This window comes from Geodermatophilus sp. URMC 61 (assembly GCF_052931555.1).
The window spans coordinates 1428914-1484840 of record NZ_JBRFHZ010000002.1 but is presented as its reverse complement, the minus strand read 5'-3'; the positions used below and the strand labels follow the sequence as shown (position 1 = coordinate 1484840).

54 protein-coding genes and 1 pseudogene (1 of these 55 only partly in view) are annotated in these 55927 nt (G+C 74.6%); 25 read left to right on the top strand and 30 right to left on the bottom strand.

The window, feature by feature from the left end; all coding sequences use genetic code 11:
- Positions 1-193 carry the 5' portion of a LysE family translocator gene (locus tag ACU610_RS06920; protein WP_446766972.1) on the bottom strand. It extends 452 nt beyond the left edge of the window, so only the first 193 of its 645 coding nucleotides appear in the window; its start codon is at positions 191-193; the stop codon falls past the left edge of the window.
- 231 nt (positions 194-424) lie between these two features.
- On the opposite strand from ACU610_RS06920, the gene ACU610_RS06915 reads away from it, so the two are divergent.
- On the top strand, positions 425-1135 hold the full coding sequence (locus ACU610_RS06915) for a M50 family metallopeptidase (protein ID WP_446766971.1): 711 nt from the start codon (positions 425-427) through the stop codon (positions 1133-1135).
- A 72-nt stretch (positions 1136-1207) separates the two neighbouring features.
- Here ACU610_RS06915 and ACU610_RS06910 read toward each other — a convergent pair whose 3' ends face one another.
- From ACU610_RS06910 to ACU610_RS06900, 3 genes are read right to left on the bottom strand one after another with little or no spacing between them, the layout of a single operon-like run.
- Positions 1208-3571 carry a glycoside hydrolase family 65 protein gene (locus ACU610_RS06910; protein WP_446766970.1) on the bottom strand — a complete coding sequence of 788 codons (2364 nt, stop codon included), beginning with the start codon at positions 3569-3571 and terminating at the stop codon, positions 1208-1210.
- Complete coding sequence (locus ACU610_RS06905; RefSeq protein ID WP_446766969.1) at positions 3568-3702, bottom strand: hypothetical protein; 135 nt, start codon at positions 3700-3702, stop codon at positions 3568-3570. Before ACU610_RS06905 ends, ACU610_RS06910 begins: the two co-directional genes overlap by 4 nt.
- Before the next feature lie 20 nt (positions 3703-3722).
- Positions 3723-4451, bottom strand: coding sequence for an HAD family hydrolase (locus ACU610_RS06900; RefSeq protein WP_446766968.1), 729 nt, complete (start codon positions 4449-4451; stop codon positions 3723-3725).
- 233 nt (positions 4452-4684) lie between these two features.
- On the opposite strand from ACU610_RS06900, the gene ACU610_RS06895 reads away from it, so the two are divergent.
- Together ACU610_RS06895 and ACU610_RS06890 are read left to right on the top strand one after the other, a co-directional pair.
- Complete coding sequence (locus tag ACU610_RS06895; protein WP_446766967.1) at positions 4685-5230, top strand: YbhB/YbcL family Raf kinase inhibitor-like protein; 546 nt, start codon at positions 4685-4687, stop codon at positions 5228-5230.
- Positions 5231-5341: 111 nt separating this feature from the next.
- Positions 5342-6247: a serine hydrolase gene (locus ACU610_RS06890; RefSeq protein WP_446766966.1), complete on the top strand. Its 906-nt coding sequence runs from the start codon at positions 5342-5344 to the stop codon at positions 6245-6247.
- A 7-nt stretch (positions 6248-6254) separates the two neighbouring features.
- Here ACU610_RS06890 and ACU610_RS06885 read toward each other — a convergent pair whose 3' ends face one another.
- The gene (locus ACU610_RS06885; RefSeq protein WP_446766965.1) at positions 6255-7061 is read right to left on the bottom strand and encodes a GNAT family N-acetyltransferase; all 807 of its coding nucleotides are present in this window, start codon (positions 7059-7061) and stop codon (positions 6255-6257) included.
- Between the two features lie 132 nt (positions 7062-7193).
- Here ACU610_RS06885 and coaA point away from each other — a divergent pair, with 132 nt between their 5' ends.
- A complete protein-coding gene (gene coaA, locus ACU610_RS06880) occupies positions 7194-8147 on the top strand; it encodes a type I pantothenate kinase (protein ID WP_446766964.1) in 954 nt (317 codons plus the stop codon).
- Between the two features lie 510 nt (positions 8148-8657).
- Here the strand turns inward: coaA and gcvP are convergent.
- The 13 genes from gcvP to ACU610_RS06815 all read right to left on the bottom strand — a co-directional run bounded on the left by gcvP (position 8658) and on the right by ACU610_RS06815 (position 21671).
- On the bottom strand, positions 8658-11669 hold the full coding sequence (gcvP, locus tag ACU610_RS06875) for an aminomethyl-transferring glycine dehydrogenase (protein ID WP_446766963.1): 3012 nt from the start codon (positions 11667-11669) through the stop codon (positions 8658-8660).
- Between the two features lie 204 nt (positions 11670-11873).
- On the bottom strand, positions 11874-12446 hold the full coding sequence (locus ACU610_RS06870) for a MerR family transcriptional regulator (protein ID WP_446766962.1): 573 nt from the start codon (positions 12444-12446) through the stop codon (positions 11874-11876).
- Between the two features lie 408 nt (positions 12447-12854).
- A complete protein-coding gene (locus ACU610_RS06865; RefSeq protein WP_446766961.1) occupies positions 12855-13349 on the bottom strand; it encodes a bifunctional nuclease family protein in 495 nt (164 codons plus the stop codon).
- A gap of 122 nt (positions 13350-13471) precedes the next feature.
- A complete protein-coding gene (ftsR, locus tag ACU610_RS06860) occupies positions 13472-14197 on the bottom strand; it encodes a transcriptional regulator FtsR (protein WP_446766960.1) in 726 nt (241 codons plus the stop codon).
- A 52-nt stretch (positions 14198-14249) separates the two neighbouring features.
- Positions 14250-14762, bottom strand: a complete 513-nt coding sequence (gene odhI, locus ACU610_RS06855) for an oxoglutarate dehydrogenase inhibitor Odhl (RefSeq protein WP_446766959.1) — start codon at positions 14760-14762, stop codon at positions 14250-14252.
- Between the two features lie 272 nt (positions 14763-15034).
- On the bottom strand, positions 15035-15439 hold the full coding sequence (gene gcvH, locus ACU610_RS06850) for a glycine cleavage system protein GcvH (RefSeq protein WP_446766958.1): 405 nt from the start codon (positions 15437-15439) through the stop codon (positions 15035-15037).
- Positions 15440-15483: 44 nt separating this feature from the next.
- The gene (locus tag ACU610_RS06845) at positions 15484-16350 is read right to left on the bottom strand and encodes a DUF881 domain-containing protein (RefSeq protein ID WP_446766957.1); all 867 of its coding nucleotides are present in this window, start codon (positions 16348-16350) and stop codon (positions 15484-15486) included.
- The gene (locus ACU610_RS06840) at positions 16347-16679 is read right to left on the bottom strand and encodes a small basic family protein (protein ID WP_091214231.1); all 333 of its coding nucleotides are present in this window, start codon (positions 16677-16679) and stop codon (positions 16347-16349) included. Before ACU610_RS06840 ends, ACU610_RS06845 begins: the two co-directional genes overlap by 4 nt.
- Before the next feature lie 2 nt (positions 16680-16681).
- Positions 16682-17599, bottom strand: coding sequence for a DUF881 domain-containing protein (locus ACU610_RS06835; protein WP_446766956.1), 918 nt, complete (start codon positions 17597-17599; stop codon positions 16682-16684).
- On the bottom strand, positions 17596-18255 hold the full coding sequence (locus ACU610_RS06830) for a CDP-alcohol phosphatidyltransferase family protein (RefSeq protein WP_446766955.1): 660 nt from the start codon (positions 18253-18255) through the stop codon (positions 17596-17598). Before ACU610_RS06830 ends, ACU610_RS06835 begins: the two co-directional genes overlap by 4 nt.
- 189 nt (positions 18256-18444) lie before the next feature.
- Positions 18445-20514: an elongation factor G-like protein EF-G2 gene (locus tag ACU610_RS06825; RefSeq protein ID WP_446766954.1), complete on the bottom strand. Its 2070-nt coding sequence runs from the start codon at positions 20512-20514 to the stop codon at positions 18445-18447.
- A gap of 5 nt (positions 20515-20519) precedes the next feature.
- A complete protein-coding gene (locus ACU610_RS06820) occupies positions 20520-20717 on the bottom strand; it encodes a DUF1918 domain-containing protein (protein WP_446766953.1) in 198 nt (65 codons plus the stop codon).
- Positions 20718-20786: 69 nt separating this feature from the next.
- Positions 20787-21671: an alpha/beta fold hydrolase gene (locus ACU610_RS06815; RefSeq protein WP_446766952.1), complete on the bottom strand. Its 885-nt coding sequence runs from the start codon at positions 21669-21671 to the stop codon at positions 20787-20789.
- A 69-nt stretch (positions 21672-21740) separates the two neighbouring features.
- On the opposite strand from ACU610_RS06815, the gene ACU610_RS06810 reads away from it, so the two are divergent.
- Positions 21741-21944, top strand: a complete 204-nt coding sequence (locus tag ACU610_RS06810) for a hypothetical protein (protein WP_446766951.1) — start codon at positions 21741-21743, stop codon at positions 21942-21944.
- Between the two features lie 417 nt (positions 21945-22361).
- A complete protein-coding gene (locus ACU610_RS06805) occupies positions 22362-22622 on the top strand; it encodes a hypothetical protein (protein ID WP_446766950.1) in 261 nt (86 codons plus the stop codon).
- A 63-nt stretch (positions 22623-22685) separates the two neighbouring features.
- On the opposite strand, the gene ACU610_RS06800 is transcribed toward ACU610_RS06805, so the two are convergent.
- Complete coding sequence (locus tag ACU610_RS06800; RefSeq protein WP_446766949.1) at positions 22686-22928, bottom strand: hypothetical protein; 243 nt, start codon at positions 22926-22928, stop codon at positions 22686-22688.
- A 182-nt stretch (positions 22929-23110) separates the two neighbouring features.
- Entirely contained in the window at positions 23111-23839 is a 729-nt protein-coding gene (locus ACU610_RS06795; protein ID WP_446766948.1) for a GntR family transcriptional regulator, read from the bottom strand.
- A gap of 213 nt (positions 23840-24052) precedes the next feature.
- Here ACU610_RS06795 and iolC point away from each other — a divergent pair, with 213 nt between their 5' ends.
- The 10 genes from iolC to ACU610_RS06745 all read left to right on the top strand — a co-directional run bounded on the left by iolC (position 24053) and on the right by ACU610_RS06745 (position 35157).
- Entirely contained in the window at positions 24053-25015 is a 963-nt protein-coding gene (iolC, locus tag ACU610_RS06790; protein WP_446766947.1) for a 5-dehydro-2-deoxygluconokinase, read from the top strand.
- Positions 25008-25931, top strand: a complete 924-nt coding sequence (locus tag ACU610_RS06785; protein WP_446766946.1) for a class I fructose-bisphosphate aldolase — start codon at positions 25008-25010, stop codon at positions 25929-25931. Before iolC ends, ACU610_RS06785 begins: the two co-directional genes overlap by 8 nt.
- A 145-nt stretch (positions 25932-26076) precedes the next feature.
- Positions 26077-26967, top strand: coding sequence for a 5-deoxy-glucuronate isomerase (gene iolB, locus ACU610_RS06780; protein ID WP_446770698.1), 891 nt, complete (start codon positions 26077-26079; stop codon positions 26965-26967).
- On the top strand, positions 26964-28913 hold the full coding sequence (iolD, locus tag ACU610_RS06775) for a 3D-(3,5/4)-trihydroxycyclohexane-1,2-dione acylhydrolase (decyclizing) (protein WP_446766945.1): 1950 nt from the start codon (positions 26964-26966) through the stop codon (positions 28911-28913). The genes iolB and iolD overlap by 4 nt, the downstream gene beginning before the upstream one ends.
- 31 nt (positions 28914-28944) lie before the next feature.
- Positions 28945-29940, top strand: a complete 996-nt coding sequence (locus ACU610_RS06770) for a sugar phosphate isomerase/epimerase family protein (protein ID WP_446766944.1) — start codon at positions 28945-28947, stop codon at positions 29938-29940.
- Positions 29937-31025, top strand: a complete 1089-nt coding sequence (locus ACU610_RS06765) for a Gfo/Idh/MocA family protein (RefSeq protein ID WP_446766943.1) — start codon at positions 29937-29939, stop codon at positions 31023-31025. Before ACU610_RS06770 ends, ACU610_RS06765 begins: the two co-directional genes overlap by 4 nt.
- Positions 31022-31966 carry a sugar phosphate isomerase/epimerase family protein gene (locus tag ACU610_RS06760; protein WP_446766942.1) on the top strand — a complete coding sequence of 315 codons (945 nt, stop codon included), beginning with the start codon at positions 31022-31024 and terminating at the stop codon, positions 31964-31966. Before ACU610_RS06765 ends, ACU610_RS06760 begins: the two co-directional genes overlap by 4 nt.
- Before the next feature lie 27 nt (positions 31967-31993).
- The gene (locus tag ACU610_RS06755) at positions 31994-33487 is read left to right on the top strand and encodes a CoA-acylating methylmalonate-semialdehyde dehydrogenase (protein ID WP_446766941.1); all 1494 of its coding nucleotides are present in this window, start codon (positions 31994-31996) and stop codon (positions 33485-33487) included.
- Positions 33488-33967: 480 nt separating this feature from the next.
- Positions 33968-34099, top strand: coding sequence for a hypothetical protein (locus ACU610_RS06750; RefSeq protein WP_446766940.1), 132 nt, complete (start codon positions 33968-33970; stop codon positions 34097-34099).
- The gene (locus ACU610_RS06745; RefSeq protein WP_446766939.1) at positions 34096-35157 is read left to right on the top strand and encodes a DUF3500 domain-containing protein; all 1062 of its coding nucleotides are present in this window, start codon (positions 34096-34098) and stop codon (positions 35155-35157) included. Before ACU610_RS06750 ends, ACU610_RS06745 begins: the two co-directional genes overlap by 4 nt.
- A 200-nt stretch (positions 35158-35357) precedes the next feature.
- On the opposite strand, the gene ACU610_RS06740 is transcribed toward ACU610_RS06745, so the two are convergent.
- Both ACU610_RS06740 and ACU610_RS06735 read right to left on the bottom strand, forming a co-directional pair.
- Complete coding sequence (locus tag ACU610_RS06740) at positions 35358-36779, bottom strand: sugar porter family MFS transporter (RefSeq protein WP_446766938.1); 1422 nt, start codon at positions 36777-36779, stop codon at positions 35358-35360.
- A gap of 291 nt (positions 36780-37070) precedes the next feature.
- Positions 37071-37850 (bottom strand): DeoR/GlpR family DNA-binding transcription regulator, encoded by a 780-nt coding sequence (locus ACU610_RS06735; protein WP_446766937.1) that lies wholly within the window; start codon positions 37848-37850, stop codon positions 37071-37073.
- A gap of 194 nt (positions 37851-38044) precedes the next feature.
- Here ACU610_RS06735 and ACU610_RS06730 point away from each other — a divergent pair.
- Both ACU610_RS06730 and ACU610_RS06725 read left to right on the top strand, forming a co-directional pair.
- A pseudogene (locus tag ACU610_RS06730) lies at positions 38045-38431 on the top strand (FUSC family protein); the annotation flags it as partial.
- A gap of 184 nt (positions 38432-38615) precedes the next feature.
- Positions 38616-39233, top strand: coding sequence for a hypothetical protein (locus ACU610_RS06725; RefSeq protein ID WP_446766936.1), 618 nt, complete (start codon positions 38616-38618; stop codon positions 39231-39233).
- A gap of 155 nt (positions 39234-39388) precedes the next feature.
- Here the strand turns inward: ACU610_RS06725 and ACU610_RS06720 are convergent, their stop codons facing one another.
- Positions 39389-39781: a tautomerase family protein gene (locus ACU610_RS06720; RefSeq protein WP_446766935.1), complete on the bottom strand. Its 393-nt coding sequence runs from the start codon at positions 39779-39781 to the stop codon at positions 39389-39391.
- Positions 39782-40103: 322 nt separating this feature from the next.
- On the opposite strand from ACU610_RS06720, the gene ACU610_RS06715 reads away from it, so the two are divergent.
- On the top strand, positions 40104-41504 hold the full coding sequence (locus tag ACU610_RS06715) for an NAD(P)/FAD-dependent oxidoreductase (RefSeq protein WP_446766934.1): 1401 nt from the start codon (positions 40104-40106) through the stop codon (positions 41502-41504).
- An 18-nt stretch (positions 41505-41522) separates the two neighbouring features.
- On the opposite strand, the gene ACU610_RS06710 is transcribed toward ACU610_RS06715, so the two are convergent.
- The gene (locus ACU610_RS06710) at positions 41523-42275 is read right to left on the bottom strand and encodes a TIM barrel protein (RefSeq protein ID WP_446766933.1); all 753 of its coding nucleotides are present in this window, start codon (positions 42273-42275) and stop codon (positions 41523-41525) included.
- A gap of 80 nt (positions 42276-42355) precedes the next feature.
- Positions 42356-43360: a Gfo/Idh/MocA family oxidoreductase gene (locus ACU610_RS06705; protein ID WP_446766932.1), complete on the bottom strand. Its 1005-nt coding sequence runs from the start codon at positions 43358-43360 to the stop codon at positions 42356-42358.
- 113 nt (positions 43361-43473) lie between these two features.
- Between ACU610_RS06705 and ACU610_RS06700 the strand changes: the two genes are divergently transcribed.
- From ACU610_RS06700 to ACU610_RS06690, 3 genes are all read left to right on the top strand, one after another.
- On the top strand, positions 43474-44475 hold the full coding sequence (locus ACU610_RS06700; RefSeq protein ID WP_446766931.1) for a LacI family DNA-binding transcriptional regulator: 1002 nt from the start codon (positions 43474-43476) through the stop codon (positions 44473-44475).
- Between the two features lie 450 nt (positions 44476-44925).
- Positions 44926-45105: a hypothetical protein gene (locus tag ACU610_RS06695; protein WP_446766930.1), complete on the top strand. Its 180-nt coding sequence runs from the start codon at positions 44926-44928 to the stop codon at positions 45103-45105.
- Positions 45102-45776, top strand: coding sequence for a peptidoglycan-binding domain-containing protein (locus ACU610_RS06690; protein WP_446766929.1), 675 nt, complete (start codon positions 45102-45104; stop codon positions 45774-45776). The genes ACU610_RS06695 and ACU610_RS06690 overlap by 4 nt, the downstream gene beginning before the upstream one ends.
- Positions 45777-45926: 150 nt before the next feature.
- On the opposite strand, the gene ACU610_RS06685 is transcribed toward ACU610_RS06690, so the two are convergent.
- Both ACU610_RS06685 and ACU610_RS06680 read right to left on the bottom strand, forming a co-directional pair.
- The gene (locus ACU610_RS06685) at positions 45927-48197 is read right to left on the bottom strand and encodes a cytochrome P450/oxidoreductase (protein WP_446766928.1); all 2271 of its coding nucleotides are present in this window, start codon (positions 48195-48197) and stop codon (positions 45927-45929) included.
- A gap of 171 nt (positions 48198-48368) precedes the next feature.
- Positions 48369-49415, bottom strand: coding sequence for a LacI family DNA-binding transcriptional regulator (locus ACU610_RS06680; protein WP_446766927.1), 1047 nt, complete (start codon positions 49413-49415; stop codon positions 48369-48371).
- A gap of 137 nt (positions 49416-49552) precedes the next feature.
- Here ACU610_RS06680 and ACU610_RS06675 point away from each other — a divergent pair, with 137 nt between their 5' ends.
- Both ACU610_RS06675 and ACU610_RS06670 read left to right on the top strand, forming a co-directional pair.
- The gene (locus ACU610_RS06675; RefSeq protein ID WP_446766926.1) at positions 49553-50740 is read left to right on the top strand and encodes a Gfo/Idh/MocA family protein; all 1188 of its coding nucleotides are present in this window, start codon (positions 49553-49555) and stop codon (positions 50738-50740) included.
- A gap of 26 nt (positions 50741-50766) precedes the next feature.
- Positions 50767-51765, top strand: coding sequence for a sugar phosphate isomerase/epimerase family protein (locus tag ACU610_RS06670; RefSeq protein ID WP_446766925.1), 999 nt, complete (start codon positions 50767-50769; stop codon positions 51763-51765).
- A gap of 7 nt (positions 51766-51772) precedes the next feature.
- Here the strand turns inward: ACU610_RS06670 and ACU610_RS06665 are convergent, their stop codons facing one another.
- The 3 genes from ACU610_RS06665 to ACU610_RS06655 form a co-directional block, all read right to left on the bottom strand.
- Positions 51773-52810, bottom strand: coding sequence for a Gfo/Idh/MocA family protein (locus tag ACU610_RS06665; RefSeq protein ID WP_446766924.1), 1038 nt, complete (start codon positions 52808-52810; stop codon positions 51773-51775).
- Positions 52807-53814 carry a Gfo/Idh/MocA family oxidoreductase gene (locus ACU610_RS06660; protein ID WP_446766923.1) on the bottom strand — a complete coding sequence of 336 codons (1008 nt, stop codon included), beginning with the start codon at positions 53812-53814 and terminating at the stop codon, positions 52807-52809. The genes ACU610_RS06665 and ACU610_RS06660 overlap by 4 nt, the downstream gene beginning before the upstream one ends.
- Before the next feature lie 74 nt (positions 53815-53888).
- Positions 53889-54965 carry a LacI family DNA-binding transcriptional regulator gene (locus tag ACU610_RS06655; protein ID WP_446766922.1) on the bottom strand — a complete coding sequence of 359 codons (1077 nt, stop codon included), beginning with the start codon at positions 54963-54965 and terminating at the stop codon, positions 53889-53891.
- A gap of 73 nt (positions 54966-55038) precedes the next feature.
- Between ACU610_RS06655 and ACU610_RS06650 the strand changes: the two genes are divergently transcribed.
- Positions 55039-55875, top strand: a complete 837-nt coding sequence (locus ACU610_RS06650; protein WP_446766921.1) for an aldo/keto reductase — start codon at positions 55039-55041, stop codon at positions 55873-55875.
- The last annotated feature ends 52 nt before the right edge of the window (positions 55876-55927 follow it).

Genomic DNA, 55927 nt, shown 5'->3' with positions numbered 1-55927 from the left:
GCGCAGCGAACCCCGCCCCCGCGAGCAGCGCCCACACGTAGAGGCCGACCTCCAGGCCGAGCACCACCGGCACCGCTCCCCCTGTCCCCCGCAGCGCCGCCCGCCGGATGACCAGCGCCATCGCCGGGCCCGGCGACACCGAGATGAGCACCACGGCCAGCACGAAGGCCGGCAACGACGAGGCGACGTCCACGGCTGCTGATGGTCGCCTGACCAGCCTCCTGCGTCGATCGGATATCGCCGCCTTCGCTGATCGTTCTCGATCTTGCAGGTTAGCGATTGTTTTGTTAGGGATAACGGACAGTTGGTGCCTGCGGGCGGCGGTGCGTGCGCCCGCCGCGCCCTCCTCCTCGGCAGCCACCACGCCCAGTGGGACCGTGTCGCGCCGGCGTCGTTCACAGGTGGGTGCGGTTGACTCCCCGGCGTGGACGGCGTCGAGGGGTTCTGGGCCCGCGTGACCACTCCCCTCCCCCAGCTGCCGACGGCGGTCCTCGTGGGCGCGCTCGTGGCGGCCGGGGCCGTCGTCCTCGCCCCTTCCCTGTGGCGACCGGCCCGCACGGTCGTGACCATCGCCCACGAGGGCGCGCACGGTCTGGTGGCCCTGGCGGCGGGGCGACGGCTGGCCGGCATCCGGCTGCACTCGGACACCTCCGGGCTGACCGTGTCGGCGGGGCGGCCGACCGGGCTCGGCATGGTGCTCACCTGCGCGGCCGGCTACACCGGCCCGGCGCTGTTCGGGCTGGGGGCGGCGGCACTGCTGGCGGCCGGGCACGCGGTCGGGCTGCTGTGGGCACTGCTGGGCCTGCTCGCGCTGCTGCTGGTGCAGATCCGCAACTGGTACGGGCTGTGGGCGGTGCTGGCCACCGGCGCCGTGGTCCTGGCCGTCACCGGGTGGCTGCCGCCCTCGGGTCAGGCCGCCTTCGCCGCCGCCGGCACGTGGTTCCTGCTGCTCGCCGCGCCGAAGACGGTGCTCGAGCTGCAGCGGGCCCGGCGCCGCCGCGTCGCACCGGACTCCGACGCCGACCAGTTGGCCCGCCTCACCCACCTACCCGCGGTGCTGTGGGTCGGCCTCTTCCTGCTCGTCGACGTCGGGGCGCTGCTGCTCGGCGGCTGGTGGTTGCTGGGCGGCCGGTGACGTGCTGGAACGGCCGCCCTTCAGGGGCCCGCGCCGAGCCTGCGAGGCGTGGGGAGAAGGGTGGTCCTTCTCTCAGCGACGGCCGCGGCGCCTCGGTGCCACGCCGTACGGCTGGTGGACCGGCGCGACCTCCGGCGGGGGCGGGATCTCCGCGGTCACCTCGTCCTCGGTCACGGTCACCCGCCGGCCGTGGTGGTGGACGTCGAGCGGATCCCCCTCGACGACCCGGTAGGTGGCCACCGTCGGCGTCACGGTGACCACCAGCAGCCGGCCCTGGTAGTTCAGCCGGAACCGCAGCCGGGTGATGCGCTCGGGCAGCCGAGGGGCGAACGTCAGCCGCCCGTCGTGGTCCCGCATCCCGCCGAACCCCGCGACGGCCACCGTCCAGCCGCCGGCCAGCGACGCGAGGTGCAGGCCGTGCCCGGAGTTGCCGTGCAGGTTCTGCAGGTCGGTCAGCGTGGCCTCGCCCCAGTAGTCGTAGGCCAGGGCCAGGTGGCCGGTCTCGGCGGCGACCACGGCCTGCTGCGTGGCCGACAGCGAGGAGTCGCGCACCGTCCGCGCCTCGTAGTAGGCGAAGTCGGCGGCCTTCTCCTCCGGGGTGAAGGCGTCCCCCCGCAGGTGCAGTGCCATCACCAGGTCGGCCTGCTTGACCACCTGCTTGCGGTAGATGTCGAAGTACGGGTAGTGCAGGAGCAGCGGGTAGCAGTCGGGCGGGGTGGCCTCGAAGTCCCACTCCTCGTGGTGGGTGAAGGCGTCGGACTGCATGTGCACCCCACGCCGGGTGTCGTAGGGCACCGCCATGAGGGCGGCCGCCCGGTCCCAGCGGTCGGTCTCCTCCGTCGTGACGCCCAGCCGGCCGGCCACGTCGGGCTGGCGCTTGACCGCCTCGATCGCCTCGCGCAGGTTCCGCTGCGCCATGAGGTTCGTGTAGACGTTGTTGTCCACGACGGCGGTGTACTCGTCCGGCCCGGTGACGCCGTCGATGCGGAAGCCGTGCTCGTCGTCGAAGTGGCCCAGCGACGCCCACAGCCGGGCGGTCTCGATGAGCAGCTCGGCGCCGTGGTCGCGGTCGAACTCCTCGTCCTCGGTGGCGTTGTGGTACCGGACGACGGCGTCGGCGATGTCGGCGTTGATGTGGAAGGCCGCCGTCCCCGCCGGCCAGTAGCCCGAGGTCTCCTCGCCGCGGATCGTCCGCCAGGGGAAGGCCGCCCCCTCCAGGCCGAGCACCCGGGCCCGCTCGCGGGCCAGCTCCAGGGTCGAGTGCCGCCAGCGCAGCGCGTCGCGGGCGGCCCCGGGGGCGATGTAGGTGAGCACCGGCAGCACGTAGGTCTCGGTGTCCCAGAAGGTGTGCCCGTCGTAGCCGGGACCGGTCAGCCCCTTGGCCGGGATGGGCTGGCGCTCGGCGCGCAGGCCGGCCTGCAGCAAGTGGAAGACGCCGACGCGCACGGCCTGCTGCAGCTCGTCGTCCCCCTCGATCTCGACGTCGGCGTGCTGCCAGTGCTGGTCGAGCACCTCCCGCTGCTCGCGCAGCAGCCGCTCGAAGCTGGCCAGCTTGGCGGTGGCCAGCGCACCCTCGACCTGGTCGCGCAGCGCGGCCGCCGACCGCCGGGAGGACCAGCCGTAGGACAGGTACTTGACCAGCTTCACCGATGAGCCCTGCGGCAGCCGGGCGGCGAGGGTGAAGCGGGCGAGGTCGTCCGTCGCCTCGATGTCGGTCGTGGAGCTGTCGGGCACGTCGACGACGTGGTCCATGCCGGCGGCCATCCGCAACCGACTGCGCTTGGTGCGGTGCACCAGGACCGCCCGCTGGCCGCGGGCCACCGCCATCTCGTTCACCAGCGGGCGGGCCAGCGCCGCCGCGGCGCGCGGGTCGTCGGCCTCCGAGCCGCTGTCCACGGGCTCGTTGGCCAGCAGGTCCGACTGCAGCGCGATGTAGAGGTCGCCCTGCCCGTCGGTGCACTCGACGGTGTACTCGATGGCGGCGATCGAGCGGCGGCGCAGCGAGACCAACCGGCTGCTGGTCACGGTGACCACGCGGCCGTTCGGCGAGCGCCACTCGGTGCTGCGGCGCAGCAGGCCGCGGCGCAGGTCCAGGGTGCGGCGGTGATCGATGATCTCGCCGTAGTCCAGGTCCAGCGGGGTGTCGCCGACCAGCAGCCGGATCAGCTTGCCGTCGGTCACGTTGACGACCGTCTGGCCCTGTTCGGGGAAGCCGTACCCGGCCTCGGCGTAGGGCAGCGGCCGCTCCTCGAAGAAGCCGTTCAGGTACGTGCCCGGGACGACGACCGGCTCGCCCTCCTCGAACGAACCGCGCATGCCGATGTGCCCGTTGGACAGCGCGAACACCGACTCGTGGACGGCGAGCGAGGCGTGGTCGAGGCCCGTCTCGCTGAGCGCCCACGGCTCGATCGGGAAGTGCGGACGCCCCTCGGTCACGACGCCTCCTCGCTGGCGCTCGTCGGCGTCGTGCCGATCGGTGCTGCGCCCATGCGTGACCTCGCCGGCTCGGTCACCGGCGCCTCCTCGCTGGCGCTCGTCGGCGCCGTGCCGACCGGTGCTGCGCCCATGCGTGACCTCGCCGGCACGGTCACCGAGGCTCCAGCAGCTCGGCCAGGTCCTGGACGACGACGTCCGCACCGGCGGCCGCCAGCTCGTCGGCGTGCCCCACCCGGTCGACGCCCACGACGTAGCCGAAGGAGCCCGCCCGTCCGGCGGCCACGCCGGCCAGCGCGTCCTCGTAGACGACGGCCCCGTCCGGCGGCACCCCCAGCGCGCGAGCAGCGGCGAGGAAGGTGTCCGGGGCGGGCTTGCCGCGCAGCCCCTGCGTCGCCGCGACCTCGCCGTCCACCCGGGTGTCGACGAGGTCGGCGAAACCACCGGCCTCGATCACCTGCCGGCCGTTGCGCGACGCGGTGACCACCGCGGTGGCCAGGCCCGCCTCCTTGACGGCCCGCAGGTAGCGGACCGAGCCGGGGTAGACCTCGACGCCGTGCTCGGCGAGCTCGGCGAGCACCAGCTGGTTCTTGCGCAGACCGACCCCGTGCACCGTCGCGGCGTCCGGCGGGTCGTCCGGCGTCCCCTCGGGCAGCGTGATGCCGCGGCTGGCCAGGAAGTCGCGCACCCCGTCGAGACGGGGCTTGCCGTCCACGTAGCGGTTGTAGTCCTCCTGCGTGAACTCGCGCGCCCCGGGGTCGCGGGCTCGCAGGAACTCGTCGAAGGTCCGTTTCCACGCGGCCATGTGGACCGTCGCGGTCCGGGTGAGGACGCCGTCGAGGTCGAACAGGCAGGCACGGATCGAGCCGGGGAGACCGAGCACCCCCCGAAGCTACCGGCGTCGGCGGCCCCGTGCCGTTCCGGGAAACACGCTGTTCACCGGCGCGGGGTGACCCCGTCCCGGGCACCGCTGGCCCCCTGCAGGGTCCCGCCGCGAGCTTGCGAGTGGCGGGGGGCAGGGGGTCCTCCCACGAAGGGCGGGGAGGACGGGGTCCTTCTAGGGTCGGCGCGGGAGCACCCGTCCCGCCGTCCACCCGAGATCCGAGGAGCCCCGCCGTGGCCGACCGCCCGATGCCGCCCAGCCCCTACGACGTCCTGCCGCAGGTGCCGAGCTTCGAGGTGACCAGCACCGACGTCACCGACCGCGCGCCGCTGGGCAGGGCCCAGGTCAGCGGGGTCATGGGTGCCGGCGGCGAGGACCGCTCGCCGCAGCTGTCCTGGTCGGGCTTCCCCGAGGAGACGAAGAGCTTCGCGGTCACCGTCTTCGACCCCGACGCCCCCACCCACAGCGGCTTCTGGCACTGGGCGGTGGCGAACATCCCGGTCTCGGTCACCGAACTGCCCAGCGGCGCCGGCGACCAGCAGGGCTCCGGGCTGCCGGCGGGCGCGGTTCAGCTGCGCAACGACGCCGGCTTCCCCGGTTTCGTCGGCGCCGCACCCCCCGCCGGCCACGGGCCGCACCGCTACTTCGTCGCCGTGCACGCCGTGGACGTCGAGCGGCTCGACGTGCCCCCGGACGCCCCGCCCGCGGTCCTCGGCTTCAACCTGTTCGGCCACACCCTCGCCCGCGCCGTGCTGGTCGGCACCTACGAGCAGAGGTGAACGGCCCCGTCTCGTACCGCTGCGCAACCGGCCGGACGCGCAGCGCTCCGGACACACGGCGCGTGCTGGAGAGTTCTCATTTCCGTTACCTGAGCTGGGCACCATCGCGGCATGCCCACGGCTGCGGCACACCGGAGCAGGCCGCGGCCTGCCCGCTGGGGCACGCCGCCGGCCGTGGTCACCGTCGTGCTGCTCGCGCTGCTGCTCACCGGGGTCGCCGTGCCCCGCTGGGCAACAGCGGAGGACGGCGTCGCGCCGGCGCAGATCGTCCCCGCGGTGACCGCCGCCCACGGCGACCTCGGGACCTTCGCCGTTGTCGTCGCCCGCCAGGAGGAACGCCAGACGGACGTCTCCATCCGCGCCGCCGAGGCCCTCACCGCGGACGTGCTGGCCCGGACGGCGGGCAACGAGCTGGCCGACCGCCCCTTCCCCACCGCCTCACTGGTCAAGCTCTTCCTCGCCGCCGACGTGCTGCACCGCGCCCGCACCGGCGCGGTCACCCTGACGCCCGACGACCGCGCCGAGCTCGAGGTGATGATCCGCCGCTCCGACGACCCCGCTGCCTCGGACGTCTGGCTGCGCTTCGGCGGAGCGCAGGCGGTCCGCGACGTCGCCGTCCGCTACGGGCTGACCGACACCGCGCCGCCGCGGAGGTGGGGGCAGTGGGGCGAGACGACGACGACCGCCGCCGACCTGGCCCGCTTCCTCGTGCGGCTGCCGGTGATCGCCCACCCGGACGACGCCGAGGCGCTGCTGGGCTGGATGCGCACGGCCACCCCGATCGCCGCCGACGGCTTCGACCAGGAGTTCGGCGTCTTCGGCACCCTGCCCGGTGCCGCGGTCAAGCAGGGCTGGATGTGCTGCCTCGGCGGCCAGCGGCACCTGCACTCGGTGGGCGTGGTCGGCGGGCAGGTGGTCGTGCTGCTCAGCGAGGTGCCGCGGTCGGTCGGCTACGACAGGGCGAAGGCGGCGCTGGACGCGGCCGCGGCGGCGGTCCCGCTCCCGCCGCCCTCCTGACGGCGCCTCAGCCGGCGTAGGAGAGTTCGGCCACGCCCACGGTGGCCAGGCGGGCGAAGCCGGTCCGCTCGTAGACCCGGGCGACGTCGTCGTCCCCGGCGACCAGGAACACCAGCTCGGCGGTCTCCCGGGCGTGCGCGGTCAGCGCCGAGGCCAGCCCGGCACCGAGGCCGCGGCCGCGCAGCCTGGGCAGCGTGGCGACGCCGACGATCTCGGTCACCTCGGTGCCGTCGACGACGACCGGGTGGTGGGTGCCGACCGCGACCGGCTCGCCGTCCTCCACCGCGACCATCATGACCGTGCGGCCGGCCGCGATCCGCTCGCGCAGCACCGCGGTGCGGGGCGAGCCGAGGGCCACGCCGACCGAGGCGCCGCCGGCATCCGAGCGTGGTCCCGGGTGGGCGAAGGCGATCGAGGTCAGCCGCTCGTAGCGCGGCAGCTCGGGGTCGTCGGCGCCGACCAGGTACAGCCGCACGCCGGAGGGCAGCAGCAGCTCCACCGGGTCCGCGGCGACCAGCAGCGGCGAGGAGCTCACGGTCAGTCCCGCGGCCCGGACGGCGGTCTCGACGGTGGGCGCGTCCTCGCAGATCCACTCGATCGCCACCGGCAGGCCGGCGGCCTCCTGGAGCGCCACGGCGGCCCGGACGTCCTCGACGCTCACCGGTTCCCCCGGCCGCGGCCGCGCCGGGTACGGCCAGGTCGGGCGGCCCACCGGCACGTCGAGACCGCCAGCGGACTCGATGCGCGCATCCGGCAACGGCGCCGCGGCGAAGTACTGCTCGATGCGCTCGAGCAGGCCGGAGGGCAGGGACACACGGGCACCCTAGACCGGCACCGGGTCGCGGTCCGTCCGACCGCCGGTCGGACACCGCCACCCCACCCGGGCGGGTGAGCCGGGGAGGCCGGACGGCACGATGGAGTCCGTGACCGGAGTGGGACGAGCGACGTGACGGCAGCGGCACGGCCCCAGGTGTCGCCCTATGCGGTGTTCGACCGCGACTCGTGGCGTGCGCTGGCGGCGGGCAGCTCGCTGCCCCTCGACGCGACGCAGCTCGAGCAGCTGGCCAGCCTCGGCGACCGGATCGACCTCGACGAGGTCGCGACGGTCTACCTGCCGCTGGCCGGGCTGCTGCGGCTGCACGTCGAGGCCAGCCGGCGGCTGTGGGCGGCCCGCAGCGAGTTCCTCGGCGACTCGACGGCCAAGGTGCCCTACGTCATCGCGGTGGCCGGCAGCGTCGCCGTCGGCAAGAGCACCACCGCTCGGCTGCTGCAGACCCTGCTGGCGGCCGGCCCGGGCAACCCGCGGGTCGACCTCGTCACCACCGACGGGTTCCTGCTGCCCAACGCCGACCTGGAAGCGCGTGGGCTGCTCGGGCGCAAGGGCTTCCCGGAGAGCTACGACCGGCGGGCGCTGCTGCGCTTCCTGGCCGAGGTCAAGTCCGGCCGGGGGCAGGTCAGCGCGCCGCTGTACGACCACCAGGCCTACGACGTCGTCCCCGGTGCCCGGCAGGTCGTCGACCGCCCCGACATCCTCATCCTGGAGGGGCTCAACGTGCTGCAGGCCGGCCGCCGGGCCGACGGCCGGGCGCCCGAGGTCTTCCTGTCGGACTACTTCGACTTCTCCGTCTACGTCGACGCCGCCGAGACCGACATCCAGCACTGGTACGTCGAGCGGTTCCTCGCCCTGCGGCGGACGGCGTTCGCCGACACCAGCGCCTACTTCCACCGGTTCGCCGACCTGACCGACGAGCAGGCCCGCCAGACCGCCCTGGGCATCTGGGCGGCGGTCAACGGCCCCAACCTGCGCGACAACATCGCGCCGACCCGCTCGCGCGCCCGGCTGGTGCTGCAGAAGGCCGCCGACCACGAGGTCCGCCGGGTCCTGCTGCGCAAGATCTGACGCCGCGGGCCCCTCGCCACAGCTGTGGTCCTCGCCTTTGGCGTTGTGTTCATGCGCTAGTTGGGGATAACGGTTGAGTGGGACGACTCGCACCCGTCGGCCGGTCGACCACGGGGTCGTCGCCCTCGCGGTGGCGCGTCACCGCGCGTCGGCGGCGACAGGCCCATGGTCGACCCGGCCGCGGCCGCGCCCCTGTCGCGACGTCCCCGCCGCGGTTCACGGCGCGCCAAGCGGGCGCCGGCTCTCGTCCCCCCGGTGGTGCCGTGCACCGCGGCGGTGACAACGGGGCGGGACGCGGAGGACGACGCCCCCTCCCCCGCGATGGCCGGGCCTCTTCTCTTTGTCTGCGAGGCGCCAGTTGGGAATAACGGACGTAGGGACGTCGCGTGGAGGCTGCGGCGCCGGTCGACGACCGGCGCCGCAGCCTCCACGACCGTCAGCCCACCCACGGACCTGACCGCCCAGGACGCCCCCCGCCCGCAGAGCCGGCGGCGACGTCCCCGGCCGTCGTCAGGCCGGGGCGCCGGCGGGGACGGCGTCGGCCGCCGTCCCCAGGTCGTCGGGCGCACCCTCGCTGCGGTCCGGGACGTGCGCCGACGGCTCGGGAGCCGGCTCGGGCTCGGCGAAGGCCTCCGGCGACGGGCAGGAGCAGACGAGGTTGCGGTCGCCATAGGCCTGGTCGATCCGGCGCACCGGTGCGAGGTAGCCGCGGCCGCGCAGCCCCGGCACCGGGTACACGGCGGCCTCTCGCGGGTACGGCCGCTCCCACTCCCCCGCCACCATCGCGAGGGTGTGCGGCGCGTTCCGCAGCGGGTTGTCGGTCCGGTCGTACTCCCCGGTGGCGACCTTCTCGATCTCGGCGCGGATGGCGACCATGGCGTCGACGAAGCGGTCCAGCTCGCCCTTGTCCTCGCTCTCGGTCGGCTCGACCATCAGCGTGCCGGCGACCGGGAAGCTCATCGTCGGGGCGTGGAAGCCGAAGTCGATGAGCCGCTTGGCGATGTCGTCGTTGGTGACGCCGGTGGCCTTGGTCAGCGGCCGGATGTCGAGGATGCACTCGTGGGCGACGAGCCCGTCAGCGCCGGTGTAGAGCACCGGGAAGTGCTCGCGCAGCCGGGCCGCGACGTAGTTCGCGGCCAGGATCGCGTGCTCGGTGGCCTGCAGCAGCCCGTCCGGTCCCATCAGCCGCAGGTACGCCCACGAGATGGGCAGGATGCCCGCCGACCCCCACGGTGCCGCCGAGACCGTCGGGCCCTGCGTGCCGGTGTCGACGAGCGGGTGACCGGGGAGGAACGGCACCAGGTGCTCCCGGACGCCGATCGGCCCCACGCCGGGGCCGCCGCCGCCGTGCGGGATGCAGAAGGTCTTGTGCAGGTTCAGGTGGCTGACGTCGGAGCCGAACCGGCCGGGCTTGGCCAGGCCGACCATCGCGTTGAGGTTGGCGCCGTCGACGTAGACCTGACCGCCGGCGTCGTGCACCGCGGCGCAGATCTCCTGGATGTCGGCCTCGAACACGCCGTGCGTCGACGGATAGGTGATCATGATCGCGGCCAGCCGCTCGGCGTGCTGGTCCACCTTGGCGTGCAGGTCCGCGACGTCGACGTTGCCGGCCTCGTCGCAGGCCACGACCACCACGCGCATGCCGGCCATGACCGCGCTGGCGGCGTTGGTGCCGTGCGCCGAGGACGGGATCAGGCAGACGTCGCGGTGCGCCTCGCCGCGGGAGCGGTGGTAGCCGCGGATGGCCAGCAGCCCGGCGAACTCACCCTGCGAGCCGGCGTTGGGCTGCACGCTGACCGCGGCGTAGCCGGTGACCTCCGCCAGCGCGGTGCACAGCTCGTCGATCAGCTGCCGGTAGCCACGGGCCTGCTCGACCGGGGCGAACGGGTGCAGCTGGGCGAACTCCGGCCAGGTGATCGCGGCCATCTCCACCGCGGAATTCAGCTTCATCGTGCAGGACCCGAGCGGGATCATCGTCCGGTCCAGCGCGAGGTCCTTGTCCGACAGCGAGCGCAGGTAGCGCAGCAGCGCCGTCTCCGACCGGTGCGCGGAGAAGACCGGGTGGGTGAGGAACGGGGTGCGGCGACGCAGCTCGGCCGGCAGCGCGTCCGCGCCGCCGTCGGTGAGCGCCGCCCTGCCCTCGGCGGTGTCGTCCGCCGGCACCCCGAAGGCCTCGGCGACCGCCCGCAGGATCTGCACGGTCGTCGTCTCGTCGCAGGCGACGCCGACGGTGTCGGCATCCACCAGCCGCAGGTTGATCCGCCGTTCGGCCGCGGCGGCGACCACCTGTGCGGCGCGGCCGGGGACCCGGGCCTGCACGGTGTCGAAGAACCGGTCGTGGACGACCTCCACGCCCCCGGCGCGCAGCCAGCCGGCCAGGGTCTGCGCGCTGCGGTGCACGCGCGCGGCGATCGCCGTCAGCCCCTCCGCCCCGTGGTAGACGGCGTAGGCGCCGGCCATGACGGCGAGCAGCACCTGCGCGGTGCAGATGTTGCTGGTCGCCTTCTCCCGGCGGATGTGCTGCTCGCGGGTCTGCAGCGCCAGCCGGTAGGCGACGTCCCCGTCGGCGTCGACCGACACGCCGACCAGTCGGCCGGGCAGCTGCCGGGCCAGGCCCTCGCGCACGGAGAGGTAGCCGGCGTGCGGCCCGCCGTACCCCATGGGGACGCCGAAGCGCTGGGAGCTGCCGCAGGCGACGTCGGCGCCCCACTCCCCTGGCGCCTCCAGCAGCGTCAGCGCCAGCAGGTCGGCGGCGACGACGACCGCGGCACCGGCCTCGTGCGCGGCGGCGGCGAGCGCCCGGTGGTCGCGGACGGCCCCGCTGGCCCCCGGGTAAGACAGCAGCACACCGAACGCGCCGGCCTCGGGCAGGTCGGTGGGCCAGCCGGCGGAGAGGTCGGCGACGTGCAGGTGGATGCCCAGCGGCTCGGCGCGGGTGCGCAGGACGGCGAGGGTCTGCGGCAGCGTGTCGGCGTCGACGACGAACACCGCGTCGGCCTTGGCCCTACCGGCGCGGCGCACCAGGGTCATCGCCTCGGCCGCGGCCGTGGCCTCGTCGAGCATCGACGCGCCGGCGACCGGCAGGCCGGTGAGGTCGGCGACCATCGTCTGGAAGTTGATCAGCGCCTCGAGCCGGCCCTGGCTGATCTCGGGCTGGTAGGGCGTGTAGGCGGTGTACCAGGCCGGGTTCTCCAGGATGGTGCGCTGGATGACCGCCGGGGTGACCGTGCCGGAGTAGCCCAGACCGATCATCGAGGTGTAGACCTCGTTGGCCTCGGCGCGTTCGCGCAGCAACCGCAGCACCGTCGCCTCGTCGGCGGCCGGCGGCAGGTCCAGCGGCGTGCGGTCGCGGACCCCCTCGGGCACGCAGGCGTCGACGAGGGCCTCCAGCGTCGGGTGACCGACGGTGGCGAGCATCGCCCGAGTCTCGTCGGCTCGCGGGCCGATGTGCCGGGCGGCGAAGGACCCGGCGGGGTCCAGCGCAGCGAGTGCGGGCAGGGGCTCAGGAGCACGGTCCGCCATTACCACGACGCTACCAGCGGCGGAGAGGGCGGCGAGATCGGCGCCGACATCGCCGGCCCGGCGGCCGCCACCGCGGTCAGGTGCCGTCCCGGGCCGGCGTGGAGGCGCTGCGCCCACCCGTCGGGACCCGGCTGACGCCGGCTCACCCGGAGATGCGCGAGGGCATCCGGGCGACGCGGGTGCCCTCGCGTCGGGGGAGCCTCCCTAGACCGCGGCGCGGCGGCGGCGGCGCGCCGCGAGCTCGTCGTCCGCGGTGTGCAGCGGGGCGCCGTCGAGGCGCTCGGCCGGCAGCTCGGCGAGCTCGCCGGAGAGCTCGCGCAGGGCGCCGGAGACGGCGATGCCGAAGACGCCCTGGCCGCCGGCGAGCAGGTCGACGACCTCCTCGGCGGACGTGCACTCGTAGACGGTGGCGCCGTCGGAGAAGAGGGTGACGTTGGCGAGGTCCTTGATGCCGCGGTTGCGCAGGTGGTCGACGGCCCTGCGGATGTTCTGCAGCGAGACGCCGGTGTCGAGCAGCCGCTTGACGACCTTGAGCACCAGGATGTCGCGGAAGGAGTACAGCCGCTGGGTGCCCGAACCGGTCGCGCTGCGCACCGACGGGGCGACCAGGCCGGTACGGGCCCAGTAGTCGAGCTGCCTGTAGGTGATGCCGGCAGCGGCACACGCCGTCGGGCCGCGGTACCCGACGAGGTCGCTGTCGACCTCGTCGTAGGACGGCGCGCCCACGGCAGCGTCGCTGAAGAGCTGACCCTGGGAGCCGTTGCTCTGGTCGCTCACGTCAGCGTCCTCCTCTGCTCCCGCAGCTGACGCCGCGGTCCCCGCGGTGCTGACCGGGACTCGGGTCGCTGCAGCTCGGCTGCCGCTCGGGTCGCCAGTGTCACACCGCTGTTGTTCGCCGACCGTAAGCCGGGCCCCGAGGCCGGTCAACTGAGGAGGGCGGCGTGTCGCAGCACTCACCCATCGGAGGGGTATCGGCGCTCGGGGACGCCTCCTTGACCCGGACCGACCCTCGACCTGTGCTCGACCGCCGCACGCGCCCCTGCCGTCACAGCAGTCACACCCGCACCGGCCCCGTGGCCGCCCCGGGACGCCGCACCGAGCGGGGGCCTCCTCCTGCGCTGGACGTGGCGGACGGCGGCCCCCTTCCAGGGCCCCGCCGCGAGCGGAGGCGGGCGAGGGGTCCTCTCAGGCCGGGCCGCTGCCGCCCGAGCCGGAGCCGGCGCCGAAGTCCTCCGGGGAGATCTGGTCGAGGAACTCGCGGAACTTCTCGACCTCGTCCTCCTGCTCGTCGGGGATCTCGATCCCGACCTCGTCGAGCAGCTCCTCGGCGCCGTAGATGGGCGCGCCGGTGCGGACGGCGAGTGCGACGGCGTCCGACGGGCGGGCGCTGACCACCCGCTCGTCGCCGAACACCAGCTCGGCGATGTAGATGCCGTCGCGCATCTCGGTGATGTTGACCGCCTCGAGCGTCGCGCCGAGCGCGCGGATGACGTCCTTGAGCAGGTCGTGCGTCATCGGCCGGGCCGGGCGCACACCCTGCTGCTCGAAGGCGATCGCCGCCGCCTCGACCGCACCGATCCAGATGGGCAGGTACCGCTCGCCCTGCGTCTCCTTGAGCAGCAGGATCGGCTGGTTCCCGGGCAGCTCGACCCGGACGCCGACGACTCTGAGTTCCTGCACGGTGGGGCTCCCTCAGCTGCGGCCCGAGGACGGGCGGTGGATCGGTACGGGCGGCTGGTGGACGACGGCTCGGCGCCGGGGCCGTGGGCTCAGGGCCCGACCCCGACCACGGTACGCCCGTGTCAGGGGCGCAGGAGATCCCTCAGACGCGCCTCCAGCAGCGCACCGTGCAGCTGCGCGGAGAGGGCGGCCAGCTCCCGCAGCTTCTCGGTGGCCCGGTTGCGGGCCTCCTCGGAGCGGGCCCGCAGCACCGGCGCGACCAGCTGCTCCACCAACCCGGCCTCGCGCTCGGCGCCGTTCTGGTAGACGCGCAGGTGCCGCGGCTCGATCCCGTGCCGGGCCAGTCCCGCCGCCGCCCGCGCGATCGGCAGGTCGGCTGCCGGGTGCCGTCCCTCGGCGTCGGGGGTCAGCAGCCCGAACTGCACGCAGTCGGCCAGCTGCCCGGCCTCCAGGCCGGACGCCCGGGCGAACTGCTCGCCGGTCAGGCTGCCGGTGTCGGCCTCCTCCCCGGGCGGCGGCGCGGCCGGCGGCGTGCCGCCGGGCAGCGGCTCGCCCCGGTCGAGCGCCTCGAGGTGCTCCTTGATGACCCGCAGCGGCAGGTACTGGTCGCGCTGGGCGGCCAGCACGTAGCGCAGCCGGGCCACGTCGGCCGAGGAGAACTTCCGGTAGCCCGAGGGCGTGCGCTGCGGGTGCACCAGATCCTCGGACTCGAGGTAGCGGATCTTGCTGATCGTGACGTCGGGGAAGTCCTCGCGGAGCACGGTCAGCACCTCGCCGATGGTGAGGCGCGGTGTGCGCGGGCCGTCGGGCTCCCCGGACGCGTCGGCGCGCGAGGGCCCGGCGTTCACGCCGCCGTCCGTGCCGCCGGCACCGTCCCTGTCCCCCTGGCTGCGCGCCGGCTCACGCGCCGGCGGGCTCGCCCGTGCGCGGGCCGGTCAGGTAGACGAGGCGGAACTTGCCGATCTGCACCTCGTCCCCCCCGGCCAGCGTCGCGACGTCGACCGGCTCGCGGTTGACGTAGGTGCCGTTGAGGCTGCCGACGTCGTGCACCGAGAAGCCGCCGCCCTCGCGGTGGAACTCCACGTGCCGGCGGCTGACGGTGACGTCGTCGAGGAAGATGTCGCTGTCGGGGTGGCGGCCGGCGGTGGTGACGTCCTGGTCGAGCAGGAAGCGGCTGCCGGCGTTCGGGCCGCGCTTGACGACCAGCAGCGCCGAGCCCGCGGGCAGCGACTCGACCGCGCCGGCGTGGGCGTCGGCCTCGGTGACCTCGGGGGTCTCGGCGGAGTCCTCGCCACCCACCTTGGGGATGACGCTGGTGGACTCGCCGGTCCGCTCCTGGGACAGCGCCGCGCCGCACTGCGCGCAGAAGCGACTGCCCTCGGGGTTGTTGTGGCCACAACGAGTGCAGTGCACGTCTGTCTCCTCCGGTGCAGGGGTGGCACCGCCGCGGACCTGGGTCTGGCCGCGGGCGGCCGGCGGACGACGGGCCGGACAGCCCGTCGCGGGTCGGTCGCCGCGTCGAGCACGGCGGGCCGTGGGTCATGGAACCAGCGGCCGACCCGAGGGTCAACCGAACGTACAGGGTGAGGCTCAGCGGTCGGTCGACGGCCTCCGCGGCGCCCCGGTCGGCAGCATAGTGATGGCGGCCGGGTCCGGGGCCACCGCACCGCGGGCCGGCGCGCGGGTCAGCTCGCCTCGACCAGCGCCTGGTAGGCGGCGGCGTCCATGAGGTCCGCGGTGGGGTCGCCGCCGTCCCCGGCGACGGTGATCTCGACCAGCCAACCCGCCCCATAGGGGTCGGCGTTGATGGTCTCGGGGGCGTTCTCGAGGGCCTCGTTGACCGCGGCCACGACGCCGGGGACGGGCGCGTAGACGTCGGAGACCGACTTGGTCGACTCCACCTCGCCCATGGGGGTGCCGGGCGCGACCTCGGCGCCGACCTCGGGCAGCTGCACGAAGACGATGTCGCCGAGCGCGTCCTGGGCGTGGTCGGTGATGCCGACCCGCACGACGGTGCCCTCGCCTCCACCCGGTTGCAGCATGGCCCACTCGTGCTGCTCGGTGTAGCGGCGGTCGTCGGGCGTGGTCATGCAGCGGCTCCTCGTCGGTGAGGTGGGTGGGGTCCGGCAGGGCGTCATCCGCCGTCGTCGGTGTCGGGCTGAGCGTATTGAGGGCGGTCGAGCTGCCGCAACGCGTCCACGACGACGGTCTCGGACTGCTCGATGCCCACGCTGCCGCCCTGCCGGCCCACCCGATCGACCACGCCACCGGGGATGTTCATGGCCGTCTCCAGGTCCTGCGCCGAGCCGATGACCCGGATCTCGTAGGGGCTGTCGACCTCCACGCCGTCGACCCGCAGGGCGCCGGGTTCGCCGGTGACCGCCGTCGACACCCCGACGCGGACGCCGTCGATCTGCATCGTCTCCGCGCCGGCGCCGCGCAGTTCCTGGACGGCGTCGAGCAGGTCGGCGACCCGCACCCGGCCCTCGGGGTCGCGGATGGTCATGACCAGCCCCGGGCCCTCGGCGGCGACCGTGCCGTTGAGGATGTCGAGGGCCTCGGCGCGTTCCTGGGCCGCCTGCATGGCGGCCTCGGACTGGCTGTCGTCGTTGGTCAGCTCCCGCAGCGCGGCGCGCTGGTCGGCGATCTGCTGGCGCAGCCGGTCCTCGCGGGCGTCGAGGTCGTCGAGGATGCGGACCAGGTCCTCCTCGCGGAGGGTCGAGTAGTCCTCCCCCGTCCCCGTGGTGCGCACCTGCACGGCGAAGGCGAAGCCGAGCAGCAGGGTGAGGACCCCGATGAGCGCAGCCGCCAGCGGGTCGCGCCGGCGCCGCGGCGTCCCGGGGCCCTGCTGCGCCGGCCGGGCGGCGGTCTCCGGGGGCTCGGTGGGCCGGTCGCCGGCGTCCGCGGCGGGCGCGGGGGTGTCCAGGTCGGGGGCGTCGTCCCCGGGGTGGAGGTCGTCCACCGGCCGCCCGTCGGGCTCGGGGCGCTGCGGGTCGTTCATGCCCGGAACACGTGCCGGCGGATGGCCGCGGCGTTGCCGAAGATGCGGATGCCGAGGACGACGACCACCGCGGTGGACAGCTGCGCGCCCACCCCGAGCTGGTCGCCGAGGAACACCACGAGCGCGGCGACCACGACGTTCGACACGAACGAGATGACGAACACCTTGGCGTCGAAGATCCCGTCGAGGCGGGCGCGGAAGCCCCCGAAGACCGCGTCGAGGGCGGCGACCACGGCGATCGGCAGGTAGGGCTGCAGCCACAGCGGCACGGTGGGGTCGAACACCAGGCCGAGCACGATGCCGACGGCCAGGCCGAGGATCGGGATCACGGTCAGCCCCCCGGCGCGGGCTCGGGCGCCGGGGCGGGCGCCTCGGACACCGGGACGGCGGATCGGAGCTCGGGCGGACTCCCGGCGGGCAGGGACAGCTCGTCCTCCTGGGCGAACTCGAAGCGCAGACCGTAGGTCTCGGAGATGACGGCCAGGGAGTTGACCTCGGGGCTGCCCAGGAAGCGGCTGCGCAGGCTCCCGGGGTCGCCGACGGCGCTGACCAGGTAGGGGTTGGCGACCGGCCGGAAGTCGACCAGGACCGCCTCGCCGGCGAAGCGGATCGCCGTCGTCGGGCCCAGCCGCTGGCCGTTGATGCTGATCGCCTCGGCGCCGGACGCCCACAGCGCGTTGACCACCAGCTGCAGGTCCCCGTCGCGCACCTGGCCGCGGGGGTCGGCCTCCGTCGTCCCGCCGACGGGGTCCTCGTCGGCGTCGGGCTCGGCGTCGGCGAGGGTGACCAGCAGGCCGGGGCCGCGGACGGGGAGGGCCGCGGCGGTCAGCTCGGCGTCCTCGAGCCGGTCGAGGACGCGCTGCCCGACGGCGGTGGCGGCCAGCGCGTCGGCCCGGGCGGCGGCGACCTCGGCGCGCACCCCCTCGAGGTCGGCGGCGAGCCGGTCGGTGGTCTCGGACTCCCCCTCGATCTCGGCGACCAGCGCCGAGCGCACCTCCTCGCGGCCCTGCGCGCCGGCGGCGGCCTGGTCGTAGGTGACCACGGCCAGCAGCCCGGCGAGGACCAGCACGAGGGCGACGGCGAGCTGCCCGCGGCGCTGCCGTGACGGCGGCGCCTCATCCCCCGCGGCGCGGGCCTCGCGGGCACGCGCGGCCTGGGCGTAGGCGGGGTCGAGGGTCTCGGCCAGCACCTGGTCGAGCAGCGAGGCGCCCAGCGACCGCGGCCCGCCGCCGCGCTGCACCGTCGTCACGGGTCCGCCCGGTCCGCCCGGTCGGCGCGGACCAGCCCGGCGACCTGGACGACGTAGAAGACGCCGGCCAGCACGTACAGCCCCCCACCCCAGATGGTGAGCGCCCAGGCAACCGGCTGGGCCACGGCCGCGACCGGGCCGTCGCCGTCGGCGAGCAGCAGCAGCGGGAAGGCGTAGAGCAGGATGAAGGTGGCCGCCTTGCCCAGGTAGTGCACCTGCAGCGGCGGGTAGCCGTGGACGCGCAGCACCAGCAGCGCCAGCCCCAGCACCACCTCGCGTCCGACCAGGACGGCGACCACCCACAGCGGGACGACCTCGCGCAGCACGAAGGCGATCAGCGTGGCGACGATGTACAGCCGGTCGGCGGCAGGGTCGAGCAGCGCGCCGAGCTTGCTGGACTGCCCGAGGGCGCGGGCCAGCTTGCCGTCGAGCCAGTCGGTGGCGCCGGCGACCATGAGCACGACCACGGCCCACCCGTCGGCCTGCGGCCCCAGCAGCAGCCAGAGGAACAGCGGGACGCCGAGCAGCCGCAGCACCGAGAGCGCGTTGGGCAGGGTCCACACCCGGTCGGGCAGCACGTTGCGGTCGGGCAGGGCCGGCGCGCTCGCCCCCGTCCGGGCCGACGCGGCGGCCGACGGCCCGTTCGACGACGTCACGACACCTCCGCACCCGCTGGACACCGGCCCCGAGGCTAGTGTCCCGCTGCGACACTCCCGCGGGCCGACACTCCCCCGAGGCCCGCGCCCTGGCCGGCGGCCCCCTGCAGGGTCCCGCCGGCGCCGTCCGGAGGCTCGTCGCGAACCTGCGAGCGGGGAGGACGGCGGCCCCCTGCAGGGCGTCCGTCCTCAGGCGGGCACAGCGGTCAGGGACGCGGGCGCCGGCTCGTAGCCCATCGGCCGCCGGGTGAAGCTGCCGGTGCCGTGCGACACCGAGCGCAGCGCCCCGGCGTAGCCGAGCAGCTCGACCTCGGGCACCTCGGCGCGCACCGTCGTCCGGTCGCGCTCGGGGTCGGCGTCGCTGCCGGTGACCCGCGCCCGCCGTCCGGACAGGTCGCTCATCACCGCACCGACGTACTCCCCCGGCACCGCCACCTCCACCTCGCACCACGGCTCGAGCACCCGGGTGCCCGCGGCGGCCGCGGCCTCGCGGACGGCGAGCGCGCCGGCGGACTGGAACGCCGCGTCCGAGGAGTCCACGGAGTGCGCCTTGCCGTCGACGAGGGTGAAGCGGACGTCGACGATCGGCCGGTCACCGTTGACGCCCTTCTCCGCCTGCGCGCGGATGCCCTTCTCCACGCTGCCGTGGTACTGGCTCGGCACGGTGCCGCCGACGATGCGCTGCTCGAAGACGACGCCGGAGCCCGGCTCGCCCGGCTCGGCCTCGACGACCACGATGGCGTACTGGCCGTGCCCGCCGGACTGCTTCACCAGCCGGCCGGTGACCCGCGCCGACCCGGCCAGGGTCTCCACCATCGGCACCCGCACCGGCACGGTGTTCACCGCGACGCCGTGCCGGGAGCGCAACCGTTCCAGCAGCACCTCGGCGTGCGCCTCCCCGACGCACCACAGCAGCAGCTGCCCGGTGTCGGGACGGCGTTCGAGGCGGACCGTCGGGTCCTCCGCGACCAGCCGGGACAGGGCGGTGGCCAGCCGGTCCTCGTCGGCCCGGGACGCCGCCTCGACGGCCACGGGCAGCTGCGGGGTCGGCAGGTCCCACGGGGGGACCAGCCGCGGGTCCTCGGGCGAGGAGAGGGTGTCCCCGGTCTCGGCCGCGGCGAGGCGGGCGACGGCGCAGATGTCGCCCGCCGGGCAGGCGGCGACCGGGCGGAGGGTCGCCCCCAGCGGCGAGCTCACCGCCCCGATCCGCTCGTCGACGTCGTGGTCGGGGTGTCCGCGGTCGGCCATGCCGTGCCCGGAGACGTGCACCGCGGTGTCCGGGCGCAGGGTGCCGGAGAAGACGCGGACCAGGGAGACCCGGCCGAGATAGGGGTCGGTGGTCGTCTTGACCACCTCGGCGACCAGCGGCCCCTCCGGGTCGCAGGACAGCCCGGGCGCCGGGGAGCCGTCGGGCCGGGTCACCGGTGGGCAGCCGTGCTCCATCGGGCACGGGAAGCCGTTGACCAGCAGGTAGAGCAGCGCGTCCATGCCGATGCCCTGCAGCGGGGCGGCGCAGAGCACCGGGTGGAAGTGGCCCCGCGCGACCGCGGTCTCCAGGTCGTTCATCAGGTCGCCCTGGACCAGCTCGTCACCGGCGAGGTAGCGCTCCATCAGCGCCTCGTCCTCGCTCTCGCCGATGATGCCCTCGATGAGCTCGCTGCGCAGCCGGTCGGCGTCCGGGGCCTCGGCGCCGGGCTGGAGCAGGTTGACCACGCCCGTGACGCTGCCGTCCGGGCCCCGCTCGACGAGGTGGACGGGGTAGACCCCGGTGCCGAGCATCGTCTGGCACAGCCGGACGGTCTCCTCGACGTCGGCGCGGGCGCGGTCCAGCTGGGTGATGACCACCGCGCGCGGCATGCCGACCGCCGCGCACTCCTCCCACAGCTGCACGGTGCCCGCGTCGACGCCGTTCACCGCGGAGACGACGAACAGCGCGGCGTCGGCCGCGCGCAGGCCGGCCCGCAGCTCCCCGACGAAGTCCGGGGAGCCGGGGGTGTCCAGCAGGGTGATGCGGTGCCCGTCGTGCTCGACGGTGGCCACGCCGAGCGACACCGAGCGCTGCTGGCGGACCTCCACCTCCTCGCTGTCGAGACAGGTGGTGCCGTCCTCCACCCGGCCGGCACGGTTCAGGGCGCCGGTGGCGACCAGCAGCGCCTCGGCGAGGGTCGTCTTGCCCGCGGCCGCGTGACCCACCAGGGCCACGTTGCGCACCTGCTCGGCCGGCCGCGGGCTCGGTGCGGCGACGGTCTCCTTGGCCACGCCGCTCAGCCGTTCGCCGGCTCGGGGACGACGGCGCAGGTGCCCGCCGGGTAGAAGACACCGGTGTGCCCGTCGGGGTCCCACCGGACGACATAGGGCGGCCCGCCGCCCTCCCCCCGCACCTCGAGCACCCGGCCGGTGCGCTCGGCTTCTCCCTGGTGGGTGGAGTGGACGACGATCCGGTCTCCGACACGTGCTTGCACGACGACCTCCTGGCAGCTGCCCCCGTAGGTGTGCTGTGGGTCACAGCCTGCCTCCGGGGGCGGGGCCGATCAAGGGACCCGGCGCCCCTCCTCTGCGTCGACCGCGGCGGTGTGCGACAGGATCGCGTCGGCCAGCAGGGCCACCACGGCGGCGGGCAGCGCGTGGCCCATCCCCGGGACGGTCCGCAGGCGCGCCGAGCCGATGACCGCGGCCAGGTGCTCGGCGTGCGGCGGTGGGTTGACCGGGTCCTCGGGCGCCTCGACGACCAGGGTCGGCACCCGGACGGCGGCCAGCTCGGCCCCGCGGTCGAGCCCGGACGGGTCGGCGAGGGCGTGCGCGACCGGGGTGCGGGAGCTGCCGCTGTGCGCGACGACGCGCTCCTCGATCGCCCGGAACTCGGCGGGGTCGAAGGGGACGCCGGTGCCGTTGAGCAGCCGCCAGTGCTGCACCCGCCAGGCGAGCTCGGCCTCGGGGTCGCGCTCCTCGCCCATCGAGGCCCAGTACTCGAGGACGTGCGGAGCGGGGCCGGGCAGGTCGCTCTCCCCCGCCACGTCGGCCAGGCCGCTGCCCAGCGCGGAGGTGGCGAACACGGTGGCGCTGCGCAGCCGGTCGGGGTGGTCGAGCAGCAGCAGCTGCACGAGCGTGCCGCCCATCGACATGCCCACGACGTGCGCCCGGTCGACGCCGAGCCCGTCGAGCAGGCGGACGGCGTCGGTGGCCAGGTCCCGGACGGCGTACGGCGCGCTCCCGTACGCGCGGGTGGAACGGCCGGTGTCGCGGTGGTCGTACCGGACCACCCGGTGCCGCCGCGCCAGCCGGTCGACCAGCGCCTCGGGCCAGACGAGCCCGCTGGCGTTGGCGCCCATCACGAGCAGCAGCGGCGTGCCGGCCGGGGAACCGCGCTCCTCGGCCCACAGCTCGATGCCCGGCGCCACGGGGATGCGGTGCTCCATGCAGGGCAGCCTGGCGCGCGCGTCCGGCCCCCGTCGACCGCGGTCCGGGGCGGTGCCCATGCTGGTCGCATGACGAGCCCCCAGCACGCGGCCGGCCGGGACCAGGAGAGCGAGCTCGCCCACGCCGTCCCCCGGGAGGCCGCCGACGGGCCGCCGCCCTGGGTCGCCGTCTGCGGAGCCCCGGTCGCGGTCGTCCAGGGCAGCTGGGCCGGGCGGCGCGGCCTGGGCTCGGCGTCGCCCTGCCCGGAGTGTGCCCGACGCGCGTCGAGCTGACGCTCGTCCTCCGGCGCGGTCCGGCCGGGCCTCTCGTCGCGGCCGCGCAAGTTGGGGATAACGGTAGATTGCGCGGTGTCGGCGGGTGCGGCTCCCCGTCCCCGCAGACCGGACCCGTCGGCGGACGACGCCGGCCGGCGCACCTGCAGCGATGGACCCCGTGCTGGCGCTCGGCCGCAACGGCCTCGCAGGGGCACGTGGCCGACGGGCAGCTGGTCTACGCGGTCGCAGGGGACGGCGGGCGGCTGCTGGTCGCGCTCGACCTCGCCGACTCCCTCGCCGACTGACCCGGTGGCGTCGCGGAGGCCGGGCCCGCGGGGCGCGGGGTTGCCCACGCCGGGGGGACCGTGTGCACTGACGGCGGCTCGCCGTGGGCCCCACCGGGCGGGCTCCCCCTGCCCGTCGAGGAGACCGGACGTGACGCGTCGAGCGAGGCCCGGGATCCAGGACGAGCTGCTGCGCCTGCTGCGGCCGCCGGTGCGCCGGCGGACGGAGCCCGTCAGCGAGCGGGTCGCCCCCACGCTGGCCGACATCGGCGACGCGATGGCCGGCCGGAGGGCCGATGAGGTCCTCGCCGCGCTGGACGCCGCGATCCGGGAGGCCGGCGCGACCCCCGACACGGCGGCGCTGCGCGAGTTCGCCGCGCAGATCGAGGCCGGCGAGAACCCCTTCAGCTGAACGCGGCGAGCCCCGTCCCGAGGCTCGCCGCGAGCCTGGGAGCGGGGAGGACGGGGTCCGCCCTCAGGAGGCGCGGAAGAGGTCGCGGCGGGCCTGGCGGACGAGGACGTCGGCGGCCTCGCTCTCGGCGTCCCCGCGGCCGGCGATCAGCGCGGCGAGGTCGTCCCGCTCGCTGACGGTGGCGTAGTCGGCGAGCTCGCGCTGCAGGGCGCGGCGGGCGCGCCGCTCGTCCTGGCGGCGGCGGAGCCACCCCGTGAACCCGAGGTCCGGCGTGGTGGCGGCGATGGCGAACGAGGTGCCCTGCATGGCGGTCTCCGTGGGGCTGTGCTGGTCGATGTCTCCTCTCCCATGATCCGCCCATCCCCTTGGCAGATCTCGCTGGCGCACTGTGAGTGTCCCCACCACGGGTGGGCAGATGTGGCCGACACCACGGGCCCCCGGAGGTCCGCTGGGGCACAGGTCGTGCCGAAGCTCCGGCACGCGGGCGGTCAGCGGCCGACGAGCGTGGTCTCGAAGTCGTAGCGCGACGCGCGGTAGACGTGCCGGCCGTACTCGACGGGCGCGCCCTGGTCGTCGAAGGCGGTGCGCTGCATGGTCAGCAGCGCCGTGCGGGGCGGCTCCTCGAGCAGCCGGGCCTCCTCGGCGCGGGCCAGCCGCGCGCCGATGCGCTGGTGGGCGACCCGCAGGTGCACGCCCTGGGCGCGCAGGTACTGGTAGAGCCCGCGCTCGGTCAGCTCCTCGACGGTCGGGTGGAACCGGCCCGGCAGGTGGTTGGTGAGCAGCGCCAGCGGCTCCCCGCGCGAGCGGCGCAGCCGCCGCACCACGACGATCTCGTCACCCTCGGCCACGTCGAGCTCCTTGGCCACGTCGGCCGAGGCGGCGACCCGCTCCAGGGACAGCACCTCGGTCGTCGGTGCCTCCCCGGACCGGGAGAGGTCGTCGTAGAGGCTGGTCAGCTCCACCGAGCGGCGCACGTGCGGCTGGATGACCTGGGTGCCCACGCCGCGCTTGCGGACCAGCAGCCCCTTGTCGACCAGCTCCTGCACCGCCCGCCGCACGGTCGGCCGCGACAGCCCGTAGCGCTGGGCCAGCAGGATCTCGTTCTCCAGGCGCGAGCCGGCCGGGAGGTCGCCCCCGGTGATCGCACCCTCGATGGCCTGGGCCAGCTGGAAGTACAGGGGCGTGGGGCTGGAGCGGTCCAGGTCGATCGTCAGCACAGGGCCTCCTCCGGTGCGGGGCCACGGCGGCTCGGCGGCTCCGCAAGCCCATGATCGCACCTCGGGACGTCCTGTTGTCCTCACCTCTTCGGGGACCACCGTCCATGGACGTCAGGTTGGCCTTATGTCCTTACAAACTCTTGACACCTTGTTGTGTCGCGGAGCACAGTCCCAGGGGGCAGCCGGACGACGAGCAGGGGGACGGAGCACACCGTGACAGAGACCGTCGAGATGGTGGTGATGGGCCGCAGCGGGGTCGACGTGTACCCGCTGCAGGTCGGCGTCGGCCTGGAGGACGTCGAGACGTTCGGGAAGTTCCTCGGGGGCAGCGCGGCGAACGTCGCGGTCGCCGCGGCCCGACTCGGCCACTCCAGCGCCCTGGTGACCGGGGTGGGCGACGACCCGTTCGGGCGCTTCGTCCGTCGGGCGCTGCGCGACCTCGGCGTCGACGACCGGTTCGTCGTGGTCGACCCCGCGCACCCCACGCCGGTCACCTTCTGCGAGATCTTCCCGCCCGACGACTTCCCGCTGTACTTCTACCGCCGGCCCACCGCCCCGGACCTGCAGATCCGTCCGGAGGACCTGGACCTGGCCGCGATCCGGGACGCCGGGCTGTTCTGGGCGACGGTCACCGGCCTGTCCGAGGAGCCCAGCCGGTCGGCCCACCACGCGGCGTGGGAGGCCCGGGGGCGCCGCCGGCACACCGTGCTCGACCTCGACTACCGGCCGGTGTTCTGGGCCTCGCGGGAGGAGGCCACCGCCCAGGTGCGCGCGGCCCTCCCCCACGTGACCGTGGCCGTCGGCAACCGCGAGGAGTGCGAGGTCGCCGTCGGCGAGACCGACCCCGACTCGGCCGCCGACGCGCTGCTCGACGCCGGCGTGGAGCTCGCCATCGTCAAGCAGGGCCCGCGCGGCGTCCTCGGCAAGACCCGCACCGAGCGGGTGGTCGTCCCGCCCACCCCGGTCGAGGTCGTCAACGGCCTCGGCGCGGGCGACGCGTTCGGTGGCTCCCTCGCGCACGGCCTGCTCACCGGGCTCCCGCTGGAACGGCTGCTGCGCAATGCCAACGCCGCCGGGGCGATCGTCGCCTCCCGGCTGGAGTGCTCCACCGCGATGCCGACCGCCGCCGAGATCGACGCCTCCGTCACCGCCTCCCTGGAGGGCACCCGTGTCTGACACCGCCCTGTCCCCCGCCGAGGTGCTCGGCACCCCGCCGGTGTGCACCTCCTACGCCGAGGTCACCGAGATCCGCAGCCGGGACCCGCAGGCCATCCGCCGGGCGCTGGCCGCACGGCGCCGGCGGCCGACCTTCCTGCCCGAAGACGGGCGGCTGATGCTCGTCGCCGCCGACCACCCGGCCCGCGGCGCGCTCGCGGCGCAGGGACGGCCCACGGCGATGAACAGCCGCACCGACATGCTCGACCGGCTGCGCACCGCGCTCGCCCGCCCCGGCGTGGACGGCCTGCTGGCCACCGCCGACATCGCCGAGGACCTGCTGCTCCTCGGTGCGCTCGAGGACAAGGTCGTCGTGGCCTCGATGAACCGCGGCGGCCTGGCCGGCGCGAGCTTCGAGCTGGACGACCGGATGACCGGCTACGACGTCGCCGGCGTCGTCGAGGCCCGGTTCGACGCGGCCAAGATGCTCAACCGGATCGACCTCGACGACCCGGGCACGGTGCGGATGCTGGAGACCTCCGGACGCGCGGTCACCGAGCTCGCGCGGGCCGGCGTGGTGGCGATGCTCGAGCCGTTCCTGTCCCGACGGGTCGACGGCCGGGTCACCAACGACCTCAGCCCCGACGCGGTCATCAAGTCGGTGCACATCACGCAGGGCCTCGGCGCGACCTCCGCCTACACCTGGATGAAGCTCCCGGTGGTCGCCGAGATGGAGCGGGTCATGGACGCCACGACCCTGCCCACGCTGCTGCTCGGCGGCGATCCCTCCCGCCGACCGGAGGAGACCTACGCCAGCTGGCGGGACGCACTGGCCCTGCCGGCCGTGCGCGGCCTGGTCGTGGGCCGCACCCTCCTCTACCCGCCGGACGACGACGTCGCCGCCGCCGTGGACACCGCCGTGTCCCTGGTCCACTGAAGGCGCCACGATGACGGCATGGTCTGAAGGCCCCCCTGCAGGGGCCCGCCGCGAGCCTCGGGTGACCCCGTCCGGAGGCTCGCCCGAGCGTGCGAGGGATGAGGAGGACGGGGTCCTTCCCGGAGGGCAGGGGCGCTCTCGCTCGCTGCACCTGCCCGCCGGCAGCGCCGCCGCCGGCCCCTACACCCTGCAGGTGACCCCCGAGTCCGCCGGCTGGGGTCACTCGAGCCTGCGGGTGCTCGAGCTGCCCGCCGGCGGCAGCCACGACCTGGACACCGGCCCCGACGAGGTCGTCGTCGTCCCGCTGGAGGGCGGCCTGACCGTGGAGTGCGAGGGCGAGGTGCTGACTCTCGCCGGGCGCAGCGGCGTCTTCGCCGGGCCGACCGACTTCGCCTACCTCCCCCTCGGGGCCACGGCGACCCTGTCCAGCCGCGGTGGGGGGCGGTTCGCGCTGTGCGGGGCCCGCGCCCGTCGGCGACTGCCGGTCCGCTACGGCCCCGCCGCGGACGTGCCGGTGGAGCTGCGCGGCGCCGGCCGGTGCAGCCGTCAGGTGAACAACTTCGCCACCGCCGACGTCTTCGAGGCCGACGCGGTCATCGCCTGCGAGGTCATCACCCCCGGCGGCAACTGGTCGTCGTACCCGCCGCACAAGCACGACGAGACCTCCGAGATGGAGAGCGAGCTCGAGGAGATCTACTACTTCGAGGTCGCCGCCGGACCGCAGGGCCAGCCGGGTCTGGCCTACCAGCGGGTGTACGGGACCCCTGAGCGGCCCATCGACGTCCTCGCCGAGGTGCGCGACCGCGACGTCGTCCTCATCCCCCACGGGTGGCACGGCCCCTCGATCGCCGCCCCCGGGCACGACCTCTACTACCTCAACGTCATGGCCGGTCCCGGGACCGAGCGCGCCTGGCGCATCGTCGACGACCCCGCGCACACCTGGATCCGCGGCACCTGGGCCGACGAACCGGTCGACCCCCGACTACCCCTGCACTCCCCCGCCGGCACCGAGCAGAACGGAGCACCCCGACCGTGAGCGAGATCCCCACGCCGGCCCGGACCGAGACCGTGCGGCTCACCGTGTCCCAGGCCGTCGTCCGCTTCCTGGCCCAGCAGCACACCGAGCGCGACGGGCAGCGGCAGCGGCTGTTCGCCGGCTGCTTCGGCATCTTCGGGCACGGCAACGTCGCCGGCCTCGGCCAGGCCCTGCTGCAGGCCGAGATCGACGAGCCCGGCGCCCTGCCCTACGTGCTGGGCCGCAACGAGCAGGCCGTCGTGCACACCGCCGTCGCCTACGCCCGCGCCAAGGACCGGCTGCAGACCTGGGCGGTCTCCACCAGCGTGGGCCCCGGCTCGACCAACATGCTCACCGGCGCGGCGCTGGCGACCATCAACCGGCTGCCGGTGCTGCTGCTGCCGGCCGACACCTTCGCCACCCGCTCGGCCGGCCCGCTGCTCCAGGAGCTCGAGCGGCCCGACAGCGGCGACGTCACCGTCAACGACGCCTTCCGGCCGGTGTCGCGCTACTTCGACCGGATCTGGCGGCCCGAGCAGCTGCCCGGCGCGCTCCTCGGCGCGATGCGGGTGCTCACCGACCCGGCCGAGACCGGCGCGGTCACCCTCTGCTTCCCGCAGGACGTGCAGGCCGAGGCCTTCGACTGGCCGGTCGAGCTGTTCACCGAGCGCACCTGGCACGTCGGCCGGCCGCTGCCCGAGCCGGCCGCGCTGGCCCGCGCCGTCGAGGTGATCCGCTCGGCCCGCCGGCCGCTGGTCGTCGCCGGCGGCGGGGTCATTTACTCGCAGGCCACCGAGGCCCTGGACGCCTTCGTCTCCGCCACCGGCATCCCGGTCGGGCAGACCCAGGCCGGCAAGGGCGCCCTGCCCTACGACCACTCCCAGTCGGTGGGCGCCATCGGCTCCACCGGGACGACGGCGGCCAACGCCCTGGCCCGCGAGGCCGACGTCGTCATCGGGATCGGCACCCGCTACCAGGACTTCACCACCGCCTCGCACACCGCCTTCAACGACCCCGGCGTGCGCTTCGTCAACGTCAACGTGGCCGCGCTGGACGCGGTGAAGCACGCCGGCGTCGGCATCCAGGCCGACGCCCGGGAGACGCTCACCGCGCTCACCGACGCGCTGGCCGGCTGGTCGGTCGACGACGCGTACCGCACCCGCACCGCGGAGCTCGCCGCCGCGTGGGAGGCCACCGTCGAGGCGGCCTACCACCCGGAGACCCCGAGCGCCGGCGAGGGCGGCCGGCTGACCCAGAACGAGGTCATCGGCATGGTCAACGAGGTCTCCGCGCCGCGGGACGTCGTCGTCTGCGCCGCCGGCTCCATGCCCGGCGACCTGCACAAGATGTGGCGGGTCCGCGACCGCAAGGGCTACCACGTCGAGTACGGCTACTCCTGCATGGGCTACGAGATCCCCGGCGGCATCGGCATCCGGATGGCCAGCCCCGACCGCGACGTCTTCGTGATGATCGGCGACGGCTCCTACCTGATGATGCCGACCGAGCTGGTCACCGCCGTCCAGGAGGGCGTCAAGATCGTCGTCGTCCTGGTGCAGAACCACGGCTTCGCCTCCATCGGCGCGCTGTCCGAGCAGCTGGGGTCCCAGCGCTTCGGCACCCGCTACCGCTACCGCTCGGCGTCCGGCCGGCTCGACGGCGACGTGCTGCCGGTCGACCTCGCCGCCAACGCGGCCAGCCTGGGCGTCGACGTCCTGGTCGCCCAGGACGGCCCGAGCTTCGAGGCCGCGCTGCGCAAGGCCAAGGCCAGCGACCGGACGACGGTCGTGCACGTCGAGACCGACCCCCTGGTCGACGCCCCCTCCAGCGAGTCGTGGTGGGACGTGCCGGTCAGCGAGGTCTCGACCCTGCAGAGCACCCAGGACGCCCGCGCGGTCTACGACCGCTGGAAGGCCGTCCAGCGACCCGCCTACCTCACGCCGTCCGAGCGCGGCACCTCCCCGTCCTGATCCGCCCGCCCTCATCCGGAAGAGAGAAGAGATGACCGTGCAGAACGCCGCGGCTGCCGACCAGACCGGCCGGGAGTCCAGCCGCAGCCGGATCAGGATCGGGTCGGCGCCCGACTCCTGGGGCGTCTGGTTCCCCGACGACCCGGCCCAGGTGCCCTGGCAGCGCTTCCTCGACGAGGTCAGCGCCTGCGGCTACGAGTGGATCGAGCTGGGGCCCTACGGCTACCTGCCCACCGACCCCGCCCGGCTGTCCGACGAGTTGGCCGCCCGCGGCCTGCGGGTGTCCGCCGGCACCGTGTTCGAGCACCTGCACCGCCCCGACTCCTGGGACGCGGTGTGGAGCCAGGTCAAGGACGTCGCCGCGCTGACCCAGGCCATGGGCGGCACCCACGTGGTCGTCATCCCGGACACCTTCCGCGACCAGAAGACCGGCGCCGACGTCGAGTCCCGCGACCTCACTCCCGAGCAGTGGGAGGCGAAGACGACCGGCGTCACCCGGCTGGGCAGGGCGGTGCAGGAGGAGTACGGCCTGTCGATCGCCTTCCACCCGCACGCGGAGACGCACGTGGGCTGGCAGCGCGACATCGAGCGGTTCCTCGCCGACACCGACCCGCAGTACGTGCCGCTGTGCCTGGACACCGGGCACGTCAGCTACTACCGCGGCGACAACCTCGAGCTGATCAACAAGTACCCCGAGCGGATCGGCTATCTGCACCTCAAGCAGGTCGACCCCGCCGTGATCGACCGCGTCCTCGCGGAGGACATCACCTGGGCGGCCGCGGTGCCGATGGGGGCCATGACCGAGCCCCCAAACGGCGTCCCGGCCTACCCGCCGCTGTTCGAGGCGATCGAGGCGCACGGGCTCGACGTCTTCGCGATCGTCGAGCACGACCTGTACCCCTGTCCGCCGGACGTGCCCTTCCCCATCGCCCAGCGCACCCACCGCTACATCGGCAGCTGCGGCTTCCCGTCGCTGCAGATCGGCGCCCCCAAGACCCCCGCCACCGGATCGGAGACCCAGGCGTGACCACCGCCGAGACCCGCACCGGGGCGCTCCCGGACTTCGCCGACGTCCCCGCGCGCGACCTGCGGGTCGCCGTGCTCGGCGTCGGGATGATGGGCGCCGACCACGTCGCCCGCCTCTACAGCCGCATCTCCGGCGCCCAGGTCGTCGCGGTCAGCGACGCGTTCACCGAGAAGGCCGAGCAGGTGGCCGCCACCGTGCCCGGCTGCCGGGTGATCGGCGACCCGCTGACCGCGATCGCCGACGACGACGTCGACGCCGTCCTGATCGCCACCCCCGGCCAGTTCCACGAGGAGCAGGTCCTTGCCTGCATCGACCGCGGCAAGCCGGTGCTGTGCGAGAAGCCGCTCACCATGGACGCCGACAGCTCGCTGGCCCTGGTGCGGGCCGAGGACGAGTACACCGCCCGCACCGGCCGCCGGCTGGTCCAGGTCGGCTTCATGCGCCGCTTCGACCCCGAGTACGCCGAGCTCAAGGCCCTCCTCGACGCGGGTGCCCTCGGCGAGCCGCTGGTGGTGCACTGCGCGCACCGCAACGCCGCCGTCCCCCCGCACTTCACCAGCGAGATGATGGTCAACGACTCGGTGGTGCACGAGGTCGACGTCGCCCGGTTCCTCCTCGACGAGGAGATCACCGCGGTGACCGTGCTGCGGCCGCGGGCGACCCGGCACGCCGTCGCCGGCCAGTCCGACCCGCTGCTCGTGCTGTTCGAGACCACCGGCGGCCGGATGGTCGACGTCGAGTGCTTCGTGAGCACCGGCGTGGGCTACGAGGTGCGCACCGAGGTTGTCGGCGAGGACGGCAGCGCGATGATCGGCCTGGACCAGGGCCTGGTCCGCGCCACCGGCGGACCGGCCGGGGCGCTGCGCTCGACCGGCATCGCCCCGGACTTCCGGCAGCGCTTCGGCCGCGCCTACGACATCGAGCTGCAGCGCTGGGTCGACGCCGCCCGTCGCGGCCAGGTCGACGGCCCAGGCGCCTGGGACGGGTACGCCGCCCAGGCGGTGTGCGCGGCCGGCGTCGAGGCGCTGCGCACCGGCCGGCGCACCGAGGTCCGGCTGGAGACGCGGGGGGGCGCGCAGTCGTGAGGATCGCCCTGGACCCGCAGATGCTGCGGACGACGCCGCTGCTGGAGCTGCCCGACGTCGTCGCCGGCATGGGCTACGAGTGGATCGAGCTCTCGCCCCGCGAGGACTTCATCCCGTTCTTCAAGCACCCGCGGGTGGACACCGCCACCGTCCGGGCGTTCAAGTCCCGGCTGGCCGACGCCGGCGTGGGCGTCACCTCGCTGCTGCCGGTCATGCGCTGGTCGGGCCCGGGCGAGGTGGAGCGGCAGGCCGCCGTCCGCTACTGGAAGCGGGCGATCGAGATCTGCGTCGAGCTCGGCGTGGACACGATGAACTCCGAGTTCAACGGCCGCCCGGAGGCACCGGAGCTCGCCGAGGCGATGTTCTGGCGGTCGATGGAGGAGCTGCTGCCGGTCTTCGAGCGGGAGGGCGTCAAGCTGGCGATGGAGCCGCACCCGGACGACTTCATCGAGCTCGGCCTCCCGGCACTCGACATGATCCGCGGCATCGACTCGCCCTGCGTGTCCTTCCTGTACTGCCTGCCGCACACGTTCCACCAGGGCGACGACGCGCCGGGGATCATCGCGAACGCCGGCGAGCTGCTCACCCACGTGCACGTGGCCGACTCGATGGACCACCGGGCCTCCGACGGGCTGCGCTACATCACCAACCCGCCGGGCAACACCACCCGCGTCCACCAGCACATGGAGATCGGCCGCGGCGACGTCGACTTCGACGAGGCCTTCGCCGCCCTGGCGGGGATCGGCTTCGACGGCGTCCTCACCACCTGCGTCTTCGGCTGGGACGACCAGGCCCGCGAGTCCGGCATCCGCATGCTCGACGCGATCCGCCGGCTGGTCGGCAAGCACTTCTCCGGCGACGCGGTCTCCGGTGCCGGCGCTGCCGGCACCTCCCGGCCCAACTTCCCGCAGACCCCGCTCCCCGACGACACCGCTCCCTGACGGCGGACCGACCCCGAGAGAGGCACCATGCCCACGCACATCCCGCACTGGATCGACGGCGCCCGCCGCGACGGCGCCAGCGGCCGAACCGGAGAGGTGACCGACTCAGCGACCGGCGAGGTCATCGGCGAGGTCGCCCTCGCCTCGACCGAGGAGGTCGACGCGGCCGTCGCCGCCGCCACGGCCGCCTTCCCCGGCTGGCGGGACACCTCGCTGACCAAGCGCACCGAGGTGCTCTTCCGCTTCCGCGAGCTCCTCAACGCCCGCAAGCCCGAGCTGGCCGCGATCATCACCGCCGAGCACGGCAAGGTCCTCGACGACGCCCTGGGCGAGGTCTCCCGCGGCCAGGAGGTCGTGGAGTACGCCTGCGGCGTGCCCTCGCTGGTCCGCGGCGGCTTCACCGAGAACGCCTCGACCAACGTCGACGTGCACTCGATCCGCCAGCCCCTGGGACCGGTCGCGATCATCAGCCCGTTCAACTTCCCGGCGATGGTGCCGATGTGGTTCTTCCCCATCGCCATCGCCACCGGCAACACCGTCGTCCTCAAGCCCAGCGAGCAGGACCCGTCGGCGTCGCTGTGGATCGCCGAGCTGTGGAAGGAGGCCGGGCTGCCCGACGGCGTCTTCAACGTCGTCCAGGGCGACAAGGTCGCCGTCGACCGGCTGCTCGAGCACCCCGACATCCAGTCGGTGTCCTTCGTGGGGTCCACCGCGATCGCCCAGTACGTCTACGAGACCGGCACCCGGCACGGCAAGCGGGTGCAGGCCCTGGGCGGGGCCAAGAACCACATGGTCGTGCTGCCCGACGCGGACCTCGACCTCGCCGCCGACGCCGCGGTGAACTCCGGGTTCGGCTCGGCCGGCGAGCGCTGCATGGCGATCAGCGCGGTGGTCGCCGTCGGCGAGGTGGGCGACGACCTGGTCGCCCGGATCGCCGAGCGCACCCACACGCTCCGTACCGGCGACGGCCGCAAGGGCTGCGACATGGGTCCGCTGATCAGCAAGCGGCACCGCGACCGGGTCGAGTCCTACGTCGAGGCCGGCGAGAAGGAGGGCGCCAAGATCGTCGTCGACGGCCGCGAGGTGACCCCCGACGGTGGTGAGAACGGGTTCTGGCTCGGCCCGACCCTGGTCGACCACGTCGAACCGAGCATGAGCGTCTACCGGGACGAGATCTTCGGCCCGGTGCTCTCGGTGCTGCGGGTGGACACCTACGAGCACGCGGTCGAGCTGATCAACGCGAACGAGTACGGCAACGGCACCGCGATCTTCACCAACGACGGTGGCGCCGCCCGGCGGTTCCAGCACGAGGTCGAGGTCGGGATGATCGGCATCAACGTGCCGATCCCGGTGCCGATGGCCTACTACTCGTTCGGCGGGTGGAAGAACAGCCTGTTCGGCGACTCGCACGCCCACGGCGCCGAGGGCGTGCACTTCTTCACCCGCGGCAAGGTCATCACCAGCCGCTGGCTGGACCCCAGCCACGGCGGCCTGAACCTGGGCTTCCCCCAGAACGCCTGAGGAGGGCCCCCACGGCCCCCGCTCGCCCGTTCGGGGCGCGGCCACCGGACCGGCCGGCGCCGGCGAGACACGTCTCCGCCGGCGCCGGCCTCGGGCCGCGCCCGACGACGTCACCGGGAGGTGGCCTGCGCCCGCCGAGCCCGCGGACCGAGCCGGGGCACCAGCGCTCTCCGGTCCTCGAGCAGTGCCAGGAGCCGGAGGTCCTTGGGGGGAAGGTGCCGCCGCCGGACGAGACCAGGAACCGCCACCGCGTCGAGTGCCTCGGTGCCCAGCACCGGATGCCGCGCCGGGAGTCCTTCCTGACACCTGCGCAGGCCGGGGACGCCGACCTGCCGACGGTGCGGGAGGACCTCGACACCCCGCTGCGCAGCTCGGGTGTGAGGCGGGTCCGGCTCGTGCAGGACGGACGCTCGGCCGACGACCGGTACGTCGTCCGGGCCCTGCCCCGGCCCACCCGATCTGCCCTCGGAGGACGGAGCCGTGCCCGTGGTCCGCATCGGCGACGTCGTCGGGGGACGACGCACCCCCGGACCGCTGCACCTGCTGGCGGACACGGCCCGGGAGCCGGCGCCCGACGGGGTGACCACGTCGACGCGGGACCGGCACCCTTGACCCCCGCCGCCGGCGCGCCGGACAGGGACACCGCGGGCGGGGTCGTCGCCGGCCGGATGGCGGCAGCGGCGTCGGCGTGGCTGGCCTCGCTCGACCCGGGACAACGGGGCCCGGCGCAGTGGCCCGGGCCCTCGGACGGGCCGCAGGCCGAAGCCGAGCGACTGCGCTGGCACTACGTACCGACCGACCACGGAGGGCTCCCCCTGGGCCGGCAACGGCCGGTCCAGCAGTCCCTGGCGATGCACCTGGTGTCCACCGGTCTCTCGGCAGCCGGCTACGTGACCGTCTGCGCGGTCATGGGCCTGGAGAACGTGCTCGACCGCGCGGAGCACTTCCCGCGCGGCAGCGGGGACCGGGAGCGCTACCGCGATCCCGGCCTGTACTACCTGCGGGTCTTCGGGGAGCCGGGCGGACCCGCCCCGTGGGGCTGGCGCTTCGGCGGTCACCACGTCTCCCTCAACAACCTCGTGGTCGGCGGCCGGGTTCGGGCGGTGACGCCCTGCTTCATCGGCGCCAACCCGGCCGCGGCCCCGCTCCTCGGGGGCGGCACCCTGCGGCCGCTCGGCTCGACCGAGGACCTGGCCCGCGACCTGGTGCGGTCCCTGCCACCTGCGCTGAGAGCCAGGGCCGTGCTGCTGAATCGGGCGCCCTCGGACATCGTCAGCGGCAACCGACCGCGGCTCCCGGGCGCCGGCGAGACCGAGGCCGGGCCGGACGACGGGCTGCTGCCACTGAGCGCCTCCCCGCTGGGGCTCGCGGGGAGCGAGCTGGACGGCGACCGGCGGGCGCTCCTGGAGGCGCTCGTGTCGGCCTACGTGGGCCGGGCACCCGACGGGCTGGCCCCGCCCGTGGACGTCGACGCCGTGCACCTGGCATGGGCCGGGCCCACGGAGCCGGGACGCCCGCACTACCACCGGCTGCAGGGCTCGCGGCTGCTCGCCGAGTGGGACAACACGCAGCAGGGTGGCAACCACGCGCACTCGGTGTGGCGGGACCCGGAGGCCGACTTCGGCCTGGACGCCCTCGCCGCCCACCTCGCCGAGCACCACGGAGGCTGACGACGCCTCCGAGGGCCGGTCGCCCCGCCACCGGGGACGCCCCCTCCGCACCCGGGCCCCGCAGCCGCCGCGGGGGTGTCCCGTCGCCCGCCCGCCCCCGATGGTCCGGGGGAGCCGCGCCCCGCGACGGTCCCGCACGCAGCGGCGCCCGCCGCCCCCGGGGAGACCGGGAGGGGCGGGCGCCAGCGGGGCCGGGGTGCTCAGCCGCCCCGGACGCCGGCCGGGGCCTCGTGGACCAGGTGCGCGGCGTCGTGCGTCCGGAAGTCGTCCTCGAGCTCCTCGAGCGTGCGGCCGCGGGTCTCCGGAGCGAACTTCTTGGCGAAGAACCACGACCCGACGTTGATCAGCGCGAAGAGCCCGAACGTCGGGGTCGCCCCCAGCGCGGCGACCAGCGGCGGGAACGCGAAGGAGATCGCCGCGTTCACCGTCCAGAGCACGAACACCGCGATGCCCATCGCGAACCCCCGGATCGTCATGGGGAAGATCTCCGAGAGCAGCAGCCAGACCAGCGTGCCGATGAACGTCTGCACGAAGAAGACGACGATCAGCATCGCGGCCAGGATCAGGTAGCTCCGGAACGCCGTCTCGGGCAGCAGGAAGGACAGCGCCAGGACGGCGTGCCCGGCCGCGACCCCCGTGAACCCGGTGAGCAGCAGGGGGCGGCGGTTGAAGTGCCCGATCAGGACGATGCCCAGGACGGTCCCGATGATCGCGACGACGCCGACGGTGATCGTCAGGACCAGGGACGCACTCGCACCCAGGCCGGTCGACTCCAGGATGGTCGGCGCGTAGTAGTTCACGGTGTTGATGCCGGTCGCCTGCTGGATGGTGGCCAGACCGCAGCCGATCCACAGGATCCGGCGCATCCACGGGAAGGCCCGCAGGTCGCGCATGGCCGCGCCCTTGTCCTCGTTGAGGTCGCGCTGGGCGTGCACGGCGATGATGTTGTACTCCTCGGCCGCCTCCTCGGGGGCACGGCCGAGCTCGAGGACGCGCCGGCTCTGGTCGAGCCGCCCGCGCACGGCGTACCAGCGGGGCGAGTCCGGGAGGAAGAACATCCCGACGAACAGCGCGACCGCGGGGATCGTGGCGACGCCGAGCATCCACCGCCAGACGTGCGGGTCGTGGATGATCGCGTCCAGCAGCGCGTTCATGGCGAAGGCGAGGAACTGGCCGGTCACGATCATCAGCTCGTTGATCGTCACCATCCGCCCCCGCCGGTCGACGGGCGCCATCTCGGCCAGGTACAGCGGGCAGGTCACCGCGGCGGCACCGACGCCGAAGCCGAGCAGGATCCGCCCGGTGGTCATGATCACCACGTTGGGCGCGATCGCGCAGATCAGCGCGCCGAACAGGAACAGCCCCGCGCAGACCAGCAGGCTGCCCTTGCGGCCGAGGGCGTCGGCGAGCTTGCCGCCGAGGAGCGCGCCGAACGCGGCGCCCGGGAACAGCAGGGAGCTGACCACGACCGCCTCGCTGAGCGGGGTGAGGTTCAGGTCCTCGCCCATGTAGAGGAGGGCACCGGAGATGACCCCGGTGTCGTAGCCGAACAGCAGGCCGCCGAGCGTGGAGATGACGGTCAGCTTGATGAGGAAGCGGTTGTTCGCAGGTGAGCGCTGCACACCGGCGGACGTCCCACCGGAGTGGCCGCCGTGGGAGGAATGGATCGCCGACATTGGCGCCTCTTCTCGGGAACAGGCCGCGTGCGGCCTGAGTGCGGAATGGCTGACAGAGGGGTCGCACACCCGGCTCCCGCCGTTCTCGGACGGCGACGCTAGGCGGGCGGAATGGCAGTTTCAAGACACGTGCGTGTTCGGGATCGCACATCCGCGGATGGGTTCCGCACACCGCGTGTTCAGGGCGCGCGGCGGCGGAAGAGGACCCGGCGTCGGGTGGGCGGCGGGCGCCCGGGCTCAGCGGCCGGCGACACGAGGGACCACCCCCACCCGTCCGAGCGCGGTCTCGAGCCCGGCGGGCGGCCGGCGGTCGCAGACCGCCGCCGTCAGCCGGTCCAGCGGCTCGATCAGCGCCGGCGCAGAGGTCTCGAACGCCTCCTGCGTGGCGACGAGGACGACCTCGTCGGCGATGTCCACGAGCCGGCGCTGCACGCTGGCCTCCGCCGGCGACTGCGCGTAGAGGCCGCGGGAGTCGACGGCCGACGGCGACACGAAGAACGTCCGCGCGCGGAGCCGGGCGACCGCGGCCTCCGTCGTCGGCCCCACGAAGGCCGAACGGGCCGGGAGGAACTCGCCGCCCAGCGCGACGACCCGCCCCGCCCGCTCCCGGGTGAGGAGCGACAGCGCGGGCAGCGAGTGCGTGAGGACGCAGCCGGTGAAGGACGGCGGCAGGGCCCGGGCGATCGCCACGCCCATCGGGCCGGCGTCGAGGACGATGGTGTCGCGGCAACCGACCAGGCCGGCCGCGTGCCGGGCGACCCGCTCCTGGTCCTCGGTGTGCTCGGTCTCCGGGAAGGCGGCCAGCCGCAGCTCGCGCGGGGCGAGGCTGGCCCCGCCGTGGACCAGCCGCACGCGGCCGGTGGCCTGCAGGTCGTGCAGGTCCCGTCGGATCGTCATCTGCGAGACGCGCAGCTGGCGGGCCAGGTCGGCCACGGACAGGAAGCCGACGGTCCGCAGCGTGGTGAGGATCCAGGCCCGCCGCTCGGGCGCCCCGCGCGGCGGTCCCGGGGCGGTCACGGCGCGGCCTCCGGGTGCCCGCGCGGTGCCGTGCCCCCGCGGCGAGGCGGGCAGCCGGGACCGCGCGGACCGGCGAGGATGACGCCGTGACTGCATGGCGCCGGCCGGCCGAGCGGCCCGTGCGAGGTCGCGTCGCCGCACTGGTCCTGCGGGTCCGCGGACGGGGCCGCTCGGCCGCCTTCCGCGCGGCCCGCATGACGGGGGCGACCGTCGCGGCCTTCCTCGTCGCGCAGGTCGTCGGGCTGCACACCCCGCCACCGCTGATCGCCGCGCTCACCGCCCTGCTCGTGGTGCAGGCGACGCTGAGCAGCACCCTGCTCAACGGCGTCCAGCGAGTGCTGAGCGTCGTGTCCGGCGTGTCCCTGGCGGTGCTGTTCGCCGCCGTCGTCGGGCTGACCTGGTGGAGCCTGGCGGCGCTGGTCGCGGCCTCGATCCTGGTCGGTCAGCTGCTCCGGCTGGGTCCGCACCTGGTGGAGGTCCCGATCAGCGCCATGCTCGTGCTCGGCGCGTCGGGAGTGGAGTCCGTCGGCTCGGCCCGCGTGGTGGAGACGCTCATCGGGGCCGCCGTCGGCGTCCTGGCCAACGTGGTCTTCCCGCCGGCGGTGCAGACCCGCTACGCGACCCGCGCGCTGCAGGGGTTCGCCGACGAGATCGCCGGGGTGCTGCACGACGCGGCGTCGGCCCTGAGCGCCGGGCCGGTGACCGTGGAGCAGTCCACCCGCTGGCTGGAGGACGCCCGCCGGCTCAACCGGCACGCCCCCCCGGGTGGACCGGGCGCTGGCCCACGCCGAGGAGAGCCGCCGGCTCAACGTCCGGGCACTGCGGGTCCCGCCGGTGGGCCGGGGGACGCGGACCGGCCTGGACGCGCTCGAATACGCCTCCGTGTCGCTGCGCACGCTGTTCCGGACCATCGACGACGCCACCCGGGAACGGACCGGCGTCGAGGAGAACGCCGTGTACGCCGACATCGTCCGGCGCACCGTCGCGAGCCTCCTCGAGCGCATGGGCAACGTGGTCCGCGAGTTCGGCCACGTGCTGGTCTCGGAGACCCCGGACGCCGAGGAGGGCGGGCGGAACCGGCTGTCCGGGGCGCTCGAGGCGCTCCGCAGCGGCCGGGCACTGATGCAGGACCTGCTGATCGGCGACCCGCGCAGCCACGCCGGTCTCTGGGAGCTCAACTCGACCCTGCTGGCGACGATCGATCGGATGCTGGACGAGTTCGGTGCGGTCGAGGGCCCGCCGCCGCGGCCGGCCGCCGCAGGCTCCTCCCGGGCCCGGCGTGCGGCCGTCACGGCGGGACAGCGGCTGCGCATCGCGCGCCGGGCACCGGCCGGACACGGCAGCGGGACCCTCCGCGGGCGCCCGTCCGGGGAGGGCGCCTGACGTCGGCTCGCTCGACGACGCCCGTGCGGACACGTGCTCCTCCGGAGGGTGAGACGGCGGTGACGGAGAACGGCGGCCCCCTGCCGGGTCCCCGTCCCGAGCCGGCGAAGGGTGGGAGGCCGGGGCCCTTCCACGGTGCGGGGCAGGGAGTCCTCTCAGAGGTCGCCCTCGAGGAACTGGGCACGCCCCAGCCCGAAGGACCAGTCCTCGCGGGTGTTCGTGGCGACGGAGACGACCAGGTCGCTGGGCGCCAGGCCGGTGGCCTTCTCGAGCCGTTGCGCCAGGCCCGCGTAGAGGGCCCGCTTCTGCTCCTCCGAGCGCCCCTGCTGGAAGACCTGCAGCACCACGAGGTCATCGGTGCGCCCGATGCCCAGGCCGGTGTCCTCGCAGATGAGCTGCCCCGGGCGGTGCTCGGAGACCACCTGGTAGCGGTCCCCGGGTGGCGCGGCGAAGACGTCCAGCATGACCTCCTGGACCGTGTCGGCCAGGAGGCGGAGCTCCGCGGCGGTGCGGCGCCCCTCGACGACGTCGATCCGGACGAGCGGCATGAGGACCCTCCGTGGGCGGCAGGTGAGCCGACGTGGCGTGAATCACCCACACTATGTCAGGACATTAAGACTTAGTCGAGAGGCGAATCGGGCAGGCCGGTCGACGGGCCGGGACACCGTCCCGGCAGCTCCCTCGTCCCGGCACCGGCCCGGAGGCGCCGACGCCTGGTGCCGACCGGGTGACCGACGGCCTAGGATCCGGGCCGGCCCACCGCCGCGGTGATCGTCCGCCCGTGAGGGGGCCATCGCGGGACACGAGGAGCTGCCGGCCGAGCAGGGGCCCGACCACCGCTCCGGCGGCCCGGCACGAGAGGGTGGCGTCATGACTGCACACACCAGCGGGAGGCACCGGGTCGTCGTCGTGGGCGGCGGTTTCGGTGGGCTCAACGTCACCCGAGCCCTCGACCGGGCCGACGTCGACGTGACACTGGTGGACCGGGCCAACCACCACCTCTTCCAGCCGCTGCTGTACCAGGTGGCGACGGGCATCCTGTCCCCGGGGCTCATCGCGCCGGCGCTGCGCAGCGTCACCAAGCGGGAGAGGAACGCCCGCGTGCTGCTCGCGGACGTGCAGGACCTCGACCTGGACCGGCGGGTGGTCAGCGCCCGAGCACCGGACGGGCGGCGGCTCGAGCTGCCGTACGACACCCTCGTCGTCGCGGCCGGGGCGACACACTCCTACTTCGGCAAGGACCAACTGGCCGAGTACGCCCCGGGCATGAAGACCATCGAGGACGCCCGCTACCTGCGCGACGGGATCCTGGCCAAGTTCGAGATGGCCGAGATCGCCACCGATCCCGCGGAACGGGCGGAGTGGCTGACCTTCGTGGTGGTCGGGGCCGGGCCGACGGGCGTCGAGCTCGTCGGGCAGATCGCGGAACTGGCCCACACGGTCCTCCCGCGGGACTACCGTTCCGCGGACACGCGACAGGCTCGGATCATCCTGCTGGAGGGGGCCGGGGCCGTCCTGCCCCCCTTCGCGCCCAAGCTCCAGGCGTACACCAAGAAGCGCCTGGAGGAGATGGGTGTGGAGGTGCGGCTCAACACCCTGGCCGTCGACATGGACCACGAGTCGATCACGGTCGAGGGACCGGAGGGGCGCGAGACGATCCGCACGCGCACCCGCATCTGGGCCGCGGGGGTGCAGGCGTCCCCGCTGGCCCGACTGCTGGCCGAGAAGGCCGGCGTCGAGACCGACCGCGCCGGCCGGATCCCGGTGGCTCCCGACTGCACGGTGCCGGGCCACCCGGAGGTCTTCGCCATCGGCGACATGGCGTCGCTCGACAAGCTGCCAGGGGTGGCCCAGCCCGCCATCCAGGAGGGCAAGTACGTCGGCAAGGTCATCAAGGACCGTCTCGCCGGCCGGCAGTCGCCACCCTTCACGTACTTCGACAAGGGCACCATGGCCACGATCGGCTACCGCTCAGCCGTCGCGGACGCCTTCGGGGTGAAGGTCACCGGCTTTGCGGCCTACGTCATGTGGATCTTCATCCACGTCATGTACCTGGTCGGTTGGGGCAACCGGCTCGGCACCCTCTACACCTGGGCCCGCGCACTGTGGCTGTCCCACAACCGGGGCAACCGGATCATCGCGTTCGACACGGCGCGACAGGAGTTGGCCGAGCACCGCCCGCCGACGATCCTGCCCCGGAACACGCCGCCTCGGGTCCCCGACGCCGAGGAGGCCATCCCGGGGGCTCCGCGGGAGGCCGGCGGCGGCTGACCGCTCGCGGGCAGGAACTCAGCGGGCCGGCGAGAAGGCAGCGCGGAAGCGGTCGAGCGCCACCACCGGGTCGCCCGACGCCCAGCCCTCCAGGGCCACGACGCCGTCGTAGCCGAGGCGGTCGAGCGCCGCGGCGATCGCCGGGTGGGAGATCTCCCCCGTGCCCGGCTCGCACCGGCCGGGGACGTCGGCGACCTGGATCTCCCCCACCAGCGGCAGCGCCCGCTCCACCAGCGCGATGAGGTTCCCCTCACCGATCTGGGCGTGGTAGAGGTCGAGGTTGAGCCGCAGGTGCGGGCTGCCCACCGCCTCCACCAGCGCGATCGTGTCGGCGGCGCGGGCGAACGGCGTGCCCGGGTGGTCGACGGCGGTGTTGAGGTTCTCGAGGGTGAAGACCCGCCCGGCCCGCTCCCCCAGCGCGGCCAGCCGCTCCAGCGTGCGCGCGGCGGCGAGCCACATCGCCGGGGTCACGACCTCGGCGGGCACCACCGGCAGCCCCCGGCCGTCCAGCCCGGTCCCGTGCAGGTTCAGCCGCGGGCAGTCCAGCCGGTCGGCGACGGCGAGGGACTGCTCGGCGGTGCGGAGCAGCTCCGCAGCACCGTCGGGATCGGCCAGGGTGCCGGTGACGTACCCGGTCATGGAGGAGAAGGTCGCGCCGGTCCGCGCGAGCTCGTCGACGTCCTTGGCCGTCCAGTCCCAGATCTCGACCTCGAAGCCGGCGTCGGCGATGCGCCGCACCCGCTCGGCGAACGGCAGGTCGAGGAAGAGCATCTCGGCCGAGGCAGCGAGTCGGAGGACCCCGTCCTCCCCACCGCTCGCACGCTCGGGGCGGGACCCGGGACGGGGCCGGGTCACTTCTCGACCCGCACGGGACGGCCGGTGCGCACCGACTCCGCCGCAGCGAGCGCGATCGCCAGCGCGGCGCGGGCGTCCTCACCGGTCACCGGCGCGGGCGTCCGGGTGCGGACGGCCTCGACGAACGCGGCCAGCTCGGCGGTGTACGCGCCCGGGAAGAGCTCCTGGTCGCCGCGGACGGTCTCGACCAGCCGCCCGGCCGGCCCGGAGAAGGCCATCCCGCTGCGCCGGCCGTCGCCCATGGTGGCCATGCCGCCGGAGCCGAGCACCTCGCCGCGGACGTCGTAGCCGTAGGCGGCCTCGAAGCAGGCCTCGGCCACCGCCACGGCCCCGTTGTCGAAGCGCACGGTGACCACGGCCGTGTCGAGCAGCCCGCGGTCCCGCCACGCCGGCTCGACGAGCGCGTCCCCGGTCGCGAAGACCTCGACGGCCTCGGCGCCGGGGTTCAGGAAGCGCAGCGTGTCGAAGTCGTGGATCAGCGTCTCGAGGAAGATCGTGTCCGGCAGGACGCGGGACGGGTCGAAGCCGCCGGGGTCGCGGGTGAGCGAGCGCAGCAGCCGCGGGGTGCCCAGGGTGCCGGCGTCCAGCAGCGCCCGGGCGGCCCGCCAGTCGGCGGCGAACCGGCGGTTGAAGCCCACCTGCAGGACGACGTCCGCGGCGCGGGCCGCGTCGATCGCCCGGTCGGCGTCCCGGAGGGTGACCGCCATCGGCTTCTCGCAGAAGACGTGCTTGCCCGCGGCCGCGGCGGCGACCACCAGGTCGGCGTGCGACCGGGCCGGCGCGGCGATGACCACGGCGTCGACGGCCGGGTCCGCCCAGGCCTGTGCGACGTCGGTGCAGGCCCGGCCCGCGCCCAGCGCGCCGGCCAGCCGCTCGGCCGCGCCCGGTCCGGGGTCGACCACGGCGGCCAGCCGCGCGTGCGGCAGCCGCCGGGCCAGCGTCTCCGCGTGGAAGGCGCCCATCCGCCCCGACCCGATGAGGGCCACACCCACGGTCTCCATCCCGACCTCCGAGTCCTAGAACGTTCTAGGGAGGTCAGCGTGGCCGGGTCGACGTCCCCCGTCAAGGGGATTTCGCTAGAACGTTCTAGAACCGTCGGCGCTAGGCTGGGCGGGTGCCATCAGCCGGACCCGGCCGGAGGCCGACCCTGGCCGACGTCGCCGCCCGGGCCGGCGTCTCCACGGCCCTCGTGTCGATCGTCGTGCGCGGCGCCGCGGGAGCCAGCGCCGCGACGCGGGAGAGGGTGCAGCGCGCCGCGGACGAGATCGGCTACCGGCCCGACAGCCGCGCCCGCCTGCTGCGCAGCTCCCGCAGCCGGCTGATCGGCGTCGTGTTCGGGGTCCAGCACGCCTTCCACGGCGATCTGCTGACCGGGCTCTACGACGCGGCCGAGAAGGCCGGGTACGAGCTGGCCCTGAGCGCCGTCACGCCGGGACGCGGCGAGCAGCGGGCGGTCGACAGCCTGCTGGGGGACCGCTGCGAGGCGCTGGTGCTGCTCGGCCCCTCGTCGCCCACCGCCCACCTCACCGGCCTCGCGACCCGCCTGCCCGTGGTGACCGTCGCCCGCTCCGTGCGGTCCGCCGCGGTCGACGTCGTCCGGACCGCCGACGACGAGGGACTGCACCTGGCGGTGGACCACCTGGTGGCGCTCGGCCACCGCGACGTGGTGCACGTCGACGGCGGGCGTGCCCCGGGCGCCGCCGAGCGGCGGCGGGGCTACCGCGAGGCGGTGCGCCGGCACGGCCTCACCCCGCGCGTCCTGCCCGGCGGGCTCACCGAGGACGACGGCGCGGCTGCGGCGCGCACCCTCCTGACCGGCCCCCTGCCCGGTGCGGTCACGGTCTTCAACGACCGGTGCGCCCTGGGCCTGCTCGACGTCCTCCGCCGGGCGGGGCGCACGGTGCCCGGGGACGTCAGCGTGGTCGGGTACGACGACAGCCGGATCGCCCGGCTCTCCTCGGTCGACCTCACCTCCGTCGCTCAGGACGTCGGGCAGCTGAGCACGCTGGCCGTGCGGCGGGCCGTCGACCGGCTCGACGGGATCCCCGTCGAGCAGCGTGAGCTCGTGGTCCCGCCCCGGCTCGTCGTCCGGAGCACCACCGCCCCGCCCCGCTGAGGCGGCGGTGTCCGCGGGAACCGCCCCGGGCGGCTCCCGCGGGTGAGCGCCTCGGCACCGCACCCCGCTGGGTCGTCGTCCGCACGAGGACAGGGCTCAGGGTCCGAGAGGCCCGTCGCGCGATCTGTGCGGCACACGCCTTCTCGCAGGTCAGACAGTCGGCGCTCGGCACGTGCCGTTCCCGTTCCGGTCCCGGTGGCCGGGTCCCGCTCGCCGAGCTGCTCACCGTGCGCCCTCGGCCTCGTACGTTCGGTAGCGCCGTGGCACCTCCTCGTGGTGGCCGCGCCCGGGAGTCGGCTCGCTGGACCGAACGGGGGCGATGGGCCGTGGTCAACCCCCGGCCGCCGTGGGCAGAGTGTGCAACGCGCATGGGAACTGCCCGGTCTCCCGACAGGCTTCGACGGGGGACTCGCTGAGCACCCGTCCCCGACGAGACGGAGGAGGCGCCTCGTGTCGGACCGTGACCCCGGCGTGCCGAACGAGTTCGATCTCGACCCGGAGATGGCCCTCGAGGCCGATGGGAGCGCCGAACCGCCACCCACACCTCCTGCCGTAGAGAACCCGGAGAACCCGGACTACGTCGAGCCGGCGCCACACGCGGTGCCCGTCCCGGAAGACGCCGGTCAGTGACCATCCAGATCGGCGGATACCAGGGCGCGCGCAGTTGCACCGGAGGTCCCACGCAGGGCGCACGGAACCTGGTGTCGTGGTGGCTCGGCGCCTACGGGGACCGAGGCGCGAGGAACCTCGGCATCTACAACTGTCGTCCGGTGGGTGGCGGACGCACGCTCAGCGTCCATGCCGAGGGGCGTGCCGCCGACCTGGGGACCCCCGTCGGGAACAGCTGGTCCTGGGGGGTGATGGACACCTTCCGGCTGCACTCCCAGGAACTCGGCCTCCAGTGCGTCATCCACAACCGCAGGATCTGGTCGTCGATCGCGGCGGACTGGCGCCCGTACTCCGGGTCCTCACCACACACCGATCACGGGCACGTCGAGCTGATGTGGTGGGCCGCGAACGGCGGGCTGACCGTGGACCTGCTCAACCAGGTCGTGCTGGGCGACACACCGCCGCCTCCGCCCCCGCCCGCCATGCCGGTGCTGCGGCTGGGCAGCAGGGGCGATGCCGTGCGGAGGCTCCAGGAGACCCTGAACCGCTGGTACCCGAGCCTCCCGCCACTCGACGTCGACGGTGACTTCGGTCCGCGGACGGACGCCCGGGTGCGGTACTTCCAGGGGCGTGCCGGGCTGGTGGCCGACGGGATCGTGGGGCCCGACACCTGGCGGGCCCTGGGGTTCTAGGACCGCAACGGCGGTGCTGCCGGTGCCCGTCCGCGGGCGCGGAGGTGCGCGGCGAGGGGTCCGGGCCGGGCGTCGTCGGCGCACCGGGACCGGTCCGCGGCGGAGTCCGGGGCGGGTCGTGCCGACGATCCACAGGGTGCCGTTGCCGGGTCAGAGGTCGAGCACCAGCCGCGGGGTTGCGGAGCGGGAGACGCAGATCATCATGCAGTCGTTCGCCTCCCGCTCCTGCTCGCTCAGGACCGAGTCGCGGTGGTCGGGCACGCCCTCGAGGACCGCGGTCTCGCAGGTGCCGCAGGTGCCCTCGGCGCACGAGGAGAGGACGCCGACCCCGGCCTCCTCGACGACCGACAGGACCGAGCGGCCCGGCGGGACGGGGAGGGTCAGCTCGCTCTGCCGCAGCACGACCTCGAAGGCCTCGTTCCGCGCCGTCGCGTCCTGGGGTCGGGGGGCGAAGCGCTCCACGTGCAGCGCCCCGCGCGGCCAGGCGGCGCAGCGCTGTTCCACCGCCGCGAGCAGCGCCTCGGGGCCGCAGCAGTAGACGAGGGTGTCCGGTCGGGGCGTGCCGAGCAGGGCGTCGAGGTCGAGCAGCCCGGTCTCGTCCTGCGGGCGGACCGACACCCGGTCGCCGTAGCCGGCCAGCTCGTCGAGGAACCCCATGGAGGCGCGCTGCCGCCCGCCGTAGACGAGCTGCCAGTCCGCGCCGGCGGCGTCGGCGACGCGGATCATCGGCAGCAGCGGCGTGATGCCGATGCCCCCCGCGAGGAACAGGTACCGCGGCGAGGCGACCAACGGGAAGTTGTTGCGCGGGCCGCGCACCCGCACCGTGTCACCGACGGACAACCGGTCGTGCACGTACAGCGAGCTGCCGCGACCGCCCGGGTCGCGCAGGACGCCCAGGCGGTACTCGGCGTGGTCGGCGGGGTCGCCGCACAGCGAGTACTGCCGCGTGGCCGCTCCGTCGAGCACCAGGTCGACGTGCGCGCCCGCCTCCCACGGGGGCAGCGGGCGGCCGCCGGCCTCGCGCAGGGTCAGGGCGACGACGCCGTCGGCGACCTCCCGCTTGGCGGCCACCGTGGCGTCGGCCTCGAACTCGGTGGCGGCGAGGGTGACGGTCGTCGTCCGGTGGTGCACGGCCTCGACGCGCGGACGGCGAGCCGACCGGCCGAACGCGATCGGCAGGTGCTTCCAGACGTACATGTTGGGCGAGCTGGGGTAGAAGGTCGGCGGGCCGGCCGGCTCGTAGTCGCCCAGCACCGGCAGGGCCTCCTCGAGGGCGATCCGCGCCTCCAGCCGGGCCAGCGGCGCGCCGAGGCAGCCGTGCACCCCCTCGCCGAAGCCCAGGTGGCGGCCCCGCGGCCGGGTGACGTCGAAGCGGTCGGGGTCGGGGAACTGGCGCTCGTCGCGGTTGGCCGCGCCGGGGATCAGGACGACGCGGCTCCCGGCGGGCATCGTGACCCCGTGCAGGGTGACCTCACGCGAGGTCGTGCGGGCGGTGAGCTGCAGCGGCGTGATGAGGCGCAGGGCCTCCTCGACGGCAGCCGGGATCAGCGACGGGTCGGCCTGCAGCAGCGCCCGCTGGTCGGGGTTCTCGGCCAGCAGCTTGAACAGCGTGCCGGTCAACCCCGCGGTGGACTCCACGCCGCCCAGGAACAGGATCATCATCAGGCCGCTGACCTCGGAGTTCGGCGTGACCTCCGCGTCCACGAACGGCACGCCGTCGATGTCGGCGTGCACGAACTCCGTGACCAGGTCGTCGCGGCCGTGGCGGCGGCGCTCCTCGAGCAGGTCGATGAAGAACTGCTGGACGCCGGCGGTCGCGGCCCGCGCGACCGGGGTCAGGTGCGGGGTGCCGGGCACCCGGTCCTTGAGCTCGTGGGTCCAGTGCTCCAGCTGCTCCCGCCGCGCCCGCTCGAGGGGGTCGTCGTCGTGCCGGCTCGGCAGTCCCATCAGGTGGAAGAAGACGTCGAAGGGCATGGGCCAGGCCAGCTCCTGGGCGATGTCGACCATGCCCCTGTCCACCGCGCCCCGGTCCCGCCACGAGGCGACCAGGTCGCGCACCACCGCCCGGACGCCGTCCTCGAGCGAGGCGATGCGGCGCGGCAGGAAGTACGGCTGCACCACCGAGCGGACCTGGTCGTGCCGCGGGTTGTCCATGCTGCCGATGGACCCCGGCGGGACCTGCTCCAGGCGGCTGTCGTCGATGTCCATGCCCTCGAAGCTGCGGAACGTGTCCGCGTCGAGCGCCGCCGCCCGCACGTCCTCGAAGCGGGTCAGGGCGTACCAGCCCCAGCGCTCGCTCCAGTAGACGGGCGCCTCGTCCCGCATCCGGCGGTACGTCCCGAACGGGTCGGACGTGTAGAAGTCCGGCCGGAACGGGTCGTAGTCGAGGGGAGCAGCGGGGGCGGTGGCGGTCTCGGCCATGGGGATCTCCGCGATCGGCAGCGACTCGGTTTGAAGCGCTTCAAGACTTGCTGGTGACCTCCGCCACTGTCAACGGTTTGTCAGGTCAAAGTCCCCGCCGGGATCACGCGACCCCGCACGGGAACGGCCCTGGGGGCGCGCGAGATCGCGTGACCTCGCCGAGGAGGGTGGTCAGGCCGCTCCCGGAGGCGGTGGACCGGTCGTCCCCCGCACCACCAGCCGTGGCGGTACGACGACCTCGCGGCGCTCGGTGCGCCCCCCGTCGAGCCGCTCGACCACCGCGGCGACCGCGTACCGCATCAGCTGCTGCGACTCCTGGCTGACCGTGGTCAGGTCCACGTGCGCCAGCCGCGAGAGCGGGCTGTCGTCGTAGCCCACCACGGACACCTCGCCGGGGACGTCGACGCCACCGCGCAGCAGCGCGTCGAGCAGGCCGACGGCAGAGGCGTCGTTGTACGCGACGACCGCGGTCGGGGGTGCGTCGGCGGCGAACAGCGTCCGCGCCGCCCGCGCCCCGGACGCCTCGCCGGAGTCCCCTGCGACGACCTGCACCTGCGACCCGAACCGGTGCCGGCGCATCGCCCGCTCGTAGCCGCGCCGCCGGGCCGTGGCGATCGGTCCGCGACCACCGTCGACGTGGGTGATGCGCCGGTGCCCGAGGCCGGCCAGGTGCTCCACGGCCTGCGCCACACCCTCGTCGTCGGCAGCCCGGACGACGTCGACGCCGTCGGCCGACACCGGGCGTCCGACAGCGACCACCGGCAGCTGCCGGGCCAGCGCGCTCAGCCGGGCGGCGGGCGCGTCCGGCCCCAGCAGGACCAGGGCCTCGCACCGCGAGTCGAGCAACGTCTCCACTGCCCGTCCCTCGTCCCGGGTGCGGGTGACCGTGCTCAGGACCAGGTCGTACCCGTGCTCCTCGGCCGCGTCGTGGACGTCCTCGACGAGCTGGGCGTGGAAGGTGCTGCCGACGTCCATCAGGACGCCGATCAGCCGGCTCCGCCGACGGGCCAGCAGGCTGGCCGCGCGGTCGGGCCGGTACCCCAGCCGGGCCGCGGCGTCGAGCACGCGGTCGCGGGTGGCACTGCTCGGGCCCGGGGAGCCGCGCAGCACGAGCGACACCGTGGCCGGCGACACCCCCGCCTCACCCGCGACGTCCTGCAGCCGGGGACGACGCCCCGGCTCCTCGGCGCTCAGGACGACCGCCTCCTCCCTTGACACGACCGCGGCACCCTGCTGTCATCGGCGCCATCATTAAAGCGCTTTAAGGCCGCGTGGGCGACATCCTCGCGCAGCGTGCCACCTCGGCGGGACGGCGTCCGCCTCCGCCCTGCTCCAGCCACCGGAGGGTGACAGCCATGTCCCAGCAGCTCCTGTCCGTGGCGGTGATCGGCGCCGGCATGGCCGGCCGCAGCCACGCCGCCGGGTACCGCCAGGTGAACACCGTCTTCGGCGAGGGGCTGCCGCCGGTCCGGCTGGCCACGATCGCCGACGCCAACGAGCAGCTGGCCCGCGACGCGGCCCGCCGCTACGGGTTCGAGCGGGCGGTGACCGGCTGGGAGGAGGTCGTCGAGGACCCCTCCGTCGACGCGATCAGCATCGTCGTCGGCAACGCCCTGCACCGGCCGATCGCCGAGGCGGCCATCGCCGCCGGCAAGCACGTGCTGTGCGAGAAGCCGCTGGCCGGCTCGCTGGAGGACGCGCGGGCCATGGTCGCCGCTGAGCGGTCCGCCGACGTGGTGACCGCCGTCGGCTACACCTACCGCCGCTCCCCCGCCATCGCGGCGATCCGCGACCACGTGCGGAACGGCGAGCTGGGCGAGCTGACCCTGTTCGACGGCCGCTACTGGTGCGACTACGCCTGCGATCCGCGCAGCCCGCTGAGCTGGCGCTACCGGGGCGGACCGGGCAGCGGGGCGCTGGCCGACATCGGGGCGCACGTCATCGACGTCGCCCAGTTCCTGTGCGGGCCGGTCGTGTCGGTCTCCGGTGCCGCGCTGGCCACCCGGGTGACCAAGCGGCCGCTGCCGCTGGGCGCGGTGGTCGGCCACGGCGCCGCCCCGGTCTCCGACGAGATGGGCGAGGTGGAGAACGAGGACACGGCCGTGTTCTCGGCGCGCTTCGAGTCGGGCCTGTCCGCGTCGTTCTCGGTGTCCCGCACCGCCTTCGGCATGCCCAACGGGCTGGCCTTCGACGTCCACGGGCTGGACGGCCGCGCCTCCTTCGACTGGCACCGCCCCGCGGAGTACCTCTTCGACGACCGCCAGCCCGAGGCCCGCACCCGCGGCGCGCGGCAGGTGATCGTCGGCCCGCAGACGCCCTACTTCGCCGGGGGCTACCCGATGGAGGCCCCGGGCGTGGGCGGCGGCAACGCCGAGATGTTCGTCTACCAGTGCCGCGCCTTCCTCGACCAGATCGCCGGCACCCCGGACCCGCTGCCGCCGAACGCCACCTTCGCCGACGGGCTGCACACGATGCAGATCGTCCAGGCGGTCGTCGAGTCCGCGCAGTCCGACGGCGCCGCCGTCGGCATCCCCACCCACTGACCCGCCGACCGGGAGGCCGATCCCCGATGTCCCTCAAGCTGGGCGCCTACACCGCCTGCCTGCACGACCGCCCACTGTCCGAGGCCCTCGACGTGCTGCAGGCCGACGGCCTGACCTCCGTCGAGGTCAACACCGGCGGCTTCATCCCCTCGCCGCACTGCCACGTCGACCTGCTGCTGTCCTCCGAGCGGGCCCGGCGGGACTACCTGGAGACCTTCGCCGCCCGCGGGATGGAGCTGACGGGGCTCAACTGCAACGGCAACCCGCTCAACCCGCTGCCCGGCGTCGGCCCCAAGCACGCCGACGACCTGCGCCGCACCATCGAGCTCGCCGGGCTGCTGGGCGTCGAGAACGTCGTGACGATGTCGGGCACCCCCGGCTCCGACCCCGACGCCAGGTACCCGTCCTGGGTCGTCAACCCGTGGGACGGCGTGTACATGGACGTCCTGGACTACCAGTGGGGCGTGGCCGCCGAGTTCTGGACGGAGATCGACGCTCTCGCCCGCGCCAACGACGTCCGGATCGCCATCGAGATGCACCCGCACAATCTGGTGTTCTCCCCCGTCACGCTGCGCCGGCTGGTGGACACCGTCGGCGCGACCAACATCGGCGCCGAGATGGACCCGTCGCACCTGATGTGGCAGGGCATGGACGTCGTCGCCTGCATCCGCGACCTCGGCCCGCTGGTGTTCCACGCCGCCGCCAAGGACGCCATGATCACGCCGGGGGTCGGCATCCGGGGCGTGCTCGACACCTCCTTCGAGCGGGTGCCCGCCGACGCCCCGGGCAAGGTGCCCACCGGCTACGGCTCCTGGTGCACCGCCTGGCCGGAGGACCCGGCGTGGCGGTTCGTCGCCGTCGGCGTCGGCCACGACGTCGACTGGTGGACGGAGTTCCTGCGGGCCCTGGCCGAGGTCGACCCCGACATGGCGGTCAACATCGAGCACGAGGATGCCGCGTACGACCGCCTGGAGGGCCTGGCCCTCGCCGCCGAGAACCTCCGCGCCGCCGCCGAGAAGCTGTAGCGGCCGGTCACGCCCCGGTCCGGTGCGGCTGGTTCCGGACCCGCGGCCGGGGCGGCAGCCCGGCGAGCCGGTAGCAGCGGTCGACCAGCGTCATGGTCGCGACCGCGTCGTCCGGGCCGGTGGGCACCGGCGGGCCGCCCCGCAGCGCAGCCGTGAACGCCTCCAGCTGGTACGTGTACGACGTCCGGGTGCCGAGGTGCTCGGTCCTCGTCCCGGCCGGGGTGCGCACCAGCACGCGGTCGTCCCGGTGCGGCTCGACGAACGCCGGCGCCGTCGCCTCCCCGCGGGTGCCGACGATCCGCAGCGAGAAGTCCCGGTCCGGGTGCACCATGCTGCAGCGCACGGCGGCGGTGGCGCCGGACGGGAAGTGCAGGTCGGCGTGCAGCTCCTCGTCGACACCCGGGGCACCCGCGCGTTCCCCGGCGCGGGCGGTGTCCGGGACCGGTTCGCCGCCGGTCCACGGCGCCAGGCTGCGCAGGGCGTGCAGGCCGTAGCAGCCGAGGTCCATGAGCGCCCCGCCGGCCAGCTCGAGCGACCAGCGGGGATCCCCGTCCTCCGGCGCGGGCATGGCGATCGTCGCCTCGACGCGGACGACGTCCCCCAGCTCACCGGTGTCCACCAGGTCGAGGAGCCGGCGCATCACCGGGTGGTAGAGGTGGTGGAACCCCTCCATGACCGTGACGCCCGCGCGCCGTGCGGCGTCCCGGACGTCGGCGGCCTCCTCCGCGTTCGAGGCGAACGGCTTCTCTGACAGCACGTGCTTGCCGGCCGCGACGGCGGCCAGGTTCCACGGGCCGTGCAGCGCGTTCGGCAGCGGGTCGTAGACCACCTCCACCTCGGGGTCGGCGAGGACGTCCGCGTACGAGGGCAGCACGCGCTCAACGCCGTGGGTGCGGGCGAAGTCCTCGGCCCGGGCCCGGCTCCGGGCGGCGACCGCGACCAACCGGGCACCGGTGTCGCGCGCGGGGACGGCGATGGCCCGCTCGGCGATGCGCGCGGCGCCCAGGACCCCGATCCGCAGCGGCTCGACCCGGTCCGTCGTCACCGGTACAGCCCCGGCCGCTCGGGGAGCTCCACCGCCACCCGGCCGCCTGCGTGCAGTGAGCGCAGCGCCGCATCCGAGACCACCTGCGCGGCCAGGCCGTCCCAGGCGCTGGGTCCCTGGAACGGTCGCCCGCCGACGACGGTGTCGACCCACTCGCGCAGCTCGACGTCGTAGGAGAGCGCGAAGCGCTCCCGCCAGTCGGCGGGCACGAGACCGGCGACCGCGCCCTCGCGGCGGATGCGGACCGGAGCGGGGTCGGCCAGCTCCACCGTGCCGGTCTCGCCGGAGACCTCGCAGCGGATCTCGTAGCCGTAGTGGACGTTGACCGACACCTCGACGTCGGCGAGGACGCCGTCGGCCATCTCGAGGAGCAGCAGCAGCGGGTCCTGCAGCTCGCCACCGCGGCTGCTCTTGCGCGGGGTGAACACCTGGACAGCGGCGATCTCCTGGTCGAGCAGCCAGCGCAGCTCGTCGATCTCGTGGACGGCGGTGTCGGCGATGGACATGTCGCGGGTGTAGTGCGGGGGCACCGAGGCGTTGCGGTGCGCGCAGTGCACCAGCAGCGGGGCGCCGATGGCGCCGCCGTCCACCGCCCGCTTGAGGGCCCGGTGCGCGGGGTCGTAGCGGCGGTTGAAGCCGACCTGCACGAGCCGCCGGCCGGCGGCGACCTCCGCCGCCACGATCCGCCGGCAGGCCTCCTGCGTGGTGGCCAGCGGCTTCTCGCAGAACACCGGCTTGCCGGCGGCGATGGAGGCGAGCACGTACGGCTCGTGCGTCGGTCCCCAGGAGGTGACGACGACGGCGTCGACCGCGTCCGACGCGACCAGCTCCTCGCCGCTGGGCAGGGCCTTCGCGGCCGGCAGCTGCGCGGCCACGCCGGCGGCGCGCTCGGCGTCCGCGTCGGCCACCGCCACCACCCGGCTGCCCCCGGGGCCACCGTCCAGCCGGCGGACGTGCTCCTGGCCGATCATGCCGATCCCGATGACCCCGATGTCCAGCCCCACGACGTCCTCCTCGACTCGTCCGCGCCCCGCCCGGGGCTGCGCCGGGTCGAGGCTGTCCGCCGGAGCACGTCCGGTCAACGGCGAGGACCCCTCATCGACCCGTCACCGGGTTCCCGCGCAGCGAGGACCTCGACCGGGATGTTGTGCGGCGTCACCACCTGCACGCCGGAGTGCCAGGACCTCGGGGTGCCGGGCAACGCGCCGTGGGCCTGCATGACCACGTGGCAGGCGCGGCGCAGGTCCAGCGCGAGGTCGTGGTGCAGGACCGCGGACAGCCGTCCCTCCCGCAGCAGCGCGAGGTTCTCGGCGTCCAGGTCGTGGGCGACGAACGCGTGGCAGGCGCGCCCGGCGTCGGCGAACGCCGCGACCGTCGCGGCGTTGCCGCCGGCGGCGTACATCGAGTAGACGGCGGCGATGCCCGGGTCGGCGGCGAGGGCGTCCCGGACGAGCCCGCGCAGCACGTCGTCGTCGCCGGTCGCGTCGACCAGGTCGACCTGCCGCCGGCCCGGGCGCAGCGACCGGGTGGTCGCCCGGAAGCCCATCTCCCGGTCGTCCTCGCCGCGGAAGGAGCCGGTCCCCCGGGTGACGAGGACGGCGGCGTCGTCCGGCAGCCACTGGTCGAGCAGGTAGGCCGCGGTCGCCCCGGCCGCCCGGTTGTCCAGGCCGACGTAGGCGACCCGGCGGCTGGTCGGCAGGTCGGTGACCAGCGTGACCACGGGGATCCCGGCCTCGGCCAGGCGCTCGACCGCACCGACGACCAGCGGGTGGTCGGGGGCCTTGAGGACGACGCCCTGCGAGCCACGCCGGGCGATCCGGTCGAGCGTGGCCGCCAGCTCGGTCACGGGAGGGGCGTCGGCCAGGTGGAACCGCGCCCGGAACGTCGCCGGCCGGACCAGCGGCAACTGGGACTCCAGGGCCGCCCGGACCGCGGCGGAGAACCTGGCCGGCGCGTCGACCACCAGGTCGAGGAGGAACGTCCGCCCGGTGAGCCGCACCTGCGTGCGCTGCCGGTCCAGGTCGGCGATGGCACGGTGGACCTCCTGCACGGTGCTCTGCCGCACCCCGCCACGTCGGTTGAGGACCCGGTCGACGGTCGCCTCCGACAGGCCGGCCTGGCAGGCGATCTCGCGGATCGGGTAGGGGTGCGGCATGGCGCCAGTCTGAGGGGTCGGTGAGGTGCCGGTGAGGTTGACCGGGCACGCGACGGCTCGCGAGGCTGGCGAGATGACCACGGTTCCGGACGTCCCCCTGAACAACGGTGTCGCGATCCCCCAGCTCGGGCTGGGCACCGCACGGCTCCCCGACGAGGCGACCCGCCGGATCGTCGGCGAGGCCCTCGAGGTCGGCTACCGCTTCGTCGACACCGCGGCCAGCTACGAGAACGAGCGCGGGGTCGGGCAGGCCCTCGCCGACTCGGGTCTCCCGCGGGAGGAGGTGTTCGTCTCCACCAAGCTGCGCGGCCGGGAGCAGGGGTCCGACTCGGCGAAGCAGGCGCTGCGGTCGAGCCTGGACCGGCTCGGGCTCGACTTCGTCGACCTGTACCTCATCCACTGGCCGCTCCCCCGGCTCGACCGCTACGTCGAGTCCTGGCTGGCCATGGAGGAGCTCCTCGCCGAGGGGCTCACCCGCGCCGTCGGCGTGTCCAACTTCCTGCCCGAGCACCTCGACCGGCTCGCCGCCGCCTCCTCGACGGTGCCGGCGGTGAACCAGATCGAGTGCCACCCGCGGGACCCGCAGCTCGCGCAGCGCGCCGACGACGCCCGTCGCGGGATCGTCACCGAGTCCTGGTCACCGCTGGCCAACGGCGGGGAGCTGCTGCGGCAGCCGGTGCTCGCCGAGATCGGCCGGCGGCACGGCAGGACCCCCGCGCAGGTGGTCCTCCGCTGGCACGTGCAGCAGGGGCTGGTCACCTTCCCCAAGGCGTCGTCCCGCAGCCGGCTGGTGGAGAACCTCGACGTCTTCGACTTCGCGCTCACCGACGAGGACCTCGCCGGCATCGCCACGCTCGCCGACGGCACCCGCGTCAACGGGCAGTACCCGGACGTCTGGGAGGAGTTCTGAGGGCCGTCGGCCGGCAGCCTGGGGAGCATCGCAGCGAGGCGGGCGCCGGCGA

What these genes read in the sequence shown, in the direction of transcription:
- ACU610_RS06845 (WP_446766957.1), bottom strand. Translation starts at nt 16,350, where the DNA reads ATGAACGACCCGCAGCGCCCCGAGCCCGACGGGCGGCCGGTGGACGAC.
- ACU610_RS06685 (WP_446766928.1), bottom strand. Translation starts at nt 48,197, where the DNA reads ATGGCCGAGACCGCCACCGCCCCCGCTGCTCCCCTCGACTACGACCCG.
- ACU610_RS06810 (WP_446766951.1), top strand. Translation starts at nt 21,741, where the DNA reads ATGACGAGCCCCCAGCACGCGGCCGGCCGGGACCAGGAGAGCGAGCTC.
- ACU610_RS06800 (WP_446766949.1), bottom strand. Translation starts at nt 22,928, where the DNA reads ATGCAGGGCACCTCGTTCGCCATCGCCGCCACCACGCCGGACCTCGGG.
- ACU610_RS06715 (WP_446766934.1), top strand. Translation starts at nt 40,104, where the DNA reads ATGACTGCACACACCAGCGGGAGGCACCGGGTCGTCGTCGTGGGCGGC.
- ACU610_RS06720 (WP_446766935.1), bottom strand. Translation starts at nt 39,781, where the DNA reads ATGCCGCTCGTCCGGATCGACGTCGTCGAGGGGCGCCGCACCGCCGCG.
- ACU610_RS06670 (WP_446766925.1), top strand. Translation starts at nt 50,767, where the DNA reads ATGTCCCTCAAGCTGGGCGCCTACACCGCCTGCCTGCACGACCGCCCA.
- gcvP (WP_446766963.1), bottom strand. Translation starts at nt 11,669, where the DNA reads ATGGCGGACCGTGCTCCTGAGCCCCTGCCCGCACTCGCTGCGCTGGAC.
- ACU610_RS06905 (WP_446766969.1), bottom strand. Translation starts at nt 3,702, where the DNA reads ATGGGCGCAGCACCGGTCGGCACGGCGCCGACGAGCGCCAGCGAGGAG.
- ACU610_RS06650 (WP_446766921.1), top strand. Translation starts at nt 55,039, where the DNA reads ATGACCACGGTTCCGGACGTCCCCCTGAACAACGGTGTCGCGATCCCC.
- ACU610_RS06675 (WP_446766926.1), top strand. Translation starts at nt 49,553, where the DNA reads ATGTCCCAGCAGCTCCTGTCCGTGGCGGTGATCGGCGCCGGCATGGCC.
- ACU610_RS06655 (WP_446766922.1), bottom strand. Translation starts at nt 54,965, where the DNA reads ATGCCGCACCCCTACCCGATCCGCGAGATCGCCTGCCAGGCCGGCCTG.
- ACU610_RS06705 (WP_446766932.1), bottom strand. Translation starts at nt 43,360, where the DNA reads ATGGAGACCGTGGGTGTGGCCCTCATCGGGTCGGGGCGGATGGGCGCC.
- ACU610_RS06710 (WP_446766933.1), bottom strand. Translation starts at nt 42,275, where the DNA reads ATGCTCTTCCTCGACCTGCCGTTCGCCGAGCGGGTGCGGCGCATCGCC.
- ACU610_RS06815 (WP_446766952.1), bottom strand. Translation starts at nt 21,671, where the DNA reads ATGGAGCACCGCATCCCCGTGGCGCCGGGCATCGAGCTGTGGGCCGAG.
- ACU610_RS06890 (WP_446766966.1), top strand. Translation starts at nt 5,342, where the DNA reads ATGCCCACGGCTGCGGCACACCGGAGCAGGCCGCGGCCTGCCCGCTGG.
- ACU610_RS06770 (WP_446766944.1), top strand. Translation starts at nt 28,945, where the DNA reads ATGACCGTGCAGAACGCCGCGGCTGCCGACCAGACCGGCCGGGAGTCC.
- gcvH (WP_446766958.1), bottom strand. Translation starts at nt 15,439, where the DNA reads ATGACCACGCCCGACGACCGCCGCTACACCGAGCAGCACGAGTGGGCC.
- ACU610_RS06755 (WP_446766941.1), top strand. Translation starts at nt 31,994, where the DNA reads ATGCCCACGCACATCCCGCACTGGATCGACGGCGCCCGCCGCGACGGC.